Origin of the sequence: Paenibacillus sp. SC116, assembly GCF_024733555.1 — a bacterium.
Lineage (GTDB): Bacteria > Bacillota > Bacilli > Paenibacillales > Paenibacillaceae > Paenibacillus_B.
On sequence record NZ_JANIOF010000003.1, the window covers coordinates 314,677 to 372,347 of the forward strand.

A 57,671-nucleotide genomic window follows, 5' to 3' on the forward strand; every position below is an offset into this window, starting at 1 on the left:
AACCGCGGACAAGGTACCACCCGTAATAGTCGCACCGAGGATGCTAGTGATGGTGCCAATGTTATTGACGGCAGCCAACGTACCGCCCGTGATAGTGGCGCCAAGGACACTGGTAATGGTGCCGTTCAGAAGGTTGCTAACCGCGGACAAGGTACCACCCGTAATAGTCGCACCGAGGATGCTAGTGATGGTGCCAATGTTATTGACGGCAGCCAATGTGCCGCCTGTAATGGTAGCTCCCAGGACACTGGTAATGGTACCGATATTAGTAACGGAAGACAGTGTCCCTGCTGTAATGGTTGCCCCAAGGATGCTGCTTATCGTTCCATACATCGGAACACTAAGCAGATTTCCATTTGTATCGGTTCTAAGCACTACATTATTGTCAGACGGATCTCTACCAAATATTAACGTGGTTAAATTTGAGGGATCGGTCTGGAAAACATTATAGTTAGGCATTTGCTATTGTTCCTCCTCCTGACATCCTAATGATTGAGCTTGATAATATACATCAGCCGTGCCTGATTCGCCTTCTGTCGTGTACAGTCTTAACCGCATCCATCTTAAAAAACGGAGAGGTACTGCCACTTTCATCGTTTGAGGCTCAATGGTCAACGTCGAGTCTTTTGCATAATCTATCCCATTAGGACTTATTTCTAATTCAGTAATCAATGGGACTGAGCTGTGATTATGAATGGCATAAGAGATAACGGATGCTACAGACGTATCTTGCGCCGGCAGTACTGATTCCTGATGAATAGTTAACTGCATAAATTTCTCTTCTTGAAAAATAGTTTGAGTGCCGCAAAGACAATCACAAGGAGGTTCCGGATCAGGCGGGCAAGGTGGTTTAGGGGGAGGACAAGGGTCTTGGTGACGACTTGGCCGACAGGTAAGGTCCACACACAATTTCCAATTTATTTTGCGAGATAGTTTAGATGAACAAGAACGCCAATTGTGAGGCCGACGAACTCGTACAGGGTTGATCGGATGGCCAAGTTTAGTCTTGTTACGTTTGCATTTTTGCACTCGTTGTTTTCGTTGCTTGGAGAAAGTATAGGAGCGGGATGAGGATATTCGCTTTTTCGTACAACCTACTTTTTTCTTACGATGACGGGGTTGCTTGGGTCTGTCTTTGGGTGGGGGAGAAAGGGATTTCCGTTTTCTCTTTTTTACATGAACTGATTTTGAGGTTATATCTCTTTTCACAGGATCACTTACAGGGGATTGCTGGTTTGCCTTGTGTTGTGCATAATTATTGGGATAAGACATGGTGAATATATATCGTGAGGATGGGAATTGTCCTTTCCAGAGGAAAGCTTCCATTCCCCGTTCCCTTTTACGCTGAAGTCTAAATGTATTTGGCGACTTCCGGCGTGCAGAACTTAGACAGCGGGGTACGGAATGAGTATCAGTAGGCCATCTATTTTGAATATAGGTATCCATCGTACATCCGCCTTCTTTCTCAACGAGAATTAGTGTATGTATATTAATTATGCATGGCAGATGGAGTTGATCACGGCGTGAGCCCCATGTATGATGCTAATTAGTGAATCATCTGTAGAGAGGGAGAAGAATATGCCGCATTTAATTTTTCGAGGAGTAGCCGCAGAACAATTGGCTCCTGCTAGTCAACAGCTAGTGGAGGAGCTGGCACAATTATGCCAGTGTGGAACTGATAATTTCACATTGGAATGCTTGCAGACGACAGGAGTATGGGCGGGAAAAGTGGCTCCTTCCTATCCTTTCGTGGAAATTAGTTGGTTTGAAAGAGGGACGGAAGTGAGAAATCGGTTTGCTGAAATCGTGACCCAACATGTGCTGGAAACAGGTATTGAGGAAGTAGAGGTTGCTTTCCGTACGTTTGAGCCAAGCCATTACTATATTCAGGGCGTTCCTTGTAAATAGGGGAATACATTTATACGGTGTAAATATAGAAGAGGGTGGGTTTGCATGATTTCATCATACAAGCCCACCCTTTTTCTCTTTTATGTTGAAAGTATACAAAATTAATTTACATTGCGTTTTCTCGGTCGGAATGGCAGGGCGATCGCCAGAAAGGCCAACAAGGTTGAGAATCCTAAGGCCGTATAAAAAATGGCGGGCAGGTCTTTGTTGTTCCATGCAATCGCCACATAGGCCCAGACAAATACGAGCACAAAAGCAGCATCACGGTTCGGTCCGCCTATAACCCACGCCAAAAAGGTGCCAATAGCAAGCAGGGCAAGCGTCCAAGCTTGCTCACTCCATCCAAAATGATCCCATCCTACTGCATACAAAGCGACAGCGATGTTAACAATCGACGCCACAGTGACCCATCCAAAATAGATACTGAAAGGCAATTGAACAAGCCATTTCTGTCCTGTAGTTGGGTAACGATGGTTACGAATGCTGCGATAGATAAATACTAAGCTTATGAACAAGCCGAACATGGCAATAAGGGAAAGCCACACTTGGTCGTACAGGTAATGCCACAATATAATCCACGCTATATTGAACAGACAGCTCAATACGAATAATGGCCCGATGGCACGCACCGTAGTTTCACTTCGTGGCAGCAACTGATATAGTGCGAATCCGATTAAGAGTGTGTATATAAGGATCCAAATCGTAAACGCATACGTTGCAGGTGTTATTAGCACAGGGTACATCGCTGATACATCACCTGTCGTTACACCGTTGAAAGGGATGATGTTGGCAAGCGCATTTATTGCGATGACGGCGATGATCGCCACAAGATTGAGCCATTTCCATAAGGATGCATGCATACGAATCCCTCCTTATCGTTTTATTCTATTGTTCATTAACAGCATTTATGATCATTGAACCAGTCTTTTCCCATCAACATACGGTACCCAGTTAAGAAATATGACACTTATGCATGGTCATCTTCATTTATCTTACATTATAGTAGGAAATGTAATTTTCAGATCAGTATGCATAGTACTTTTAGCTCTTTGGAAGCGGATTGATACAACCTGGAGAGGACGGAAATGATGATCGTAGTAAAATGGTTAAGAATTATGAGATATCATAGCATCCGTATGCTTCGCTCATCACAGGGTGCTTCCAAAATATCGCTTGGTATCGTGTTTGGTTTCCTTCCTTGTTGGTACCCAATATTTGGAGTTGGTCCGTTTATATCAATAGGGCTTACGAAATGGGTTAAGGGCAGTATCGCAGGTTCTATATTTGCGGCTGCGGTAGGAACTGTATTATGGCCCATTTTCTTTTATATGAACGTTATTACAGGCAACTGGATCATGAAGTTGGCCTACTTGTTGCACATCTATTCAGGTGATATTGCTGTTGGGGGAGCAGGCTGGCTGCAAGTATGGTTGCGCACGGGATTGAACTTCACGATAGGTGCGATACTCAATAGCATTCTGTTCACACTTCTAGGCTACTGGATATGGATATGGATTATTCAGCGTTTCCGCCCGCAGCTGCTGCAAATGGCCCGTCCTCGTCGTCGCTGCATAGAGCGGGTACAAAGCGAATCATAAATATATTTTTCAAGACAGTCTATCTGTTGTACAGGCTGTCTTTTTTTTGTATTTTCATGTTTTCGATAAAAATAGTTTGACGAATCGGAGCGTTGTTTTTATAATACCTATTAAACAGGTAGGAATTATTAGATAAAAAGGGGAGACTTATAGATGAAAGACCAATCATGGTTAACGGTGCAGGACTGGTCCGTATACGGAAGTTGGGCAGCAGCTCTATTGCTAGGCGTCATACTCTGGTGGCTGGCGAAAAAGAAAGTGGGATTTGGTACACGTGTCATGTTGGCCCTTGTATTCGGATTCGCAGTGGGAGCTGTATTCGGCAAGGATGCTGCAGATGTAGGGATTATCGGTTCGATATACGTGAACTTAATTAAAATGGTCGTTATACCGCTCGTATTTTCCACAATTATTACAAGCTTAACTTCGGTCAAAGAAGTAGGCGTATTGAAGAAGCTGGGTGTTAAGACAATCAGCATTTTCTTAATCACGACGGCGATTGCAGCGACGATTGGCTTAGGAACTGCGCTTGTTATTGATCCTGGCGCTGGTATCGCTAACCAACCAGAAGCGGCGCAAGGATTTGAAGCACGTGAAATTCCTACTTTTAAGGAAGTATTGTTGAGCTTAGTACCTTCTAATCCGATCAATGAAATGGCGGAAGGTAAAGTAGTTCCGGTTATTATCTTTGCAGTATTTATTGCAGTGGCGATTATTTGGGAAGGTGCTCGTCATCCAGAGCGCGTAGAGCCCGTTCGCAAAGTGTTCGAGTCCCTATCTCATATTATGTTCCGTGTTACGAAATTTGTTATTCGTCTCACTCCGTACGGGGTGCTTGCTCTAGTGACATCGATGACGGCGAGATACGGTCTCGAGACGCTCGAGCAGCTTGCATGGTTCGTAGCAGCTGTATTTATCGCGTGCATTATTCATATGGTTGTAACGTACGGATTATTAGTAACATTTGTTGCTCGCGTGAATCCAATCCGCTTTTTCAAGAAGGCATATCCAACCATTGCAGTAGCATTTACGACACGCAGCAGCTATGCGACATTGCCTGTTAACTTGGAGGTCATTACGAAACGAATCAAGGTGTCTGAGCGTGTTGCCAGCTTTGTTGCTCCACTTGGCGCAACGATTAATATGAACGGCTGCGGTGGTATTTATCCAGCAATCGTAGCGGTATTCGTTGCGAAGGTATTTGGTATTGAATTGGGCATCACTGATTATGTACTTATTGTTGCGGTTGCTACCATTGCTTCGATCGGGGTAGCAGGAGTGCCAGGTCCAGCTTCTATATCGACTACGGTCGTGCTCGTGCAAGCAGGCTTGCCAATCGAAGGTTTCGCGCTTGTGCTTGCAGTCGATGCAGTCGTTGATATGGCACGTACAGCAGTCAATGCAACAGGAACGACGGTTGCAGCTCTGCTAGTTGGTAACAGCGAAGGTGAATTCGATCGTGAAGCGTTCAATAAGGACGAAGATGATGATATTTCATTTGGTAATGAAGTAGAAGGCGGTAAGCCAGCTATTTCTACGACTTAAATACAACTTCATTTGATCAGTGTTAGAAGAGTCTTGCGCAGCTGGCAAGGCTCTTTCTTTTTATAGATTAGCGTTTCTACTATTTTAACATTGTTCAATAATATGATATCGTTAATACATGGAATATTGTGCTAACAGTCCAACTTGAGGGGAGAATGCGATGATGGAGCAGCGATTAACCCGTACGGAAGTGCCTGTAGAAGCGACTTGGAGGTTGGAAGATTTATTTGAGACTCATGCGGAATGGGAAGCCGCTTTGGAGGACGCTAAAGCAGATATACAACAGGTTACAAAATATCGCGGCAAGCTGCATGAGGGTTCTCGTGTGCTGCTAGAGGTATTAACCGCACAAGAAAAGTTGTCCGTGCAGTTGTATCGTTTGTCTTCTTATGCCAACCTGCATTTATTTATCGATAACACGAATTCAGATTATCAGGCGGATTCAGCTAGAGTGGGAGATCTTCGCGCTCTAAATATGTCGGAGATGACCTTTATACGTTCTGAGATTTTCTCTTTGCCTGAAGGAACGATTGAGACCTATTTGGATGCAGAGCCTGAATTAGCATCATTCCGTAAAATGCTGTTGGACTTACTGGCAACGAAGCCGCATCAATTGTCTCCTGAGACGGAATCAGCGCTTGCTTCTTTGAGTGAGGTGCTTGATGCACCGTATCGTATTTATGAGCGCGGTAAGCTGTCTGACATGACATTCGATGCGATAGAGGATGGGGATGGGCGCACGCTTCCGGTCTCTTTTGCCCTATATGAGAATAAATATGAATTTTCTGAAGATATGGTACTGCGACGCAATGCATATGAATCGTTCTCTCGGACACTACGAGAATATCAGAATACATTTGCCGAGACGTTTGCCACGCATGTAAAGAAGCAGGTCGTTATGTCGCGTCTTCGCGGATACGAATCAGTTACACATATGCTGCTTGAGCCCCAGGATGTGACGCTGGAGATGTACGATAACATTTTGGATATCATTCAAGAGGAATTAGCTCCGCACATGCGCCGCTATGCGAAATTGAAACAGCGTACACTCGGGCTTGAACAGCTGCGCTTTTGTGATTTGAAAGCACCGTTGGATGCGAACTTTAATCCGTCGATTACGTTCGATGAAGCTAGCAAGCTGATTCAAGACTCATTACAAGTATTAGGTTCGGAATATAATGACATAATCCATAAAGCTTTTACAGAACGTTGGATTGACTATACGGATAATGTAGGGAAAGCGACAGGTGCGTTCTGCGATTTCATATATGGTGTGCATCCGTATGTACTCGTATCTTGGGCGGACAATATGCGTAGTGCATTCATGCTTGCCCATGAGATAGGTCACGCAGGGCACTTTATGCTGTCTGGAATGTATCAGCGCTACACAAATTTGATTCCCTCGCTGTATTTCATAGAAGCTCCTTCCACGATGAACGAGCTGTTATTAGCAGATCATATTTTGCAGCAGTCCGATGACAAGCGTATGAAGCGCTGGGTTATCGCTCAACAGTTGAATACGTATTACCATAACTTCATTACTCATCTGTTGGAGGGTGAACTTCTGCGTAGAGCGTATAGCTTGGCCATGCAAGATGTTCCGCTCCATGCGAAGAAGCTTAATGAGCTAAAGGGAGAAATTCTGTCAAGTTTCTGGGGCGATGCTGTGGAAGTGGATGAAGATGCAAAGCTGACCTGGATGCGGCAGCCGCATTATTATATGTCCTTGTATCCGTACATGTATTCGTCAGGACTGACGGCATCTACAGCTGCTGTGCAGCTCATCAAGGAGCAAGGCCAACCTGCTGTAGATCGTTGGCTGGCAGCGCTCAAGGCAGGCGGAACGTTATCACCGTTGGAGCTGATGAAGCTAGCAGGAATCGATATGTCGGGTCCTGAGCCAATACGTCAAGCGGTAGCTTATGTGGGCAGCTTGATTGATCAGCTAGAGCAATTATTCGAGGAAGAATAAATAATAGAATCTGCTAGTAGGCGTGGCTTTCATCATTCAGCCACATCATATAGATACATCTATCTTGAGGGGAGACTGACAGTTATGGAGAAACGATTGACACGTACAGAAGTACCCGTTGAAGCAACTTGGAGATTAGAGGATTTATTCGAGACTCACGATGCGTGGGAAGCTGCTTTGAAAGCTATTCAAGAGGATGTTCCAACTGTCACAAAATACCGCGGCAAGCTGCACGAAGGCGCTCATGCGTTGCTTGGTGTGCTAACAGCGCAGGAAGAGCTGCTTGTACGCGTATATCAAGCACATGCTTACGCCTATTTGCATTTATCTGCGGATAGCACCAATTCCAATTATCAGACAGATGCAGCAAGAATGGGGGATATCGGCGCATCCATTATGACGGCGATGACCTTTATACGTTCCGAGATTCTGTCTTTGCCCGAAGGAACGATTGAGTCTTATTTAGAAGAAGAGCCAGAACTAGCTCCGTTCCGCAAAACATTGTTGGACCTTCTGGCCAAGAAGCCGCATCAATTGTCACCTGAAACAGAATCGGCGCTTGCTTCTTTGAGTGAGGTACTTGAGTCACCGTTTCGTATTTATAAGCGCGGTAAGTTGTCAGATATGTCGTTTGACTCGGTAGATGATGGGGAAGGCAATACTCGTCCTGTTTCCTTCGCTCTATTTGAAAATAAATACGAAATGTCATCTGATACGACGCTGCGTCGCAATGCATACGCATCTTTCTCCAGCACGCTGCGCGAATATCAGAATACATTTGCTGAGACCTATGCGACTCAGGTGAAAAAGCAAGTTATTATGTCCCGTCTGCGTGGCTATGAGTCCGTTACGCATATGATGCTGGAGCCGCAGGATGTAACGCTTGAGATGTACCATAACATCCTCGACATTATTCAGGCAGAGCTGGCGCCTCATATGCGTCGTTATGCGAAGCTGAAGCAGCGTGAGTTGGGACTGGAACAGATGCGCTTCTGCGACTTAAAAGCACCTTTGGATGCAGATTTCAGTCCATCGATAACGTTCGATGAAGCCGGCAAGCTGGTACAAGATGCCCTGCAAGTACTTGGTACAGAGTACAGCGACATCATGCACAGCGCATTCACGGAACGTTGGATTGACTATGCAGATAATGTTGGTAAATCAACTGGCGCATTCTGTTCTTCTACTTACGGTGCTCATTCCTATGTCTTAGTTTCATGGGCAGACAATATGCGCGGTGCTTTCACACTTGCGCATGAGGTAGGTCATGCAGGACACTTTATGTTGGCAGGACGCTATCAGCGTTTTGTAAATACAAGACCTTCGTTGTACTTTATCGAGGCTCCTTCTACCATGAATGAATTGTTGTTGGCGCAGCACATTATGAAGCAATCGGATGACAAGCGTATGAAGCGTTGGGTTATCACTCAGTTGCTGAATACCTACTACCACAACTTTGTTACGCATCTGTTGGAGGGCGAGCTTCAACGTCGTGTCTATAGTTTGGCTATGCAGGATGTACCGCTAAATGCGAAGAAGCTGAATGACTTGAAAGGCGAAGTGTTGTCCAGCTTCTGGGGAGATGCAGTTGAGTTGGATGATGATGCGAAAATGACTTGGATGCGTCAGCCGCATTATTATATGTCCTTATATCCGTACACGTATGCGGCGGGATTGACAGCATCGACAGCTGCAGCCCAGCTCATTACAGAGCAGGGCCAACCTGCTGTGGATCGTTGGTTGGAAGCACTTAAAGCAGGCGGAACGTTATCGCCGTTGGAGCTAATGAAACTAGCAGGAGTGGATATGTCAGGACCTGAACCGATTCGAAGCGCTGTCGCATATGTGGGTGGCTTGGTTGATCAGCTTGAGCAATTATTTGAATCGGAATTATAAATAGCTCGTGTAGTACGTCTAGTTCTTTGTAACAACGTTATGTAAGTGTAAAGGACAGCTTCGTTATTATGACGGAGCTGTCCTTTCTTATTATGCAGGCAATGATAGAGTGGCACAGTATAGCCTAGTGTTTTAAGTTTTCATGATTAGATTACTATTACTTCTGCGATAACTATGCTCCTCGCTTTTATTTAGCTATGCAGCCGTGATATGGGCGGAACCAGACAAAGACTCGTAAGTGGAAAACTCCTAGTTTTAGATTAACGCCAATTGTGCAGTTATTTAACCGGTAGGTGTACTTATTTAGGATATTAACGTCAAAAATACATTTATTTTGGGTTCTTTGTCTATTTCAAGTGCCTAATCGAGATAAATAACTGCACATTTATCTTGATCTATTGCAAATTGGCGTTTTCTACTTTAAATAGCTGTACTTTTGTCCTAATCATAATCATGATTTGTGCTTAAACGCCAAGCCCAATAAGGATTATTATTTATGAAATGAACGAATAATCGAGCGTTTCTTGTGATAGTTGTGATGTGATTGTTTGGCCTTGTGGGTAGGTGAACTCTTTCTTTCTATCCGTTATAATAGAGTTCTAAATTTAGTTTTACTAGATATGAATTCGTTTGCTTCAGTAAGGTTAATAAGGTAGATAGCTTACGTTGCTAATCAAAACAATCGTGTGTAGTCAGCTCTTTTGACGAGGTTCGTTAGTAAGAGCGTGTTTGATGTGGGTATGATTCATGATTCTGTCCATCTGACATGATGATAGAGTTCATGGATGTAAGAATGATAGGAAAGGTTGATAAAAATGAAACAGCGCCGATGGGCAATCCTATGTCTTGTCTGTGCACTTAGTGGTGCGATGCTGCTGAGCGGATGTTCCTCTGAGAAGCCACAGGCTAAGCCGGAGGGGACTCAGGGTGGGGCACAGACAGGAGAACTAGACCCTGCTCTTGCAGGAGATGGAGGCAGCGAAAGCGCCGGTTCTAATGGAGAAGCGGGAAATGCTGTACAAGCAATTCAGCAGTCCCACGCTTTAAGCACAACAACTACGGAGCAAGATGGCAAATTGGTTGTTTCGAATGAAAATTCCATCTATGTGGTCGTGAACAAAGAGCGCTTCCTTCCTGATGGGTATATCCCACCAGACTTAGTTGAACCTCAAGTGAAGTTCTCTTTCGATGGACCGCATGAGAAGCGTCAGCTGCGCCAAGAAGCAGCGACTGCCTTGGAGCAGTTGTTCCAGCAAGCGGAGTCCGAAGGGATCGAGCTGAATGCAGTGTCTGGCTATCGCTCTTATAAGCGTCAAAGCTCATTGTACAATCACTATGTGAACACACAAGGTGAAGAATACGCCAATCGTGTTAGTGCCAAGCCAGGTACAAGCGAGCATCAGACAGGATTAACAATGGATGTGTCCAGCCCTAGTGCGAATAACGAGCTTGAGCAGGCATTTGGAGATACGACAGAAGGTCAATGGTTGGCGGAGCATGCACATGAATTTGGCTACATTATCCGTTATACGAAGGATGGAGAAGCCATTACAGGTTACATGTATGAACCATGGCATATCCGATATGTTGGGAAAGAGGCAGCACAAGCCATTTTTGAACAAGGAACAACGTTGGAGCAATTCTTACAGTAAACCGCATTTATAGTGAGATTATATTGATGATTTAGGTGAAAAAGGTCATCCATGAGCCGTGTTAGGACGAGCTGTGGGTGGCCTTTTTCTATTGCTATGTTGGATGTTCGGTATATTGTGAAAATGAAAAAGCGATACCCCAAACAGGGTATCGCCTTGCGTGAGCCTGTCGTATCGAATGATACGAGATGAGAGGCTCGGCTCTGTTGTGAAGAAGGTAGTAGCTCCACGATAATTGTTCGAATGTTCATCGCGCTGAAATCAACGACATCAAGCTGTTTTAGGCAGCTATCACCATACTAACTCAGAGCGAAACATCGAGATGTCGTCATGCTAGCATAACTCGCGTACACATCCACTGGCTGCTCCAATACGTGCAGCTTGTCGGCGTGTGCGAAATAAGCCGCATGACGGGATAGACCTATTGTCATAGAGGCTACCCACTTATCGTTAGCTTGCCTTCTTCAGCATCTACAAAACGTTGCAGATGGTTGCCAGACGATCCATTTTCGGAAGCGTCGTAAAGACTTCGTCCAGCGCAATACTATCTTGTGTTGAACGGACGACTATTATTCTGCATGACATTGGAAGCAGTGCCGTCTATGTTTGGTTAAGATTTCGGATCGGCCTCGGTTGTCTGTTTGAGCAATTGCTCCAAATTGCCAAGTGTGAGCGTGCTGTTGTAGGTCTGTTTCAAAGACATGCTCGCCATTCCTTGTGCCCAGTCCTCATCGTTATAAGAAAGGATCTCTTTACGCAGATCGAGCATCTTACGATCCAGTTCATCTACAGCGCGGGCTGCTTCCGCAAGCTCATCTACAACATGCGGCGGAACGTGCTTATTGAATTTATAGTAAATAATGTGCTCCATGCTTGCCCAGAAATCCATCGCGAGCGTACGGAGTTGAACTTCTACATACACCCAGCGGACATCATCAAATAATACCAAAGGTACTTGAACGATAACATGCACACTTTGATAGCCGTTCGGCTTAGGCTTCTCAATGTAATCTTTAATCTCGACCACACGAATGTCATCACGGACTTTGAGATGATCGAGAATGAAGTAAATATCCTTCACGAAAGCACACACAATCCGCATGCCGGCAACATCATAAATGTTGTTCACAATCGTATCTAATGTCGGGGGCAACCCTTTACGCTGTATTTTGTTAAAAATACTGTTCGGTTCTTTTAGGCGTGTCTTTATATGTTCAATTGGGCTGTAGCCGTTTCGTATTTTCCACTCTGCTTGAATGACCTTTATTTTGGTCTCCAGCTCTTCCAATGCCAGTTGATAAAGAGTGGGGAGCTGGTTCACTTGTTCGTACTGTCTCAACATTACTTCGGATTCGGACATATTCATTGCTCCTTTACTTGCAATCGTCGTTGTTCGCGGATATACATTACCCGTCTGACTGCGTCCTAAGCTCTATCATACTGGAAAGGAGGTCGAGATTTCAAAGCAGCATGTCAGCTGTCAGCTACTTTGACGATCGAATGCCAGACCATGCCTCCGTAATGAAGCGGCTGACATCAGCCTGCTTGCCATGGATCTGTGCGGGGGAGCTTATATACAGCTGCTCCTTAGCACGGCTAACTGCAACGTACATTAAGCGGCGTTCTTCTTCAACAAGTGCAGTATTAATTTCATCGCGATCTTTCGAGCGATAAGCTGCTTCTCGCTCGGCAGGCGGGTTTTGACGAAGTGCTGTCCGATGCGGTAGTACCCCTTCTGATGCACCGATAACAAAAACACACGGAAATTCCAAGCCTTTGGCACGATGAATCGTCATTAAAGTCACGGCATCATCTGTATCCTGCTCTTGGTGATTCGGTTGTACAGCCTCGCGAGTATGGGAATGTCGAGAACTACGTGATTGATTATCTCTATTCGTCGATGCTGCCGCCGCATATTTTGCTGCCAGATCATCAATATGCTTAAGGAACTGCTCGATGGTTGCAAAGCGCTGCGCCGAAGTCTCCAACTCCTCCAGCATATCAACCGTTCCTTCCTGATAAGCAGTAGCTCGCTCTCCGGCCATCGCCGCCAGCCATTTGTCATAGAACTCACGTCGTATATCGCGCACCGCATGATTTGGCTTCATTTGCGCCACTTTTTTCAAATAACGAATTCGAGGCTTGATCGCTTCCTGTTGAAATGGTGCCAGACCTGGACAGGATGCTAAATGGACAAGCGGGTATTTCTTCGCTGATGTTTTCTCGGCTTGTCTAATATAAGTCATACCAGCTTCCTTTGGTACGTACAAGGCAGCAACAGCGCTTGGCAAGGTATCTAGATCACGCGGATGAAGAGCCAAACGCAGATGATCGATCAGCGTCTTTACGGACAAATGCTCATAGAACAGTGGTTCCGCGCCGAATTGACGGAATGGAACGTTTTGAATCGTCATATATTCAACGATTGCTCGACTCGCATGGGCACTACGGTACAACACTGCGATATCGCTAAGCTTATATTGGCCGCTTGATGTCAGCTTGCGGATGCACGCAATAGCGGTTTCTGCTTCCTCATCTGTCGTAGCCGGGCGATTGTACTGCGGTTTCGCCTCTTGTAAAGGGGCGGATGGCTCGGTACTTTTCTTTACAGCAGCACGCATGGTCTTAGGCAAGCGTTCTTTATTGCATCGAATAATACCATTTCCAAGTCCTACAATGGCCGGAGTCGAACGGAAGTTGTAATCGAGCGTAATTTGTGTCACGTCTGAATATAGGCGATGGAATTGAGTGATATGTTCATGGTTTGCGCCATTAAACGTATATATCGTCTGATCATCGTCACCGAATACGGCCAAATTGCGGCTTCCGTCTGCAATATGACGAAGCAGCCTCAACTGCATAGGCGTTGTATCTTGAAATTCATCTGCCATCACATAGCGGAATCGTCTTCTTAGCTTATCGGTAAGTTCAGCGTCGGATTCCAATAATTTCACGATATCGACAATCAGATCGTCGAAGTCTTTTACATCACGTGCTTGCTTCTGCTCTTCATAGCGCAGCATCGCACGCTGCAAGTTCCGTTCGCCCTCATCAGCAGGGCGCCAGTCTGTAGGGGACTCTCCGCGTGACTTCAGCGCAGAGAGAGCCGCTAGCACGGTCTCTGCCTCCACGGCATCGCGTAGACCGATCTCACGCAGCACGCGACTCATCCAGCCGTGGCGCGCGCGCTCTTCCGCCAGCAGCGTAAATGGCGGTGCGTATGCCTTAAGAAGCGTCAAGGCGAACGAGTGAAACGTCCGCGCCTGTACACGCTTCGCTATCGTAGGTGTAAGTCCTGGCAGCCTTGCTAGCCTTGAGCGCATCTCAGCTGCTGCTTTGTTCGTAAACGTAACGAGCCACAGTGCTTCAGGCGGCACTTCATGGACGGCAATCATATAGGCGGCTCTGGCTGTCAGTACGGACGTCTTGCCCGATCCAGCCCCCGCTAGGCATAGCAGAGGGCCATGCTGATGGCGCACAGCCTTACATTGAGCCTCGTGCAAATCTAGGCCGCGTTCACGAAGCGCGGTGAAGAACCAGCTGTCTTGTGCAGGGTCGTTGGTACTAACTTGTGGCTTGAGACCCTTTTCCACAGGTGTCGAGTGTGGTACGTTGGTAGCAGTGCGCTTATCATTCTCGTGGAATGCTGGTTGCGCGGATTCAGCCGTTGGGCATGTAGCTTGAGCGGATATTCCATAAGGATGCGACTGCCATCGAATATTTGCAGCCGCAGGTTTCGTTAGTTGTGTTGACATGGGGTGCTCCTTTCTCGGTCCGGTATCCGTTCATGAGTTGCTGTGCCCATCTATTATAACGGTCAAGGTCAACAATGCCGAATACATGTATTGCCAAGCGCATACGTTGTCCTTAGAGCTGCCAGGAATTTGTCCTGAGAACTCCGCGTTTCGTTTTCGTATGGGGCGTGTATAGGTTAATAAGGGTGATTATTTAATGTGGAAGAAGAGAGGGGAAGCCGGGATGAACCGTTTTCTGAAAAAAGTGAAAGAAGGCGCATCCAAAGCTTCTGAGAAAGCTCAGAATGTATTGGAATTGAATCGAGTCCAGTCTCAAATTGATGCGCTGCGTAAAGAGTGGGAACATAATACGTATGAAATAGGCCGTTTGGCTTTTGAAGCTTATAAGAACCAAGATTATGCTTCACTGGGCATTGAGATGGATGAACTGGCCCAAGCAAATGTTATATTGGAAGAAGAGATGGAGCGGCTGGAATGGAAACGCTGTGCGCTTCGCAACGAAAAGCGCTGTTCATGCGGTGAGATTGCACCGTGGTCCTCTAAGTTTTGTGCATCATGTGGCGATAGACTGCCAGATCCACCTGTTCGCGAAGTAGAGATTGAAGTGGATAGTATGAACGATGCACAGCATTATAAATTGGAAAATGAGGCGGATCACAAGGCTGAAGAGAAGGAGAACACGTATATTACCCTTCAGCAAACGCCAACTTCAATAGCATTTGACGACGCAAATGAGCGCGATGATGAAGTAGAGTCGCTATCGAGATATGCTAAAGCTGCCAAAGACAGCACATCTCCGAATCAACCGTATAGCCCGTACAACCAGTATGGTCAAGAAGACGAGGATGATGCTGATATCATGGAAATCAAGAAGCCTACCCCACAGGTAAATATCCGTGGAAGTGAGCGTTACATTCGTCAGCAGCCCGTAGAGCATGATCCTAATAGCCGAACGTGTTCCAAATGCTCAGCGGCAGCTCCGCTGGAAGCGAAATGGTGTGAGCGTTGTGGAGCCCCGTTTATTTAGGAAAGCTAGGTAAGGTGTGATCGATCAGGGCAAGTGTTAACACCATAATTTGTATGTAACTATGAACCTTGTCGGTCGTGGTACAATATGTTAAGACAGCGTCTGATAGGGTTGAAACGATTATGATGATAAAGTCGAACAGCCGGTAAGCTTCTAAAGCTTACTCCGGCTGTTTTGCCGTTTGCGAACATCTGCGAAAACGTTTGAAGAACACTTAGCAGCATAAGCTGAAGGGGGAAACGAGATGGACAGCTTGATTCAGCAGCTGCGTGACGTAGGATTTACCGAGTTGGAATCCAAATTGTTAATTCTGCTCTCTGAACAAGGATCAATGACAGGCTATGAAGCGGCGAAGAAACTGGGAATATCGCGATCCAATGTGTATGCTGCGCTGCAGCGGTTGGTCGATCAAAGCTTCGTACTGCATGCAGTAGGCGAACCATCGCACTATGCTGCGATCGATCCAGCACAGCTTTCGAAGACGATTGCTGATAGGATGCAAGCTTCGCTGCGTTACGTAGAAGAGCACATGCCTTCACATAAGCAGGAGCTATCATTTTTTTATAGCATAGAAGGCGATAAAATAGTAGCAGAGAAGATTGGACAAGTCATTGCTGCAGCTGAAACTGAAATCATTGTAGAAATGACGTCCCGAGATGGAATGCTAGTGCAGCATGCTCTACAGCAAGCGGAAAATCGTGGCGTGAAAGTGCTGTGGTCGATTAGCTCTACTGAGGAGCAGCTGCCAGCTTCGAGCTTGCTTGCTTCCCGTGGAGGACAGATAGACCAGCATCTTGCGGGCAGGCGTTTTACGATGATTATTGATCGGAACATTGCTTGCATAGGGATGCGAAGTGCGGCTGAAGAAGCGAAGCTGTTGTATACGGAGCATCCGGTTATGACGGAGTACGTGCTTAGCCGTTTTATTCAGGACATTATATTATTTGAATTGGAACAGCAGCTTACAGAAGAGCAGCGGCAGCAATTTGGCCCATACTTTTCACGCTTATGGGAACCCTATTTGAACAAGGAAATGTAGCGTGAAAAGGGAAACAGGCTGCCTGTTTATGTTATCGTTCACTAATATGTCATCATTTACATGAAACGCCGGATGGCGTTAATTCGTAAACAACTAGTAAGAATAAATGGCAAGAAGTCAGCTGAGGAGGAAATACGATGGTGGAAGTCATAGTTCACTTTGATGTTCATGAACGGGATGGTGATATTCTTCAATTGCGAGGGTTGGTGATGACAGGGCCAGGCGAGAGGCCAACCATTTCTCAAGTGGAAAATATGCTGCGTTCGATGGATTATCAGGTGACCGCGGAAGATAGTGAGCACTATGTGTATGTTCCTGCTGAAGCTGGAACAGAAGTAAAGAAGATCGAAGTCCGTAAGATGGACAATGGGGAAGAAGAATTTTCGATCGATCCACATATGAAAATGATTGTGCAAAATTTAATGGGCAAGCCGCATCGACCAATGTAAATTTGCGATTTGTTCTGTAAAAAAGGGGCTGTCTCCGTCATGTTATGTGCTCAGTTAATCTGACCATAACACGGGAGGCAGCCCCTATTTATGTTATTTTATAACGTTAATGAATCGATAGCTTAAGCCTGTGCACTCGCTTCTGCCAATTGAGATGTACAGCTTGGGCAGCGTGTCGCTTTAACAGGAATATCAGTTACACAGTAAGGACAGGATTTCGTAGTTGGATCAGCCGCGACTTCTTCTTTGCGGTGCAGCATGTTGATGATTTTTACAAGTCCAAATACAGCAAATGCAACGAGTAGGAAATCAATAACGACGTTAACGAATTGCCCGTATGCAATAACGGCTGCGCCTGCTGTTTTTGCTTGTGCAAGCGATGTAATCGGAGAGCCGTCAGGCATTGTAATGCTAGGATCTAGGTTTATGAACAGATCAACAAAGTTCACTCCACCAAGTAATTTACCGATTGGCGGCATAATAAGGTCGTTAACGACCGATGTTACAATTTTACCAAACGCAGCACCGATAATAACACCGACAGCTAGATCGACGACATTACCGCGCATAGCGAATGTTTTGAATTCATTTGCAAAAGATTTAATAGAACCCATCATTTCAACTCCTATAGTATTTTAATATTTATATGGAAATAACCTGTACTGGTTATCGATAATTGCAAACGAACATATTTCTTTACCCCATATATCCTGAAGTGAAACAGGGATTCAAATCCTGTTTATCAACAGCATGCCCAACACTTTCTTTCTTCATAAACAGGTACTTTATGTGGGAACGGCACAAGTGTCGCTTTGTCACTTTATCACTATATTAATTGTTGTTCAAGGCTTGGATATAAACGGAAATTCATTCTTGAATAGGAACGGAAATATCTTTTGAAACAATTGGAAGTGGTAGGCCGTATATAGTAGTATTGGTTTGCATGGATTACAGAAGAGGTAAGTTTGGATCCCATTTAATCTGGCGCCATTTCAGTTTAATATCACAATCGGAGGATGGTAATCATGTCATTGTTTAACCGTATTTTAGCTAGTGTAGGTATCGGTTCTGCAAAGGTTGACACGCTGTTGGAACGCAATCGCTATGCGCCGGGTGAGCAAGTGTCAGGAGTCGTCAAACTACAAGGCGGTCAAGTTCAACAGCAGGTAGACGCCATTCATCTTAAGCTTATGACTCAATATACAAAAGAATCAAATGATTCGAAGCATCAGGTCAACCATGAGCTAGTCCGTTTCAAAGTAAGCAGTGCATTCACATTGCAGCCGAATGAAGTTCGCGAGCTGCCATTTACAATCGTGCTGCCTCCACATACGCCGCTTACGATTGGTCGTGCTCCCGTATGGTTGAAGACAGAATTGGATATTGCCAATGCTGTTGATCCATCTGATAACGACCTTATCGAAATTGCACCTAAAGTAGAGCAAAGCATCGTTATTGATGCCTTGAACCGTCTTGGCTTCCGCTTGCGCAAAGCAGAATGCGAGTATGCACCGCGTCTTGGTGGGGCAGTTCCGTTCGTGCAAGAGTTCGAATTTGTTCCGACTACGTACTTTAAAGGCGACCTCGATGAGTTGGAGGTTATTTTCTACCCGAAAGAACATGAGATGGAAATCCTCGTTCAAATTGATCGACGCGCTAAAGGTCTAGGCGGCTGGTTGGCTGAAGCGATGGATATGGATGAGACATTCGTACGCTTTAACTTGCCAAATGATGAGTGGAAGCGTCTTGGCCCTGATGGTGCTTCAAATCATCTATCCAATATGATTCGTCGTTATATTTAATTGTAATACAGTCCTGTGAACAGCAAGAACCTTCAGCCTACGCTTATACAGCGGCAGGTTGAAGGTTCTTTTTTTGCATCGTGTAGCATGTATGACGCTACCTATTTGTCTCCACGATCAATATGCTTGCGTGGATGGACTTGCTTCGGTGGTGGAATGTCTTTATCGGCTTCTGGGACTAAGCGTTCGTCTGTCATGCCTTGATGATGATTATCGTACGAAAATTCCTTAAGTTCCCACTCGGTAGCACCTAGCTGCGGATCGGTAGGGAAGTGCTGCCCTCGGTGAAGAGTTTCCACACGTCCCCATTCGTTCGTATAGATACCGTCTACCTCCACACGATCGCGTGACATCGGGTGCATCTCATGTTGTTCTTTGCTCATGGACACGTTGCTCCTTTCAGCCATCCGCTCTACAGCCTTGTCTTCTCATACACATTTGCAATGGAGGACACTGTATCGCTAAGCATAACGTGCCCTATGCGCATAGGACTTATTCTTACGCGTTATTTGCCTAAGGTTCTAGGCGTTTATACGGTACTTATTCGCTTTTGCGCTTGTTTATTATTTGCAAAATTATTTGTGCTGATAACGTCCTTCTAGCTTCTTGCCTCCGTACCACAACAGCCAAAGTGCAGCAGCAACAAGTAGTAAGCGCCAAGGCTGCTCTACGAATCCTTTCCAATCGTGACCGAGGAATGCCATCAAGAAAATCATGACGGACTTTCCAGCCATCACGGCAATCATAAAGGTGCGGAACGGGATTGTACTAATACCGGCTGCAACGTTTATGAGTACGGAAGGAGTGAATGGGAAGCATAACAATATGAAAATAGGCGTAAACCCTTTTGATTCAATCCAGTTGAAAAACTTTTGTGTACCCGGCAATCTTTTCTGAATGTACATACTAAATCGACCACCAAACCTGCGTGCCAGCCAAAAGACAGCAAATGAGCCAAGGCATACCCCGATCCATGAGTATAAGAAGCCAAACCACAGCCCGTAGGATGCGGCGTTGGCAACTACGAACACAAACAGAGGCAGTGCCGGAAAGAACGATTCTACAAATGGAAGTAAAATTCCAGGTAAAGGGCCAAGTGCAGAATATTTTTGCAGTAACATCTCTACTTGCGCTATATCTATTTCTTTTGCGAAAGCAATAAAATCATGGAACCAGTCCCACATAATAGTTCGAACACCTCTCCCATTTCACTACATGATTACTCTATTTTTATAGGTTTCTTTATTTTTCTGCAAACCAGCGTGCAGGGAACAACCAGTAGACGATAGCAATGATGCTGAATAGCCCTGCGCTAAACCAAATTACCGTAGAAACGGAAAATGCATCAGCGATTAATCCACCAACGATGGGGCCGATCAAGACCCCGATATTCTCAACTGTTGAGAGTAGGCTCCAGCCAAGTCCTTTTTGTGCCGGAGGCACATACAAGGCTAGCAAGGCATTCCATGCTGGCAGCACGGCCGCATAGGAAATACCGAGAATGACAGCTAGTGCATAGGCCATGATGACACCAGGTTGCATCGAAAGCGATGCCAGTGTAAGTCCGAAGATGGCAAAGCCAACAATAAGAAAAGGCTTGCGGCCTACGCGATCTGACCATTTGCCCATTGGCACGAGGCCAACTACGGTGCACCCTCCCCCGATTAATAGGAGTAGGGAATATTGTCCACTGGATAAGGACAAAGATTGCTCAGCGAACTTCGGTAGTATCGGAACGAGCATGCTTGCGCCTAACGTTTGCAGGATCATGCCCGGCAATAATGGTTTCATTGCCGATAAGCGTTCACGCAGCACGGCAAATTGTTCTTTGAATGGAACAGGTGACGCAGACACTTCGCTATTTCTTCCTCGCGGTAAGAAAAAGCTGAGTGCAAGCGCAATGGCGGTTAGTCCTAGCAGTAGTGCGTATGCAAGGTGCGGTGTATAGTCGAGCACTATATTTAATACGACCGGGCCAGAGCCCATTCCAACGAGCCAGATCGTATATAGGAATCCCATCTGAGCGGCACGCTGTTCTGTGTTTACTTTTGTCAGACAGACGAGCCATACAGGTGACATGCCCACACCATATACAGCGGAGGCTAGTATGAATATCCAAGGATTATTGCCCCAGTGATACAATCCGATACCGCCCAGAGAAATAAGCAGCCCACATATGACGATTAACTTGGATGAGAAACGATCCAGTAAATAGCCGATAAATATTTTAAGTACTGTATCTGTTAAGTAATGCGCCGTTATAGCCGTACCGATAATTCCTAACGTAATACCAAGTTCTTTCTCCCCAAATATCGGGATAAAGCTAAGCACTGTTGCTCCTCGTACGAATTCCACAAGGAGTAAAATGACGGCCAACAGCGCGATGTCAGATGATAGTCCTAGCTTTCGAATTGATTTCAAACGAGACGCTCCCTTTTCACGTGTTGTAAGTTGCACAATTTTGATATGTAATCTGGATTGGCATACTTAAATTGTAACCTGTCCATTATATCGTGCGCCAATCTGGTTTTCCAATGAATGGGGAACAATTGGCCTGTTACTGTGTAATAGCTGGGAGTAAGAACTGCTCCAGCCATTGTGCAGGATGACGCCAACGCTTCACCTTGGAGTCGGCAGCCCATACTGCTGTGATGCCCAGTTTAGGGATGACAAATATGAGCTGACCACCGTATCCCATTGCACAAGCAGCATCTATGCCGTTCAATTGATGGCACCACCACTGGTATCCGTAAGCACCGTATCCGGGAGCGCCTTCGCTGTGCGCAGTTATGGTTTCATGTACCCATGAAGCGGGTATTAATGACGTTAGGACGTTATTTGTGGTCACGTATCCTTCATTTAGAAGGAGTTGTCCGATCGACAGCATATCCCGTCCTGTTAAAGATAAGCCGATATGGCCGGCAGCATCGCCGTCAGGAGAACGTTCCCATCTATAATTGGATATGCCAAGCGGTCGAAATAAATACTGTTCTGCAAATTGATCAGCAGGCATTCCAGTTTTCAACGTTAGCAGCACAGATAGAAGGTGCGAGTCGATGCTGCGGTATTGAAAACGTCCGTGCATATTCGGTTGAATCGGCAGCCTAGTCGCAAAGCGTCTCCAGCTTGGACTACTGTGAAAACGCTGGATCCAGCGCTCGCTCATACGGCTGTTTGTTTCCCATTGCAGCCCAGTTGTCATGGTGAGCAAATGATACAAAGTTAGGTGCTGCCACAAGGCGTTAGACTTTATAGGCGTTGGCATATAGGGCTCCAGCAGAGGAACGATTGATTCGTGCGTATCGATCATATTTCCTTGCTGCTGTGCGATGCCGATAAGCAGGCTCATCAATGATTTCGTAGCGGAACGCAGATCATGAAGCGTATGCTCATCCGTACCGTGGTAATAGCTCTCATGAACGAGCTTGCCGTCGCGTGCTAGAAGAAAGCAGCGGAGTTTCGGCCACTGTTCCGGGAGCTGCGTTAGAGCGGACTGAAATCGATCAATGTCCATTCCTGCCTCTGTAGGACAAATGAACCTTGTCCAGTGCGAATTTTTTGCCGTATTATGGGTAGTGAAAGACATTAAGCAAATCCTCTCTGTAAATGAAATGTTGTCTAAGAGATGTTTTGTCCCATCATTTTTTGAAACAAGCATGTTTATATGCAACATATGACCATGATTTGACGTTGTTCATATCATAACCATTATAGCTTGCAACGATTTTGGAAATGCGGGAATAGGAGAGCGATAACTCTAAATATAATCCATGTATAATTGTCCCCTATGCACAAATGTCCAAGTTAGAAGTGGGTGATTTTGCACTTCGTGTGAATATGTTATAATAGGGACTATTAGGTTGCAAATTCCAGCGTTATAAGCGAAGTCCGTTACTTCTCCGTCGGGGAGATTGATCTACAACGCTTTAGGAGGGAATTTTCATGGCTGCAAAAGGTCACAACGAAGTGAGAGAAAGCTTGTTGGAGATGACACGAATTTTTCGTCCCAAGAATCCACGGAAGTTCGTGAAGGAATATATCCGGAAGTATCGGATAACGGGAGGCTATGAAGACGAACTAACCCAGCTTGTAGAAAATGAACTAGGTAAGATGGACACAAGCGCATCCTAAAGTGTGTAGATGAAATGTGATTTTTAATATGGCAAATGAATTAGGAATAGGTTAGTCGTATCAGACGTATCCAGTGGATGCGTCTTTTTTTGCATTTTATTTGATCGATGGGGATATGGGAAGTTTCCAAAAAAGTGATCATTGTGTGAAAAGGGAGCCCAATGAGCGTTTTTCACAACCAGTAAAGTGAATAACTGATGAACAGCTTTAAATAAACTAATAAGGAACTCCATTTATAAGAGACGATATGGAGGAGAAAAGGGGGAGAATAGCTCTCAAAAAAATGGCCGACAAATTTCGTTGATGTCATTCGACGCGATATGAGATCTTTCGTCATGAATAATAATAGATAATTTTATAATTTGTAAACGCTTGCAAAGTCTTTTGCTGAGCGGTATTATCCTATATTTGAACACTTTGTGAACTAGTAGGTAATCGTTGACAAATAAAAATATGGAAATTATATTTAGGTGAGTGATTGCATTTATTGACAGGGTTGTGACATCAGCGCTGAAATTGATCGTGTCCTTTTGCTAGCTTGGAATGCGCGAAGAGCCAGCTAATGGGCCGTCAAATGGTTACGTGAATCAGCCAGTAGCTTCATCGTTTATTGCATCTATCGCAAGTCTATTTCTATTTGAAGTAATAGCACACGTATGGAGTAATGGAGGATAAGCTTATGCAGAGCAAAAATACCCTAATCAGCATCAACGAAAAAGTACAAAGTGGGGTTGATGAATGATGAAACGGTGGCAGTTTAGTAAGCGTCTTCTTCCGCTGTTAGCCGGGCTCGTCTTGCTTTTAAGCGCTTGTGGTCGTGAGGATTTATCGACTCTCAACCCGCAAGGTTCGATTGCACAGTCGCAGTTCGACTTGATGAAGCTGTCGATTGGTATTATGACAGGCGTAGTGGTGATCGTATTCGGACTTTCCCTCTACGTTCTCGTACGCTATCGTCGGAAGCCAGGCGATAAGTCGATTCCGAAGCAGGTAGAAGGCAGTCATAAGTTGGAGATCATTTGGACGGTTATTCCGATTATCCTTTTGGTTATCCTGGCTGTTCCAACATTGAAGTATGTATTTGCCTTTGCCGAGGATTATAGCAAAGACGAGAATGCAGTTAAAGTAAAGGTAACAGCACATCAGTACTGGTGGGAATTCGAGTATCCCGAGTACAAGATTAGAACCGCACAAGATTTAGTTATTCCCGTTGACAAGAAAATTGCAGTAGAACTCAGCACGAAAGACGTGCTCCACTCCTTCTGGATCCCTTCCCTTGCTGGTAAGATGGACACCAACCGCACAGACAGCTTAGATAAAGGCAACAAGAATAAAATGCACTTTGATGCAAAGGAAGAGAATGTTTACCGTGGTAAGTGCGCCGAGCTTTGTGGACCTTCTCACGCGTATATGGATTTCAAAGTAAAGGCAGTCAGCCAAGATACATTTGATGCTTGGGTGAAAGAGATGCAGGCTCCAGCTAAGCCGTTTACAGGTGATGCAGCGGTATCTGAAGTATTTAAGCAAAGCTGCTTGTCTTGCCATGCCGTTGAGAATGAGCCTAAGACAGCGCCGAACTTGAAGGGGATAGGAAGCAGAGAAGCGATAGGCGGTATTTTGCTTAACCGTGAGAATGTTTCAGAGACCCTTGATCAGGCGAAGATCGAAAATCATTTGCGCAAATGGATTAAAGAAACGGACGATGTGAAACCGGGCAATAAGATGGGTGTCATTAAATTGACTGATCCAGAGCTCGATCAGATCGTAGACTATTTGGCTAATTACAAGCTGGATTCACTTGAAAAGATCAACAATGGTATTCCTAACGTCGAAGAATAAGCATAGGTAAGAAACAGAAATAAGCATCTTCTAGGGGAGGGGTTACGGCCTTGGCTCATACAGCACATACAGTCAAGCGGTACACCGGTATTATGGACTGGCTTACGACGGTCGACCATAAGAAGATCGGCATTTTGTACCTCCTTGCCGGCGGTTTGTTCTTCGGCATTGGCGGTATCGAAGCGATCTTGATCCGAATTCAGTTAATTAAGCCGCTTAATGATTTAGTAAGTGAACAAGCTTTTAATGAATTGATTACGATGCATGGCACGACGATGATATTCCTCGGTGTCATGCCGATTATATTCGCCTTAATGAATGCGATTGTCCCATTGCAGATCGGTGCGCGAGATGTAGCGTTCCCGTTCTTGAATTCCCTTGGTTTCTGGACGTTCTTGTTCGGTGGCCTTTTGCTCAACTTGAGCTGGATCGTAGGGGATGTTCCTGACGCAGGCTGGACATCGTATGTACCATTAGCGAATACCGAATATAGTCCGCATCACGGGGTAGACTTTTACACGATTGGGCTTCAAATATCGGGTCTAGGTACGCTCCTTGGTGGTATTAATTTCTTGGTTACCATTATTAACATGCGTGCACCAGGAATGACGTACATGCGGATGCCGATGTTCACATGGGCTTCCTTCATCACTTCTGCACTTATTTTGTTCGCATTCCCTGCTATTACAGTAGGTCTTATTTTGCTCATGTTCGACCGCTTATTCAGCGGAAACTTCTTTAACGTTGCCTTGGGCGGTAACCCTGTACTTTGGCAGCATATTTTCTGGATATTCGGACATCCTGAAGTTTACATTTTGATATTGCCAGCATTCGGTATCATTTCTGATGTACTCAGCACATTTGCTCGTAAGCGTTTGTTCGGATACAGCTCGATGGTATTCGCAACGATCCTTATCGGATTCTTAGGCTTCATGGTTTGGGCACACCACATGTTCACGGTTGGTCTCGGACCAGTAGCGAACGCATTGTTCTCAATTGCGACGATGTTGATCGCTGTACCGACAGGTATTAAGATCTTTAACTGGATCTTTACGCTGTGGGGCGGATCGATTAAGTTCACAGCAGCGAACTTGTATGCAATTGGATTTATTCCGACTTTCGTTATGGGTGGAGTTACAGGGGTTATGTTGGCGTCAGCGCCGGCAAACTTCCAGTTCCACGATACGTATTTCGTTGTTGCTCACTTCCACTACGTAATCGTAGGTGGTTTGGTGCTAGGTCTATTCTCTGGATTGCATTTCTGGTGGCCGAAAATGTTCGGTCGCACATTGTATGAAGGACTTGGTAAGGCAACGTTCTGGATGTTCTTTATCGGCTTCCAGCTGACGTTCTTCGTCCAGCACTTCCTTGGTTTGATCGGTATGCCGCGCCGTGTCGCAACGTATCTGCCGAATCAAGGCTTTGACACGATGAACATGATTAGTACAGTCGGTGCGATTATGATGGGTATCGGAACGCTTATGTTCTTGTGGAACATCTTCATTACTTCCCGTCAGCCTAAAAATGCGCCAGCTGATCCGTGGGAAGACGGTCGTACGTTGGAGTGGACGATTCCTTCGCCTCCTCCAGAATACAACTTCAAGCAGACTCCGCTAGTGCGCGGCTATGACGCTTGGTGGAAAGAGAAGATGGATGGCAACAAGGAGATGACTCCAGCTGAGCCGCTCGCTTCCATTCATATGCCTTCTCCAACCATTCTTCCGTTCTTTATGTCAGTCGGTTTGTTCATTGCAGGTTTCGGATTTATGTATGGAAGAGATCCGTTTGATAATGCAATTCTAGGATTCTTGTTCAATAACTATATTGTTTCGATCATTGGACTGGGTATTACATTTGGTTGTATGTTCCTTCGTTCCGTCTATGATGATCCTGGCTATCATATTGAAGTGGAAGAGCTCGAAGACAAGGGGGGAAGAGCATGAGTGCACACGGTCATCACGTAGAAGGCGAATGGCCTCATCAACCGGAAAATGCGACCCTGGAGGGTCGCAACAAAGTACTCGGCTTCTGGCTCTTCCTTGGCGGAGAGGCAGTGTTGTTCGGTACATTATTCGCAACATTCCTTGCTCTTCGTGATCAGGTCGGCGACGGTCCTACTGCTGCCGAACTGTTCAAGCTCCCGATCGTTGGAGCAGCTACGCTTATCCTACTTGTCAGTTCACTTACTAGTGTGTTCGCTGTTCAGGCGCTGCATCAGAATAAAGTGAAGGATCTGATTAAGTGGCTTATCGTAACCGTTCTATTGGGCTTTTCTTTCTTAGGACTAGAGATTTACGAGTTCGTTGAGTATATACACCATGGTCACAACTTTACGACGAGTGCGTTTAGTACCGCCTTCTATACGTTAGTTGGTTTCCACGGCGCTCACGTTGCATTCGGTGTCCTTTGGATCACGCTTCTAATTATTCAAGTGAAGAAGAAGGGTTTGAACCTTGTAACGGCTCCAAAGGTGTATGTGTCTGCTATTTACTGGCACTTCATCGACGTTGTGTGGGTATTCATCTTCACAGTTGTTTACCTAATGGGAAGGGTGGTGTAGACGATGGCGTCACAACAACAATCGTCTTCTAGCCATTCAAATCGTCGTCATAAGCACGAAGGGCGACAAAAGCACGTTGTTGCGTTTATTTTCTCCATCGTACTTTCACTGATTGCGTTTGCTGCCGTTGCTTCTGTAGCTGAAGTGAATGCAACCTTTATCATCATCATTTTGCTTGTTATGGCAGTGCTTCAAGTTATCATCCAGATGGCCTATTGGATGCATATGAAAGACAAAGGTCATTTACTGCCTGTCGTGTTTATGCTTGGCGGCGCCTTTGTCGCACTGACCTGTATCGTCATGGCTCTTTATTGGGTATGGTGGTAGGCGATTTTAAGTTTAACGTTGAATGAGTGCTGATCGCTTGTAGAGCATGATCAGAGCTTATTCGAGAACGATAGCATAATAGGAAGAGGTGGTGCGATGCACCGCCTCTTTTTCCGTAGAAGATTAAATGTGGCGAAACGATGACAGCTTGTTGATGAAAGGGGGAAGCAGCTATGTTTGGATTGGAGCAGTATTTTTCATTTGCCGATTTATGGAGCCCTTTGTTTCTCGTTGCCGCGTTGTTGGTTATTGTATTGTATCTTGGTTTAACAGGTTATTTTAGAGATCGGTTCCCTGGTTCCAAGCCTGTAACAAGGGGACAAAAAGTTAGCTTCATCGCAGGTGTACTACTTATTTATTTATCGCAAGGCGGGCCAATTGATCTGATGGGTCACTTGATGTTCACCTTCCACATGGTCATGATGTCGTTATGTTATATTATTGCCCCCCCTTTACTACTGATGGGGATTCCAGACTGGATGTGGAAGTTTCTCTTGGATCGTCCGCTGCTCCGTAAGTTGAAGTGGATGATGCATCCGATACTAACAGCCGTCCTATTCAATGTTTTATTTTCGTTCTATCATATCCCGGCTGTACATGATTACGTAATGCTAAATTACGGTGTGCACACGCTGTACTATATAGCTCTATATATTGCAGCTTTTATGATGTGGTGGCCTGTCGTTAATCCTGTCCCAGAATGGAATTTGATTAGCGATGTGAAAAAAATGGGCTATATTTTCTTGAATGGTTTGCTGATCACACCTGCCTGTGCGCTTCTTATCTTCGCGGATGAATCGTTATATGCGACCTATAATGATCCGAGTACATGGGCAGCGGCGATGGGCTATTGTGTATCTGGTAGCCCGGAGGCGTTGCTGGCAGCCTTTGATGGTCCTCAGTTTTTTAGCTGGTTTGATGTACGAGAGGATCAGCAGCTTGGTGGTATTTTGATGAAGCTTGTACAAGAAACGATGTACGGTATCGTTCTAGCTTATGTGTTCTCTCGATGGTTCCGTCGAGAGGGAAAAGATGATGATGTCGGAGATTCGACACCGAAAAGTGATTGGCAGAATGCATGATTTCGATATAATGGGAATGATAACTTGTAAGGAGGGATAATGCATCGTGGATATGTACTCACTATTCCCAACGATCAGTACGTTCTTTATTGTACTTAGTGCCATCTTGGTTGCGATCGGTTGGCGCCAGATTATTAAAGGCAAGCGCAAAGAGCATGAGCGGACGATGAAGCGTGCTGCAATTGCAGCTATTTTGTTCTTCATTATTTACGTATCTCGCACGATTTTCGTAGGAAACACATCATGGGGCGGGCCAGATTCGTTGAAGACGATCTACCTGGTGTTTCTACTCTTCCATATCGTGTTGGCGACCGTTGCAGCTGTGTTCGGATTGACGACCTTGTACTTAGGATTCAAAGCAAAGTATGACAAGCACCGCAAGCTTGGACGCGTTACAGCGACAATTTGGTTTATTACAGCGGCTACGGGTACGATGGTGTATGTGTTGTTGTATATTCTATATCCAGGCGGACATACGAAGCCAGTTATTGATGCCATTTTCGGCTAACTTCCATATTTCAAATGGGGACAACCTTTATTCAGACAGCTTGAGGGCTGCTTGGATAAGGGTTGTTTTTTGTGTGAAATGGGGGATGGAAAATACTACTTGACGACTGTGTATAGAGGTCATTATACTGTGTATAACAATATACACAGTAATCACAGTGAATTGTGGCCTGTGCGATTGAAAGGAAAGTAGGTGTCTCCTCATGAAAAGAGGTTGGCGGGATGCTTGGTTCATCGTGAAGCAAGAGTTTAGAACATCACCGATAGGGTTGCTGTTAACGTTATTGTTTATGGTGTATCTTTCAGTTATGACCTATCCGATGGTTCAGATGGTTTTTGATAAGGATGTCGGTATAATCTCGACCATCCTTATGGATTTCTATCTTGTTCTCATTTTTTTAAGCCTAGGGAATTTAATGAATCGCAGATCTACCCGCTATTTATCAGATGACTCTTACCGCAAATATGTAATAAAGCAACGTATTTTGCCAATCGGGATTGAAACAATTGTACGTGCTAGATATTTGCAACTTTGTATCCTAGCGCTAGTAAACGGTACTGTTTTCTTTTTCGTTAGCTATTTCGTTACTGGGTTGGGTGAAATAACAACTATTGGTTCCTATGTGCTATTTGTCCTGATAGGTCTAACACTCAATGTTTTGATAAATGTCTTTCTTACGTATTGTGAATGGAGAATGAGCGGAAAAAATTATATGTGGGTCGTGTTCCTTGTTATGGGCATTCATACGGTAGCTGCAATCATTATTAGTTTATGTGGAGGCTCGATCTTCAAGTCATTGATTTATATAACGAATGAATGGCCGATTCCAACTGCAATTGTAACGATCGTGGTGTTGAGTCAAGCGATTGTCTGGGGAATGAAGTCATCCTTACAAGTGCTGCGGCGAACGGACTTGTCTTGAACGGATATGCAGGAAGGAAATTTTCAGATTTGAGAACGAAAATAGATTGGCGTCATAGACGCATTGAATGGTTGACGTGTCACGCTCCGTGTAGTTGCGAGATCGATAAAGGAGGTGAACCGGCTTATGTTCATTCCGATACAGCTTGATGAGAATAGTAGCGAGCCACTGTATGCACAAATTAAAAGCCAGCTTAAAACGTTAATTTTGAGCGGACACATCGAGACGGGAACGTTATTACCATCGATTCGTGAACTAGCAGGTCAGTTAAGTTGCAGTGTCATTACAATACGGCGTGTGTATCAAGATTTAGAGCAGGAAGGGCTGCTGCGCACGAAGCAGGGTACAGGTACGTTTGTGGCACCGGTTCATCAAGGTGAACGCGAACAATTTCGTAAGCGAGCAGTTGAAGAAGCTATCATAGCGGCCATAGATGCTGCTAAGCAAATGCAGATAGATGAACAAGAATTGCGGGATATTTTTAATGAGATTGTACGAATACGGATGCGAAATGACTGAGGTTGAGGGGGAGGAGGTACTGATGATGAATGCCTATACACTGGAAGCAGTGGAGAAGCACCGTGATCATTTACGAGTTGGTCCGTTGAATGTTGAATTTCCAAATGGTTGTGTAACAGCTATCGTTGGCGTGAATGGTTCAGGCAAAAGTACGATGCTCAGCATGATGATTGGGCTTGCCCACCCAGACCAAGGGAATATATATTTCGGTCAGCAGATTGTCGATGCTGATCATGATTATGAGTGGAAGCAGCGGATTGGATATTTGCCAGAGCAGCCTAATAGCGAAGATGACTACAAGACTCCTGACCAATTAGCTACGGTGTATGCCTATTGGTATAAGAACTGGGACTGGCAGATCTACCAGACACTGATGGCCAAGTACGAGATCCCGCCAAGGACAAGACTTAACAAAATGTCCAAAGGGATGCGGCGAAAATGCGAGCTGATTATGATTTTGTCCTATCGTCCAGATGTACTGCTGCTAGATGAACCGTCATCAGGGTTGGACCCTGTTAGCTGGCGATATGTAATGGAAGATTTGCAGAAGTTCATGGACGATGGGGAGCGAACGATTATTATTGCTACGCACATCATTGATGAAGTAAGGCGCCTCGCCGATTATATTATGTTCTTGCATCGCGGCCAACTTGTCCAATTCGTGGAGAAAGATGAGTTGTTCGATGCTTGGAAGGAATATTGGTTCAATATTTCTGAGGCTGTTCAGTTAAAAGGTGCACCTGGTATCAAAGATACGATCCAAGATGGTGTTGGCGTGAGAATCATCGTAAATGATATTCCGCAGTTTGAAGTTTACTTGCAAGAGCATGACATTCAGCCAGTACGTGTTCAGACGGTGCCATTGGATGAGATTATGGTGCAATCGATTAAGGGTGTTAAGTAATTTGTTTATGATATAGCAAGATAGAGTAGATGGGTAAACGATGAGAGGAGAGATTAGGACGATGAAGACGTTACAGCTTGACCGAATCGTGAAGCAATATGGCGATAAGACGGCAGTCAATGAGATTAGCCTAAGTGTAGAAGCAGGGGAAATATACGGTTTGCTTGGTGCCAACGGTGCCGGTAAGACGACGACAATGCGAATGGTGCTCAGCCTTATTTACCCGGATGCGGGTCAAATTCTTTATAACGGCAAGCCCTATCATAAAGGTTTGGAGCAATTGTTTGGCTATTTACCAGAGGAGCGCGGCTTGTACCCGAAGGTTAAAGTTAGCGATCAAGTGATTTACTTAGCACAATTGCGCGGTATGTCCCGCAGTGATGCGGATAAGAGCTTGAAGTATTGGCTCGAGCGCTTCCAAGTGCCTGAGAACTACAACAAGAAGATCGAGGAGCTATCCAAAGGGAATCAGCAGAAAATTGGTTTTATCGCTTCGATCGTTCACAATCCGAAGTTCATCATTATGGATGAAGCGTTCAGCGGTCTTGACCCTGTTAACGTGGAATTGATGAAAGAGACAGTTAAAGAATTACGCGACAATGGCGCGACGATTTTGTTCTCTACTCACCGCATGGAGCATGTCGAGGAATTGTGTCGTCAGACGACGATCCTCAAGAAGGGTGAGGCAGTTCTTCAAGGTACAGTCCGTGATCTGAAGGCGAAATATCCACGTGAGAAAGTGATTCTTCGCACGACTGGTGAAGTAGCTGGTTTGGAGCAAATTGCTGGCGTTAAGCAGGTTGATCGTACAGAAACCGGCTACATCATCAATATTGCTGATGAGTCTTCCGCACAGCATATTTTGCAGCAGGCGATGAGCCAGTCGACGGTAGAGCACTTTGAAGTGAAAGAACCGACGTTGAACGATATCTTCATTAAGGCAGTAGGAGGCGAGTCGAATGCGTAATGTGTGGACAGTAATCGGATTCTCTCTGAGAACGAAGCTGATGACGAAGGCATTTTTAATGACAACAGCTATATTGGCTTTGATCGTTACGATTGTGATGAACTTGCCGTTTATTATTTCGATGTTCGATGAAGAAGACCAAGCGATTAAAGTGGGTCTCGTGAAATCTTCATATCCTGCGATTGAGAAGTCGCTAGAAGAAGCATTCAAGCAGAAGCAAAATGAAATCATTCTTGTTCCTTATGATAATGCAACAGAAGAAGGTTTGTTGAAGGATGTAAAAGAAGGCATTATTACAGGATACTTGAAGTTTGAAGCTGCTGAACAAGGCGGCGAGCAGGCATTCCCGAAAGTGACGTATCACAGTGAGGAAGATCTGGACTTTGGGCTGCAAGGAGACATTACTGGTGTCCTTACAGTGTTGAAGACACAATGGATTGTAAAAGATTCGCTAACTGCGGATCAACAGCAGCAATTGAACCAACCCGTTTCCTTCGATACGAAGAAATTGAAGACAAGCGAAAGTGGTCAATTAGCGGAAGGAGGTGCTGAAGAAGAATCTTCCTTCAGTGCTGAATCGTTCGTTGTTACGTTCGCCTTGCTGATTCTGTTCTTTACCTCCATTCAGATGACAGGTAATATGATTGCTTCAGAAGTTACACAAGAGAAGAGCTCGCGTGTAATGGAGATCTTGATTACGAGCGTATCGCCGCTGGCGCAAATGTTCGGTAAAATCTTGGCGATGTTTATCCTTGGTATGATTCAAATTATGGCGTTTATCGCAGTAGCGGTTATTAACTTGCTCTTGCCGCACAACCAAGAAGCGCTTAAAGGACTAGATTTGGATATTTCAAAATTCGATCCGATGCTCGTTATCTATGGATTGATTCTATACGTGTTCGGTTACTTCTTGTACGCGACATTGTACGCTTCGATTGGTTCTATCGTCAGCCGTACAGAAGACTTGGCGCAAGCGGTACTGCCAATTACCTTCCTAAGCTTGGCTGCTTTCTACATCGGTATGTTCAGCGTATCTACGCCTAACTCGATGCTTGTAAAAGTAACATCGTTTATCCCGTTCTTCACACCGACTTCGATGCTGCTTCGTATCGGTTTGGGTGAATATCAGTGGTGGGAGTTCTGGTTATCGATTGTTATCCTGCTTCTATCCGTACTTGTATTCGGCTGGTTGGCAGCGAAGATTTACCGCACAGGCGTATTGCTCTATGGTAAGCGCCCTACGTGGAAAGAAGTTCGCAAAGCGATGAAGGCTTATAAGATTTAAGCGAGAGTATTGAATGTGTGAGTAATAGTTATAGTTGAGACTGATTACAACAATAAATGAGACAAATGATGGTACATGTTTGAGATATTGTATATTTGCCTGATAAGCCAAGACCCTTGGTTTATCAGGCTTTTTTCTATACGAATAACTTCTTGTACGTATATTTTTCAACTGAATGTAATGCTAATAATTACTTGGACCATTGCAATTGGTAAATCATAAAAAGCAATTAGAACCGCTATAAACCTTTGAAGCGCTCGGCTTGAGAAAAGTTCTAACGGTTACAATAGCCGTTATTTCTAAGAATACACGCAATTTTAAAATTTAACGGTTCTGGTAGCGCTTATTCCACAGAAATTAGCTGAATTTGCACGAAAATCATTAAGTAAGCTCGCTGATAACCGTTAGAAATCAAAATTGTTGAATAGGAGCGAATTAAACTCTGTGAGGTCCGTTAGCGTAGATGCCTTGCTGTTGACAGTTCCATGGAGGCATACTATTGGGTTGGTTATGTAGAGGACAAGCAAAAAGGAGGAGCTAGACATAATCATCTAGCTCCTCCCTTTCACCCTAAGCTATATCTTTCTAATCCATTTATAGAGTCTAAACAACAGGTATCCAACCGCAACCAGCGTTATTAATTGTGTAACTACAAGAAAAAATGTAAATATCATTAAAATCAGCCTCTGAAATATGCAGTCCTTTTAGCCTCTGCGATATAGTAATCTTGCCATTGCCAGCATACAACACATATAAATAGACATCAATTTGTCGATGGTTAAAGGTTATGAATATGCTCGTAGATAACTGATATTGCCCATATGATGGAGCCTACATTAGCTGCGAAATAGTTGATATATCACGACAAGGGGAGATGAAGCCTATCGAACCCATACATCAACAATTTCTTAGTTTCCTCGAAACGCGTGGCCTCAAACTCTGTTCCCATGACGACTGAAATGAGCCTGTTATCGCCTTGCTTGGCAGTTCCAGCAAAGCAGTAGCCTGCAAGATCAGTAAATCCTGTTTTCAGTCCGTCCATGCCTTCTATATATAATTCGAAATGTTGTGGATCAAGCATTTTATTAGTCGGATATAGAACGGAACCGTCACCCTCCATTTGATAAAATGAAAGCTTCGTAATCTCCACCAACTCCGGATACCGATTCAATAACTGCTGTGCTAATAAGGCCACATCTAAAGCCGTCATTTTTGATTCTTCACCATATTCATTATCAAGGCCTGTTGCATTCACAAAGTAAGTTCGCGGTGATAATTTCAATTGCTGTGCTTGCTCATTCATAAGCTGTGTGAAATCTTCCTCGCTTCCAGAAATATGTTCAGCTAGAGCAACTGAGGCATTATTCGCTGAAGCTATGAACATAGCATGAAACAGATCCTGGACGGTTATATGATCACCCACTTGCAATTGAACAGCTGCTCCTCCGATGTTTGCAGCATATGAGCTAACAATAACCTCATCATTCCATGCCAATGATCCATTTTCAATTTGATTGAGTACGATATACCCCGTCATCATCTTGGACATACTCGCTGGGGCAAGCGGTGTATTTTCATTTTTACTGTAAAGAATCTCTCCAGATTGAGCATCCATGACTACAGCTGCCTTCGCTTGAATAGTAGGCTTCTTAATGGATGGCTGAATACGCGGTTTACTAGCTAATGAATGAGCGTCAGATTTGTTAATAGATGATACATGAACAGGCTTAGATTCTTTATGGGTTGATTGAATATAAAAGTACAGCGCAAATGTAGTGATGATTAAAATGAGAAGAATGACTGGTTTCTTTAATGATTTCATGTTTTAACCTCCATAGTTATATACACCTAGTTTGAAATAATTAATTTAAATATGAAGAAAGAAAAAATAAAAAATTATTAAAGAAGGGTAGGGAGGGACATGAAAGGGTAACGGAAAAACGAATGATGTTTATCTATTTGACTGCCATTTCGGCATCATGAATATCACAATTTAAGAAAAACTTAATGGATACCCTACCTCTTTTTAAAAAGATTCTTGTATGCTTACGAACGGTAAGGATGACAACAAAGCTTAAAAGAAGTAGGTTTTTTTGCTTTGCTAAATAACAATTGTGGAGGGTTTACAAGATGGAAAAGAAAACGATTGCGGTACTATTTGGCGGCTGCTCCAACGAGTATGATGTTTCATTAAACTCAGCAGCTTCTGTGATTGAACATTTGGATACTGAAAAATATAACCTTGTCCTGGTCGGCATTACACGAGAAGGATCGTGGTTCAGATATCATGGAAGTATCGAAGATATACGCAATAACCGTTGGCATACACATCCCAGCTGCATACCTGCTTTTATTTCACCGAGCAGAGAAATGAGAGGGTTAATTGAGATAGCCCGTACAGAATATCGCGTTACGCCGATTGATATTGTTTTTCCAGTACTTCATGGTAAATATGGTGAGGATGGCACCTTGCAGGGACTTTTGGAGTTAGCAGGCATTCCGTTTGTGGGATGCAATATGCTGTCTTCCGCGATATGTATGGACAAGGAGGTTGCCCATACGTTAGTACAGGCAGCTGGTATCAACACACCGGGATCGTTAACCATGTACAAAGGCGAAAGTATGGAAGAAGTAGTGAAGGCTGCAAAAGAGATAGGATTTCCGCTATATGTAAAGCCGGCCAAGTCTGGTTCTTCTTTAGGAATAACAAAGTCGTTCAATGAGCAACAGCTGATAGAGGGGATCGAACATGCATTTCAGCATGACAACAAAGTTGTGATTGAACAAAATATCGATGGCTTTGAAGTGGGCTGTGCCATTCTGGGGCATGCTGACCCGATCATCGGCGTTGTTGATGAGATTGAATTAACGGGAGACTTTTTTGACTTTACCGAGAAGTATACGTTGAGTTCTTCGAGAATCCATCTGCCCGCTCGTATTGATGCGGATACAGCGAATAGGGTAAAGGAGACAGCGATGATAATTTATCGAACGCTTGGTTGCAGAGGATTTGCACGTGTGGACATGTTCCTTACTCCGGAGGGGAATATCGTATTTAATGAGGTCAACACGATCCCTGGGTTTACAGCGCATTCTCGATATCCCAATATGCTTCGTGCGAGCGGAATCGGTTATTCAGAAATTCTTGATCGACTGCTGCAGCTAGCAGTTACGGAGGCATGAGACGTATGACAATGGTTAGTGCTAAGTATACAACCCGCAAACCGTATTCAACTAAAATGGATGAAATACTGCTGGAGCAAGCAGCGATCCAGCGTGGACATCTTATTCTGGTTAACCGCGATCATCCTGTTAAGCTGACAGAGCAAGAGTTGGATTTACAGCCAGTCCATCATACTCAAGGCTTTGAGTTAGATCAGTGGGAGATGTTCCTCGATCGAGCTTGTCTGCAGCAGCTAGCCGCTTTATTGGATGCATGTCAGGGAATGAACGACATCATAGCTGTCAGCGGTTATCGTTCCAAGGAAGAGCAGCGCAAAATCTATGAAAGCACTTTACTGGAAAGAGGATCGTTATTTACAGCTCTTTATGTAGCCCGCCCGAATGAAAGTGAGCATCAAACGGGACTTGCTGTTGACGTTGGGGAGCGGATCGAAAATGTTGATTATATTAGTCCATCCTTTCCGGACAGTGGCGTGTGTTTGACTTTTAAGAAGTTATCAGCGGAATATGGGTTTATTCAAAGGTATAAAGAGGGGAAAGAAACGATCACCAACATAGCCTGTGAACCGTGGCACTTTCGATATGTTGGCTTCCCGCACTCTATGATTATGGAACAGCGGAACTTGTGCTTAGAAGAATATATCGATTTTTTGGAGCGGCATCGCTTTGGACAGGAGCATCTATATTTCGAGCAGGGGAGTTCTATTTTTGAAATCTATTATGTTCTGGGACAAGCTGGCCTAACAACTGTGCCCATTACAAATCTCGATCGTTATGAAGTGTCGGGGACGAACAGAAGCGGGTTTGTTATAACGGTATGTCATGAAAAAGGCAGTGTATATGGTGACAACTAACCGTGCTTATGGGGGCATCCACAAATTCAAACTTGTAGCGGCTATCATTGCGAGAATTTCAGTGTCGAGAAACAACACATCGGCTAGTAGTAAACATAGAGCTTGGGCAGAGGTGAATCTGACTCATCTCAGGCACAATTTATTGGAACTGCAGCGTTTATTGCCTGCAGACTGCAGCATTATGGCGGTAGTTAAAGCAAATGCTTATGGACACGGAAGCTTAGAGGTGGCCGATTTCCTTGCAAACGAAGGTGTACAGCATTTCGCAGTAGCGGAATGTTCAGAAGGAATCGCTTTGCGCAAACGAGGGATTAAGGCTGAGATTTTAGTTTTAGGCTATACCTCGCCAGCGCGTTTCAAAGACTTGGTACGTTATCGATTGACGCAAACGGTTATTAGCGCAGATTATGCAGCAGATCTTAATGAGTTCGGTAAGAAAATAAAGGTTCATATCAAAATTGATACGGGTATGAGCAGACTTGGCGAGGGCTGCGATAATATGGAACATATTAGGCGGATGTATCGGCATGCAAACTTGCAAGTGACCGGGACGTATAGTCACCTCTCTATGTCTGATAGTCAGCAGGCAGAGGATATTGCCTATACGCGGATGCAAATTCAACGTTTCTATGAAGTTACGGAGCAACTAAAGGCAGAGGGAATTAACACTGGAGTGCTTCATATGCAGAGCAGTTATGGAATTCTTAACTATTCTGACCTAAAGTTTGGACTAGCTCGTCCAGGGATAGCGCTTTACGGTGTGCTTGGCAGGGAAGACGATCAAATAATGAATCCTGTTGATCTGCGCCCTGTTCTTTCATTAAAAGCCAAGGTCACTATGGTCAAAGCAATAATGGCAGAAACGCCTGTCGGTTATGGACGGAATTATGTACCGATGGAAGACAGAAAAATTGCAGCCGTTTCGATTGGTTATGCAGATGGTATTCCCCGATCACTATTCGAGAATGGTGGATATGTTCTTATAAAAGGCCAAAAAGCCAAAATAGCCGGAAACGTATGCATGGATCAATTAATGATTGATGTAACTCATATTGGAGGGATTCAAGCAGGCGAGACGGTAACTATAATCGGACAAGATGGGGAGGAAACGGTAACGGCAAGCGAAATCGCCTCCCATTGCGGCACCATTAGCAATGAAATTTTGAGCGGTATCGGAAATAGAGTAGAGAGAGTATATATGATGTAATCTTGCACGAAGCTTAAGATAAATTTTATTTTTACTATACTTATTATTTAATGTGCATCCCTTATTCTTAATGTATACAAGGTAAGGAGGATGCGAAATGAATTTAACTACATTAATGAATAGTCGTTGGCTACCGGTTGCATTTGGCTTATACATGTACACATTGCTCAAAATTATTTTATTTAAATTTCATTCTATTGATATGACCTTTATGCTGGAGCAGGTTCAGATGAATATTGAAAACCCTCATTCGATTATAAAAGGAATACAGTTAGGCAATTTGGTTCCCTTTAAGGAAATATCCCATAATATTCAGGGTCAATCGATGCACGGTCTTATTCATTTTTTCGGAAACATCGCTTTGTTTATTCCGCTCGGTATCTTTCTACTGCTTCTATCCAAAAACAAAAAAGCTTCATTTATAAGTGTGCTCGTTTGTTCTTTTGGTGTAAGTTTTAGTTTAGAAATTGCACAAGTTATATTTTCGATTGGAAACTTTGATGTAGATGATTTGATTTTAAATACAACTGGGGGAATCCTTGGATACTGGATGTCGCGGATCGTAGTATATTTGAAGTTGAAAGGCAGCTCCTAATGGTCACTGGCTGCCGATTCGTCTCTGTCATACGGATAATGCATGGATATGGAAAGCACATAATGCGGAATACTAGAAATGTGGCTCCATGGGAACAGGGGCAAAAATGGTGGGTGAAAGTGATTGATCGAGTGTGGATAAAGAAGCTGCGAATGGTAGATAGCGTGCGCTTATTAATGTAAAGCCAGTTAGTCCAGGTATTTGAGCTAACTGGCTTTTTGGCATGAGCATGTGTAAGGAACGACTAAGTTGGCTGATTTGTCGTATGCCTGTGCAGCCATTGCTCTAGAAGTGTAACGAAATCTCTGTCTATCGGCGTGGTAAACAGCGATTTATATTCTTTCATTAATCCTAACATCGTGTGGGGCTTTTCGTATTTGCGTAAAATATGATTCATCTGTGGGATGATGTGCCATTCGGATTCACCCTTAGCTGCTTCGGCGAATTTTCTAGCGTGATCTGGAGGTGTCTGAAGGTCATTGGAACCTGTTATCGCAATAAGAGGGCAGGACACTTGGCTCACATAGTCAAAAGTGTTCAGCGCGGCATGCTCACGGAACCACTTGGCACCTATTTTTTTGCCTTTAAATCTGATCGTTGGTTTCGTGGAGGAGAGTACTTTTTCGATAAAGGCGGCATTTTGCTTTTTGGCTTTGTCTTTCACTTTTAGTAAACGGATAAGAAATCCCTTAATTCCTTTTGCATGTTCCAGTTCCTTAAGCGCTTGACCTGTTTGACGGGGAATTGTATCGTGGACCAAATTTTCTACAGCGCCCGAAATCAACATGAGGCCGTGCACTGGCTCTTTAGTATGCACGATGGGAGCGATAGAAGCTCCTTCGCTATGTCCAAATATAAAGATTCGGTCTGGATCGACTTCCAGTCGAGACTTCAGAAATTGAACACATGCGATACTGTCATCTACTAAATCCCACAGTCCCGTTTCGTAGGAATCTCCACCACTGGCATGCGTACCGCGCTTGTCATAGCGAAGCGTGGCGTAGCCCATTTTCCCTAATATATCTGCCATATCCTTATAAATGTTTACATTGAGACCTTTTCCGTTACCGTTTCGGTCGTTTTCACCTGTACCAGAAATAATTAAAATAGCAGGAACAGGCTGTGTTGTACCATGTGGAATGGCTAACGTACCTGCTAAAGAAAAAGCACTGTTAATCGTCACTTCGGTTTCGTTCGGATTTACATTCATCTTCTTTACTCTCCCTCACTTGTAGTTTCTGCCTCCGGCATGATAACGAATGAAAGTGTTCGGCGTCGTCTTCCCTCCGCAGGAGTATTATGAATGGCTTTCATCACAGCTTCCCGAAATGGAGCCATCACTTCTTCCAACTCGTCATCACTTAAATAAAGAGCCAACTGACGGTAACCGACGCGGTCCCGTTCCAAATTGAAATTTGGCTGTTCTACATATTGAGAAAAGTCATGCATCAGACTGGAAATGAAGGTGGTGAAATAGCGCATATGGTCATCTCTCGTCGCTACCTCCAGGTCGGCTTGCGTTACATGAGCTCCTTCTTCGGACACAGCATATACTTTTTCCACGACTCCGCGAACCTGCACCTGCTCAACGATAGTTAATAGGTTAGCTTCTGCAAGTTTATTGATATGACGATACAAGGTAGCCTGTGGAACTTCAGGTAGAAGCTCATTCAATTGCAAGGCAGTAGCCCGCTGTTTACGCATGATCGTTAGAATGATTTTCAGTCTTACCGGATGCAGGATCAAATCAGCTTTGTTCTTCATTTATATTACCGCCTACGATTATTGTTATCATTAGTGATTATATTTTCACTTTTGATAATATTACTCCAATTGGTGATTGTCAAGTATTAACATTTTCTCAAAGGGAAAGAATCAGAAAAATGGGGTGATAACCAGTTGTTTATGAGGAATTGTCGTGGAGGTAAACCCACCGGGACAAACTTTTTCAGGATATCCGATGGGTTCAAGGGCAGATCTTTTGATCCGAGCTGTGCAATTGAAATAGAGTTGTTTTGTCCGATTTTATTTAAGCAAAGAGAGCGTCACTTCTAATGTGTTATCGACAAACGCTCGTTGTGGGCGAGATTTCAAGATAACAGTTAACCCAATTAACGATGTAAGTAGTGCTTGGGCTAGAGCTTTTGCATCTTCTACAGCCTTGAGCTCACCTGACTTTATCCCTCGTTCAATGGTTTCTTGAAAGATAACAGAAAGGTACATTTGATGTTCTCTTGTAAGAATTTCGAACTTCTCATCATGTGGGGCAAGTTCGACCATGGTGTTAATACAAAAGCATCCGCGGCTGAGCCCTTCCGAATATTCCTCGGCAATCACATCTTCAAAAAATGTACGAAATGCTTCTTTTACAGAAGGATTGCTCTGAAGTTTCGTTCGCATTTCCGAAGCGCGAGCCATCGTATATTTACGCAGCGCAGTTTCGAACAATTCTTTCTTGTCTCCAAAGGCGGAGTATATGCTAGGTCGAGTAATTCCCATTCTGGCAGTTAAATCACTCAATGAGGTAGCTTCATATCCCTTCTCCCAAAATAGCTGCATAGCTGCATCTAATACTTTTTCTTCGTCAAATTCGCGAGTTCTTGCCATTATTCAGACCTCTCGTCATTGTGAATTATTATTCATACCGAACAGTATGGTATTTATTTTAAAGTCAGTTCTATACCTTGTCAAATCTATGTTAAATCGTTCTACAAAATATACTTTATATACAGTAGTTCCTTTAACGAAATCAGCTTCTCCGCAAATATAGTTGTTGACAGTATTAGGATCATGGCGTTATATTTGCTGAACCAAATAACATACTGATCGGTACGTTATTTGGTTCAGCATGTAAAACGATTGGAGGTAAGGTATGCACGACATGAAGGAGGGCCTGAAAGAAAGTGCAGTCAATGCCGATAGACAAGTGATTTCATCACAGGGGAAGCGGGAGTTGGTCGAGGATGGAGCCGGGGCTCAGCGTTCTTCCATTCCTCGTTATGTAACACTTTTGTTTGCGGTAGCCTGTGGGATGTCCGTGGCCAATATTTATTTTGCACAGCCATTGCTCGATAACCTTTCGAGTGAGTTCGGCATTGATCACTCTATGATTGGTATCCTCATTACCATCACGCAAATCTTTTATGCATTAGGATTGCTGCTGTTAGTACCGCTCGGGGATTTACTAAACCAGCGGCGCTTAATTATTGGTCAAATGCTGCTATCTGTGATCGCGCTAGTTATCGTAGGCACTGCTTCCACCAGCGTGGCACTATTTGCGGGAATGGCGTTGGTGGGCTTGCTTGCGGTAGTGACGCAGACGATTGTGGCATTTGCAGCAACTATGGCAGCTCCTGCCGAGCGGGGGCGTGTCGTCGGCATCGTAACCAGCGGCATTGTAATAGGGATACTGCTTGCACGAACGTTTGCAGGGGTTGTAACGGATCTGGCGGATTGGCGCTCCGTTTATCTGCTCTCTGCCGTATGTATGCTTCTTACGGTAGGTGTATTTTTTAAGGTGCTGCCAAATGTTGAACGCGAGGTAAGGAATCTGTCTTATCCTCAACTTCTGAAATCGGTATTTGTACTGTTTGCACAAGAACGGGTATTACGTATTCGCGCTGTTCTCGCTCTGCTCATATTTGCTGATTTCAGCATTTTATGGACGTCATTGGTATTGCCTCTTAGCGCACCACCATTATCTCTTTCACATACTGCCATTGGAGCATTTGGACTTGCAGGAGTGGCTGGAGCGTTAGCTGCGGCACGGGCAGGAAAGCTGGCAGATCGAGGATATGGACAGAAGACGACGGGTATTGCATTGATCTTGCTATTTGTATCATGGTTTTTCATTAGCTATACCGAACAGTCGCTGTTTGCGTTGGTCATTGGGATTGTGCTCCTGGATTTGGCGGTACAGGCTGTACACGTTACGAATCAAAGCATGATTTTAGTATTGCGTCCGGAGGCGCGCAGTCGGCTTACTGCGGGGTACATGGTGTTCTATTCCATTGGCAGTGCAGCAGGCTCAATTGCTGCGACCCATATCTATGCGCATTTTGGTTGGAAGGGAGTGTGCTTGCTCGGGGCTTCCGTCAGTGCATTAGCATTTATATTTTGGGCAGTAACCAAGAGGGCAACAGGCAATGACTAGGTGGGCGACAACTGACTCATGATAAGGCATTTGGTATCTATGAAAATGCTATGAACATACAAATTCACAATTCGAATGATAGCGCACATTTATTTTAAATAAGGAGAGGTTTTCTATGGAGATAGGGATTACTTCGTTTGTCGAAACAACACCGGATGTTCATACCGGTGAAGTCATAAGTCATGCACAGCGGTTGCGTGAAGTGGTCGAGGAAATTGTTCTTGCTGATCAAGTAGGGCTGGATGTGTTCGGTATAGGTGAGCATCATCGGAAGGATTACGCAGCTTCGTCGCCGGCAGTTGTATTATCTGCGGCTGCAACACAGACAAAGCGGATTCGGTTAACTAGCGCAGTGACGGTGCTGTCTTCCTCTGATCCAGTGCGTGTGTTTCAGGATTTTGCTACCCTTGATGGTCTTTCAAATGGACGTGCGGAGATTATGGCGGGAAGGGGCTCCTTTATCGAATCTTTTCCGTTATTCGGCTATGACCTGAATGACTATGATGAGCTGTTTCAAGAACAACTAGAATTGCTACTTTCTATAAGGAAGTCGGAAAAAGTAATTTGGAAAGGTGGGCATAGACCAGCGATTAACAATTTGGGTGTGTATCCTCGTCCTGTTCAGAATCCCTTGCCTGTGTGGATTGGTAGTGGAGGTAATCAGGAGTCTGTTATTCGTGCAGGTATCATGGGACTGCCGTTAATGCTCGCGATTATTGGTGGAAGTCCGTTACAATTTGCTCCACTTGTACAGCTTTATAAAAGGGCAGCGGGCCATGCTGGTCATGACGTATCGAAGCTTAGAATAGGTTCACATTCGTTAGGATTTGTGTCGGATCATACAGAGCAAGCAGCGAATACCTTTTTCCCTTCAACACAGGCAGGCATGAACAAAATCGGGAAGGAGCGGGGCTGGGCTCACTATGACCGTTCCAGCTTCGATGCTGCGCGCAGCTTTGATGGGGCGCTGTATGTTGGCGATCCGGAGACGGTTGCCCAAAAGATTATTCATCTTCGTAAACATGTAGGTATTACACGATTCATGATGTATGTACCGATTGCTACGATGCCGCATGCTGAGGTGATGAGAGCGATTGAACTGTTAGGAACAGAGGTAGCACCTCGGGTGCGAGAGGAAATAGCCAAGTGGGAAACAGAGACAGGGCAATTGTCATAACGGTAACATTTCAAATACGGGAGGAATTCATATGAATTTTGAAAGTCGAGTACTGCCAGAACTAAGGTCAACATTAGCGCAATTCCCTGGTTTTCAACTGGAGGAAAAGTTAGCGTGGAGCAGGAGCTTGTTAGTGGGTCCCCCTATTGAACAGTCGGAACATGTACGTACGATAACTCGGATGATTCCGGGAGCAGATGGAGAAATGCTTGTTAAAATCTACGAACCCGTCCAGCGAACTGGCGATAAGCTTCCTGCCATGATGTGGATTCATGGGGGAGGTTATGTTATGGGACATCCTGATATGGATGATGCTTTGTGCGAACGCTTCGTGCAGGCAGCTAATTGTGTTGTCGTATCCGTTGATTATCGACTTGCTCCAGAGCACCCTTATCCAGCTGCTCTTCATGATTGTTATGCTGGCTTGACGTGGATGACGGAGGAAGCTGAACAGTTAGGCATCGATGTGGAGCGGGTCGCGATTGCTGGTGCTAGCGGAGGCGGTGGGCTGACTGCGGCGCTTGCCTTAATGGTTCGTGACAAAGGTGGGCCAGCCCTCATCTTCCAAATGCCGCTCTATCCAATGATCGACAATCGAAATGATACAGCATCGAGCCACGAGATTACAGCGGAAAACGCAACTTGGAATCGGGCTAACAACGTAGCGGCTTGGAAAATGTACTTGGGCGAGAATAACGATGCCAGCGAGGTACCCTATGCAGTGCCATCGAGAGCGAGCAGCTTGGAAGGATTACCGCCGACTTATACATGTGTAGGACAACTCGATTTGTTCCGTGATGAGACCATCGAATATGTGACGCGTCTTGCGCAAGCGGGCGTAGATGTCGAGTTTCATCTTTATCCGGGCTGTTTCCACGTTTTTGAAGTGTTCGTTCCGCAAGCGGAAGTAAGTCAGCGCGCTAGTCAAAGCTATGTAGATGCGATGGCGAGAGCGCTTAACCCATAATTAAGTACATAGTTAATAATAATGGATATTCCCTTGATGAACTGGCTTGGCTAGCTTGTTCGTGTAGTTCTACTTTCTGATTTGTTGGTTGTTGGAAAAAACTTGGGAGGAATAGTAAAAAAACTATTTACACACTATAGGGGGGTGTAGTATATTTGAGTTGTGATTTATATAGGGTATGGGGGTATGTGAAGACTTGTATTGGAAGGGGGTGAAAAGGTGAAGGAAGTGACGTTGAAAATCGAAGGAATGAATTGTCGTTCATGTGTCAAAAAGATTGAGGGAGTCCTTGAAGGAATCGGCGTTGAAGGACAGGTTAATTTCGATCAAGGAACGATTGTTGTGAAATATGACGAAGCTAAGCTGGAGATTTCGAATATTCAAGAAAGCATCCAAGCTAAAGGATATAAAACGACCGTATAAAGTAATAGCCTTGCGATTACCTGATAAGGGGTGTATCCATGTGACGGAACCAGTAATCATTTATTCGATACCTACCTGCGGCGACTGCAACCATGCAAAGCGTTATTTCAAAGAAAATGAGATTTCTTATACGGAGTATGACTGTGAAACCGATGAGAAATACGCGAAAGAAGTTATGGATTTAACAGGAAAACAAATTGTTCCTACGATTATCGTTGGCAATAAAGTGTTTATTGGATTCGCTGAAAATCTAAAAGAAATAAGTGAACTGTTACGTTAAGCGAACTGTTAAGCAATGAAGGGCTTTATTATATAAACATGCATGTAGTCAGGAATGAAATCATCTTATAGAATACTGTAGCCAGATCGTTCAAACTGTTGAGCGATCTGGCTATTTTTTGTGAACACGATAGCGTGTTAAAAGGGGTGGAGCATGTTGAAGTTAGGGAAACAGGTACCAGGGAAATCGTGTTTTTCTCGATTTTTACAATTAGTAAGCAGGAGAGGAACAATTAGATATAGAGCGATAAAAGGCATAGATTGTGGAGAAGTTGTCTTTACAAAGGTGGACACTAGGGGCATATATCAGGGTAGCTGAATACTAGAAAGAAATTGCTATATATAGTTTTCAATTCAGGAAAGTGATACTAGATGTGGATTTTTTATCTCGGAGGGTACTGTGTTTCTTTTTGAAATAAGTGTCCACTATTTGAAAGACATTCACTGCTGAAATTCCACCAATAGTGGATAAGAATAATGTAAATGGTGAGGGGAGTAAAGAGGAGAGCCAGGCCTTGTGGAGTACAGTTTCGCTGAGAGCTAAAGCTGCAAATAAATTCGAAACCGTAGATGCTATTCTGAATATGCAGTTGAACTAGCGTATGGGCTGAGTCAGTTTACAGCATTGTCCAATCTATGTTGTTATAATAACGAGTAGATATAGCAACTGCTCTATCTTTTACTTTTAAATATACGATTCATGTCCTTCATTATATCTTCATTACATAGAAAAGCAGGTGCGCACCTATGGATCATATCCGAATTTTAATAGCGGATGACGATAAGGAAATACGGGAGTTAGTTCAAACTTATTTGCAGCGGGAAAACTATCAAGTTGATACGGCAGCAGATGGGGAAGAGGCGCTGCGCTTGTGTGATCAATATAAATATAATCTTATTCTACTGGACCTTATGATGCCGAAGCTTGATGGTATTGAGGCGTGCAGAAGACTGCGTCAGACGACGAATGTGCCGATTATGATGCTGACTGCAAAAGATCATGAAATGGATAAGGTCATTGGGTTAAGCATTGGGGCTGATGATTATATGACGAAGCCGTTCAGTATTCATGAGCTGGTTGCGCGTATTAAAGCACAATTGCGACGCTTTATGGTATTAGGCAGCAGCGAGAACCGTGTTCAAAACGAGCGTTTAGAGGATGTGCTGCGCTTTAAAGGCCTAGTCATAGATGTACGAAAATATAGCGTGAAGAAAAATGGAGAAGAGGTAGCGCTGACGGCGAAAGAATTCGAGCTGTTGAAGTTTTTTGCTTCTCATCCAGAACAAGTGTTTACGAAGACACAAATCTTCCGCCAAGTGTGGGGCAGTGAATACCTTGAGGACGACAACACTGTAATGGTGCATATTCGTAGACTAAGGTTGAAAATAGAATCTGATCCTTCCGAGCCATTGTGGATCCAGACAGTCTGGGGAATCGGGTACAAATTTGTAGGTGAAAAAGATGAAGCGTGACCAAAGTATGGTGCTAATCATTGTGCAATTGTTGCTCTTGGCAGCCCTTTTCATGTTGGAATGGATCAATCAGCCCCAAGGCATGCTGCGTGGGGTTTTATTTATTGTCCTTTTCTTCGTAACGGGAAGCTTGCTGCTAATACGGATTCAATTCAGAACAAAGCTTCGTAGTGTGGGGGCCGCATTGAAGCGGGCCGTTCAAGGGAATGTGAATACTCGCGTGCTGACGAACGATGATCCGATCGTTGATGAAGTCATTTTCTCCATTAATGAGCTAATTGAGCATTTAGCCAAAGTCCAAGTCCTATCGGTACGTTCCGAGGCAGCAAGAAGGAGTCTACTTACAAACATATCTCATGATATTCGGACACCACTTACATCCATTATTGGATATGTTGACGCACTGAAAGATAATGTCGCGGCTTCCCCGGAGGAGCGGCAGCACTATATCCAGATTATTTCTAACAAAGCAATTGTCCTGAAGGAATTGATCGATGAAATATTCCATTTAGCGAAGTTGGATGCAGATGAAATTCCATTGCAGGTAGAGACGGTAGATGCTGCGGAAATGGCGAGAGAAGCGGTCATTGCTTTTTTGCCTGAGCTGGATCAGCACAACATCGAGCTACGGGCTGTATTGCCAGAAGAGAAATGTATGGTGTTGGTGGATCGGCTAAGTCTACTGCGAATTTTGAACAATCTGATAAAAAATGCTGTTCAGTACGGGAAAGAAGGAAAGGTGCTGGGGATTGAACTTGCGGAAACGGTCCACAGCTATCAGTTTAGTATTTGGGATAAAGGGGCAGGCATTGCTGAACAAGATTTGATGAAAATATTCGATAAAATGTACCGCGCAGATCGTTCGCGAAACACGGTGAATGGTGGCAGCGGTCTAGGTCTTGCAATAACCAAAGCGCTTGTCGAGAAAAATGGCGGTACCATTTGGGTGGAAAGTGAGCCTGACATACGTACGACGTTTAACTTTACGATTCCAAAAGCAGCAATAACCAGTGACACCAAAATTTCCGAGTGAAGTTGGTTAAAGGTTGAAAGATAGGATCAATGTAAGAAATCGTTAAGAACTCGTTAAGAGGCATGTAAAATCGACTGCTTACAATAGAGTTACATTTGGTTGAATAGTAGTGGAGATAGTTAAGAGTTGGACTTTTTAATTCAAGCTAGATGCTAGAACATCAGAGATTAGAGCAGTGGAGTGGTACAACAAACCTATCGTTCATTAGCAGGAGGTGCTTTACATGTCAGCGGTCATTCGAACGACCAACTTAACGAAACAATATGGAACGCAAAAGGCGGTAGACAACCTTCAACTCAATGTGAAGCAAGGTCAAATATATGGCTTCTTAGGTAGAAACGGTGCAGGTAAGACAACGACGATTCGCATGTTGTTAGGGCTCGTAAAGCCGACAGAAGGACAAATTGAGATATTTGGCGAGAACTTATGTAAGCATCAAAAGGAGATCTTAAGAAGAATTGGCTCTATGGTTGAGCATTCAGGCTTCTATGAAAATTTAACAGGCAGCGAGAACTTGCTTATCAATGCCAAGCTGATGGGTGTTCACAAGAAAAACGCGATTGAGGAAGCGTTGGAAATCGTAGGATTGGAACAGGAAACGAAGAAGCTGGTCGGCAAATATTCAATGGGCATGAAGCAGCGCCTTGGAATCGCAAGAGCTATTCTTCATCATCCAGAGCTGCTTATTCTCGATGAGCCAACGAACGGCTTGGACCCAGTGGGGATCAAGGAAGTTCGCAGACTTATTAAGTCGCTTGCGGAAGAGAGAAAGCTGACGGTGCTTATTTCTAGTCACATCTTATCCGAAGTAGAGCAGCTTGCAGATCAGATTGGAATCATTCATCAGGGGAAGCTGCTTGAGGAAGTATCCTTTGAGGAGCTGCGTGCTAGAAATCGCAACTATATCGAGCTGCAAGTATCGAATGACAACAAGGCTGCAATGCTGCTGGAACAGCATTTTGCAGGAGTGGAATATGAGGCTCATGGAGAAGGCTTGCTGCGCGTTTATTCTCATCTTGGTCAGCAAGGCAAACTGAATAAGCTGTTTGTCGAGCAGGGGATTGAAGTTACGAGAATAGCGATAAGCGAAGATAGGCTCGAAGATTACTTCATCAAGCTGATAGGCGGTGGAACCATTGGTTAACTTGTTGTACACCGAGCTGTTGAAGCTGAAGCGAGCGAAGATGTTTATGATTAGCGTGATTGGATCCATGGCAGCGCCTATTATGATGTTTATCGCTTTTTTGAGCATGAAAAGGGAGAAGCCAGAAACGATCCTTACGTTCGATGTGTCGTTTTACAATACAAATTTGAATGTGCTCATGCTCATTGGCACGCTGCTGTACGGTGTCATTGCCGCTTATCTGTTTAGCCGTGAGTATACGGAAGATACATTGAAAAACTTACTGACAATTCCTGTGTCCAAAACGAGTTTGATTGTGAGCAAATGGCTGCTGCTTCTATTATGGATTTTTATGCTTACGTTAGTAGCTTGGGTAATGACACTTTTGCTAAGTTTTGTAGCCCAGTTTGAAGGATTGAGTGTGGCCGTTATCGTCGATTCTCTTAGACAGTTTTTTGTAGGGGCGTTTCTACTATTTTTATTGTCGACTCCAATTATATTGATAACGATGCTGTTCAAAAATTTTGTGCCGACGATTATATTTACTGCGGTTGTTACGATGGCAAATCTTACGGTTATCGACACGGATTATCAAGGTCTATTTCCTTGGTCTGCTGTACATATGGTGGTTACGAACAGTACGGAGTTCGTTTATCCAATCTCCTATTCATATGCTATTATTTTTGCTACCTCTATACTTGGGCTGGCAGCAACGATTGTTTACTTTAAGAGATCAGATATTGATTAACTATCAACTATTAACTATTCAGCCGGATGCATGGTTGCGAAATTAGTGAGTAGTATCGGTATGATGGTAAATGGTAGTAGCAGTGATAGTTCGTAGTTTGAATGAAGCGCATGAAGTGACATAGGTTCACGAATAGTAAGGAGGTTTATCCATTGGATTGGTGGGAGTTATTTGCGGCGCTTGTATTAGGCATAGTTGAGGGTCTTACCGAGTTTGCGCCCGTGTCCTCGACAGGGCATATGATCATTGTTGATGATTGGCTGTTCAAGACGAAAGAAATGTTTTCGCCAGAAGTGGCTAATACATTTAAAGTCGTAATCCAGTTTGGCTCGATCCTGGCGGTAGTCGTTTTAATGTGGGAACGGTTTATGACGATGCTTGGCTTGAAAAAGGTGACGGGAGAGCAAGCTTCTCAGCCGCGTTTAAAACTAACACAAGTCATTGTAGGTATTTTGCCGTTCGGGATATTAGGATTTATATTTGAGGACTTTATTGATACGTACTTATTCTCTACACAGACCGTCGTGATCGGACTTGTACTTGGGGCATTTCTCATGATTGCAGCCGATTTGCTCGCACCGCGCGTCAAAAAGGTAGAGACGGTAGACCAAGTTACTTACAAGCAAGCGTTAACGATTGGTCTTGTGCAGTGCTTGGCAATGTGGCCGGGATTCTCTCGCTCAGGCTCTACGATCTCTGCTGGCGTACTGCTAGGCTTAAGCCATCGCGCGGCTGCTGACTTTACTTTTATTATGGCAGTGCCGATTATCGGTGGAGCAAGCTTTTTGTCATTGGTGAAAAGTTGGGATGCGATTACGGCAGATGTGATTCCATTTTTCATCGTAGGGTTTATAAGTGCTTTTCTCGTTGCTCTTGTGTCGATTCGCTTCTTCCTGAAGTTAATTAATCGCATTAAGCTTATTCCGCTGGCGATTTATCGTATCGTGCTTGCAGCAGTGATTTACTTTGTGTTCTTGTAGGAGCAGATGCATAATCCAAGCATTATGTATCATGATGTTTTCGTTTCATGGCAAAAAAATAGATAGAAATTAAGCCTCGATTCTCCAACATTGCTTGGAGTAGTCGGGGTTTCTTTGTGTTGTGCAGCTGGCGGCGGATGAACGAGAGGCGGAGTCAATTTACAGCTAGAGACTGAGGTGGAGGAGAATGGTTTTTGATTAAACTATGGATACAAGTAAAGCGGTCTCTTATGGAGGGCCGAGGGGGAGAAGAGCAACATGCTGCAAACATTAAAATTTGTGAATTTTACGAAGCTGCTCGCGGGAAGATTCATTTCTAATATAGGTGACAGCTTTTATATGTTATCTGCGATGTGGCTTGTGTATGATCTAGGTGGCTCCACCTTTTATTCCGGATTAGCTATGTTTCTTACTTCAATTCCCCGTATCGTTCAGTTTCTCTATGGACCGCTTATTGATCGTTGGCCTTTGAAAAAGATGTTGGTCTCGACCCAACTGCTGCAAGCTGTCCTCTTACTTATCCTGCCTCTTAGCTATTTGCTTGATTTTATTTCTGTGACATTAGTGCTTATTTTGATGCCAATTATCGCTGTGTTGAATCAATTTATATTCCCTGCACAAATGTCGGCTTTGCCGAAAGTGCTGCCAAAGGAAGATTTGACGGCGGGTAATGCTTGGTTTAGTGCTGCCAATCAAGGCAGTGAAGCTGTGTTTAACGCTCTTGGGGGAGTTCTTATTGCCTTAATCGGTATCGTGAGTATGTTTATCATGAATTCCGTACTTTTTTTGATGGCTGCGCTTATTTTTATGACATTACGTCCTATTCCGAGCAATATGGAAGGTGAGAGCAGAGATGAGGCGGAAGCGGGATCTAAGCTGTCTTTCCGACAGTATGTGCGAGAATTAAGGGAAGGTGTGGCTGTCCTTCGCCATCCTTATATTATTCGCTTGTTAGCGGGGACGATTGTAATTAACTGTGCAGGCGGTGCCGTGTTTGCAGTACTTCCTGGCTTTGCGCAAAGCTCTGACTGGTATGGGATGATGCTGGCATCTGTAGCGGTGTTTAGTATGGTGGGGGTGCTGCTCGCTCCTCGTCTGAAACTGGAAAACCTTCCTATGGGGCCGATGTACATTGCTGCATTTTTATGGTGCGGGCTTGCGTGGTTCGCTGCTGCTCAAGTTTCGAGCATGTGGTTGGCGGTTTTTTTGTATGGACTTGGCTGGGTGCCAACTGCGATTACCAATATCATTGCGATGGTGTTTATGCAAAATCTTGTGCCTTCGCATTTGCTAGGCAGGGTGATGGCTGCGGTTGGAAGCATCGGTGCAGTGGCGATGCCGATCGGTTCTTTGTTAGGTGGTATTGGGGGTGCTGCGTTGAGCAGCGCAGCTGTCCTTATGATTAGTGGCTTGCTTGTTGCGCTCGTAGCTGTTGGACCCTGTGACCCGCCGTATGTCGGCTGTCACGAAAATGGATTCGGCGATGTTCTTTCCACAGCAAGAGAGTTTAGGTAAAGAGCGAGTTAGTTTGAGCTAGAGTTGTTAATCTTCAATGTGATTAACAATAATAAGGGTCGGGGGCTTCTCTTCTGATGTAGAGAAGCCCCCGACCCTATTTGGTGAGAATGGCGAGTCTTCGTTTACAGCCATTCCAGTAGCATTCCGCCAAGGGCGCCGACGATAACGACGGCCCAAGGCGGGATGCGCCAGTGCGTGAGCAGCACGAATAGGGCTGCTGCGAGCGCGAAGTCGGCCGGTGCTTGCACGGTCGACGTCCAGAGCGGCGTGTATAGTGCCGCGATGAGAATGCCTACGACGGCGGCGTTGACGCCAAAGAGGGCACCTTGTGCGCGCGAGTTCACGCGTAGAGCGCTCCAGAATGGGAGCGCTCCGACGATGAGCAGGAACGCGGGTAAGAAGATCGCGATTGTTGCTACAATTGCACCTAGCCAGCCTTGAGCTGCTGCTCCAATATAGGCCGCGAAGGTGAACAGTGGGCCTGGTACGGCTTGCGCAGCTCCATAGCCAGCTAAGAAGTCTGCTTTGTCGAGCCATCCTGTGGGCACGACTTCACGTTCAAGCAAAGGCAGTACGACATGGCCGCCGCCAAATACAAGTGAGCCAGCTCGAAACATGCTATCGAATAAGGCCATAAACCAGCCGCCTATGCCTGCCTGACGCAGGAGCGGTAGAGCCACAAGCAATAAGCCAAACAGCGATAAGCAAATAATCGCTGTCCGACGGCTAATTGGCACACGGACATGCTCCAGTTTGGGCATTTCCTTGTGCCTATACATCCAGACGCCGGCACAGCCAGCGGCCGCGATGACAAATACTTGAGCCAAGGCTGTCTGCCACAGCAGGACAGCGGCCGCGGCCGCCACGGCGATGGTGGCGCGCCCACGGTCTGGCGCTAGCTTCGTGCCCATGCTCCATATGGCATGGGTAACAATGGCCACGGCCACCAGCTTCAGGCCGTGGATCCACCCTGCACTTGCGATGCTGGAACCTTGCATCGCCAACGCGAATAGGGCTAACGCTGCTGCGGACGGCAGCGTAAAGCCAAGCCATGCGGCTATGCCACCAAGCAGGCCGCCGCGCAGCACACCAATACCGATGCCGACTTGGCTGCTCGCCGGCCCTGGCAGGAACTGACACAGCGCTACTAAGTCAGCGTAGCTGCGCTCATCGATCCATTTGCGTCGCAGCACATATTCTTCGTGAAAATAGCCAAGATGCGCGACAGGACCTCCAAAGGAGGTCAGGCCTAGCTTCAAGGCGAACAGAAATATTTTTAGTAGGTTTCGTTCTGTTGGAACCGCTATCGTTCTAGCGTGTTCGGATTGTGACATGCTGTTCTCCTTTTGCGATAATGATTCTTCTATGATGATAGTTGCCTTCTCATTTTAGCCAAATAAGCTTCTGTAATAAAGAGTTTATAGACTTAAGAACTATAGATTTTAAAATAAACCAATAATTTCATGGATATTTACATTTATACAACTATAATTGAATGGATGAATTATTAAACATATATAACACGGGGGAAAACATGAAAAAGAGAATAGCAACATTGCTATCGGTAACACTTGCATTTAGCACCTTGTTAAGCGCATTAGCAGCACCAGCGAGCGTTCAAGCAGCTGTAGCGAATGAAGGTGTGCAAGTAAAGAATACTGCTGCATTTAAAGATGTAGAATCACATTGGGCAAAAGAAAAAATTGCAGAGTGGGCATCCCAAGGCGTAATATCTGGCGCATCTGCAAATGAATTCAAGCCGAATCAACAAGTAACGCGTGCGGAGTGGGCAGCCATCGTAAACCGCATGTTCCAGCTTAACGAACAGAAGCCGCAAGCTTACACAGATGTACCAGCAGGAGCTTGGTATGCGGACGCTGTAAATACGGCGACAACAGCAGGATATATGAAAGGATATACGGACTTTACATTTAAACCGAATGCAACGCTTACGCGTCAAGAAGCGGTAGCTTCCTTGTCCCGCTTGTTGAAATGGAAGACAAACAGCACGGCACTAACGTATAAAGACAGCGTAGATATCCAACCATGGGCGGCATCATCGGTTTCCGAAGCCGTCTATCTAGGTGTTGTTAAAGGCTACGAAGAAGGTACGTTCAAGCCGAATCAATCGCTGACGCGTGCAGAAGCGGTTAGCATGCTAGATCGTGCATTCGATACATATGGTGTATGGTATGGGCAAGCGGGTACATATGGCGCTAAAACGAAGCAAGAACAAGAAACAATCAACGGAAACGTTATCGTTAACGTATCAGGCGTTACTCTACAGAACGTACATATTAAAGGCGATCTCATCCTTACACAAGGTGTAGGCGAAGGAGATGCTGCTCTTAACAATGTGAAGGTAGATGGCAAAACGCTTGTATATGGTGGTGGTAAAAACAGTATTCATGTAAACGATAGCGTACTTTCACATGTTACCGTAAACAAGAAAGATGGTATTGTGCGCTTCATGGTAAAGGGTGCATCTACCGTTCAAGAGCTAATACTGCAATCACCGGCAATCGTTGATGTACAAGATAATGCCAAGATAGTGAAGCTGCAATTGTCTGAAACGCTTAAGGCTCAATCCGAAGTCCAGCTAAATGGTGTATTCCCATCGGTTATGGTGAGCACTTACGGCAGCAATCTGAAGCTGGCACAAGGTGCTATTCAGCAGTTGACTGTAAGTAAAGGAGCAGTAGGAACGAAGATTGAAGCTGCTAAAGATGTAACGATTGAATCTTTGATTATCCATGCAGGAACAAACGTAACTGGCCAAGCAGTGATTAAGCAGGTAACACTAAATGCTGCGGGCGTTAGTTTTGCTGCTGCTCCAAAAGAGTGGAAGCTAGGAGAGAATGTTAACGCAGATACGCTTGTAACTGTAGCTGGTAAAGAAACGAAAGCTGGGGACCTGATTAAGTCGACAACCACTACTGGTGGAGGCGGCGGATTTGGTGGTGGTTTCCCATCTGGCGGAGGCGGTTCTAACGGCGGCGTCACACCAGAGAAGCCAGGCGGTAATGGTGGTCAGGAAAATAATTCGGTAGTAAAGCTCACTAAAGAAGTTTTTAGTGTAGGCGAAGTCGTATATGGTACAAGCAGCAAGCAAGGAACCGTGTATGTTGTTCAGGAAAGTTGGGCAGATAAAGGTATTGAGGAATGGGAATGGTTAATTAATACAAGTTCTAGCACGGCTAAAAAAACTGAGGTTCAACCAGATGGTTCATTTTTTGTTACTCATGACTCTATAATAACTGATGAGTATGTTGCTATTGTTGTGGACGAGAATAAGAAATATCATCACAGTGACAAATTCTATATTTGGTGGACGCATAACAGATTTGAATTTCATTCTTCATATCAGTTTCCTCCAGGATATGGTCTAACAGTAGAACACTATGCACTTCTGTTTTCACATCCGATTAAAGTGAAAGAACATGTTGATATCCGAAAATCGGTTATGGTTGCAACTTACGAAGATCCTACATATAGACCGATTGGTGATGATGTGAAAATAGAAATCAATAAATCTAATATTCGAATTATTCCGTCAACTAAGCTAACAAATAACTGGATTTCATTTAAATTACTGCCTGATGCAGTAACATCCAGAATTAATGGCGCTTCGAATCATTTGGCTGTCAGTGATAAGCATCCATCAATGATTCGAGTAGATTTCCCAGGAATGAAATGGGACTCGTTTTATGTTTTCGAGAGAAAAGGAACGAAAATTTCGGTTGTAGCTGATAAACCTGTAGTTCTGCATTTTACTCCAGGCTATGGCAAACTAAATGATATAGATGAGTTGGTGCGACAAGGTTTGGGAAGAAAAATAGTATTCGATGACCAGAATGTAGGTCAAATCCAGTTCATCGATACAAGTGATCTTCCAGTAAATCAGTATTGGCTTTATTCACCAACGGATAACATTTATTACTTACTCGACAATGATAATTCTCATACAAATATGACTGTAAATATACTTGCTTAAGTATCAACACGCATCTTTCAGATTTTTGTTCAACAAGACAAGCCCCTTCGTTTACAATATATACGACACCAAGTTTAGGGCCGAGGATCATACCTCGGCTCTTTCTGCATCATTAGCCGAATAATTAAAGGAGCGTGTTTATGTCAGCGAACACGGATGCAATGGTTTGGAAGCAAAGATTAAGAGAGCTTGGTGAGATGTGGTTAAGACCCCGAGAAGTGATGCGTGAACATATGCGAGTAACCAAGTCAGATGGGTTTTCATTGCTGCTCGTAGT

At 44.5% G+C, this 57,671-nt stretch carries 54 protein-coding genes and 1 pseudogene (1 of these 55 running past the window's edge); 39 read left to right on the plus strand and 16 right to left on the minus strand.

The genetic code is table 11. The annotated features are described in order from the left end of the window. Both NQ117_RS15570 and NQ117_RS15575 read right to left on the minus strand, forming a co-directional pair. Positions 1 to 375, minus strand: a pseudogene (locus NQ117_RS15570) (hypothetical protein); the annotation flags it as partial. A gap of 87 nt (positions 376 to 462) precedes the next feature. Next, positions 463 to 771, minus strand: coding sequence for a DUF6385 domain-containing protein (locus NQ117_RS15575; RefSeq protein ID WP_258278942.1), 309 nt, complete (start codon positions 769 to 771; stop codon positions 463 to 465). Between the two features lie 807 nt (positions 772 to 1,578). Between NQ117_RS15575 and NQ117_RS15580 the strand changes: the two genes are divergently transcribed. Next, the gene (locus NQ117_RS15580) at positions 1,579 to 1,908 is read left to right on the plus strand and encodes a DUF1904 domain-containing protein (RefSeq protein ID WP_258278943.1); all 330 of its coding nucleotides are present in this window, start codon (positions 1,579 to 1,581) and stop codon (positions 1,906 to 1,908) included. A gap of 101 nt (positions 1,909 to 2,009) precedes the next feature. On the opposite strand, the gene NQ117_RS15585 is transcribed toward NQ117_RS15580, so the two are convergent. Continuing rightward, a complete protein-coding gene (locus tag NQ117_RS15585; protein ID WP_258278944.1) occupies positions 2,010 to 2,768 on the minus strand; it encodes a tryptophan-rich sensory protein in 759 nt (252 codons plus the stop codon). 225 nt (positions 2,769 to 2,993) lie between these two features. Here NQ117_RS15585 and NQ117_RS15590 point away from each other — a divergent pair, with 225 nt between their 5' ends. From NQ117_RS15590 to NQ117_RS15610, 5 genes are all read left to right on the plus strand, one after another. After that, positions 2,994 to 3,506, plus strand: a complete 513-nt coding sequence (locus tag NQ117_RS15590) for a DUF2062 domain-containing protein (RefSeq protein ID WP_258278945.1) — start codon at positions 2,994 to 2,996, stop codon at positions 3,504 to 3,506. Positions 3,507 to 3,659: 153 nt separating this feature from the next. After that, positions 3,660 to 5,051: a dicarboxylate/amino acid:cation symporter gene (locus NQ117_RS15595; RefSeq protein WP_258278946.1), complete on the plus strand. Its 1,392-nt coding sequence runs from the start codon at positions 3,660 to 3,662 to the stop codon at positions 5,049 to 5,051. 163 nt (positions 5,052 to 5,214) lie between these two features. Continuing rightward, complete coding sequence (pepF, locus tag NQ117_RS15600) at positions 5,215 to 7,023, plus strand: oligoendopeptidase F (RefSeq protein ID WP_258279065.1); 1,809 nt, start codon at positions 5,215 to 5,217, stop codon at positions 7,021 to 7,023. An 84-nt stretch (positions 7,024 to 7,107) separates the two neighbouring features. Continuing rightward, positions 7,108 to 8,919, plus strand: coding sequence for an oligoendopeptidase F (gene pepF / locus NQ117_RS15605; protein WP_258278947.1), 1,812 nt, complete (start codon positions 7,108 to 7,110; stop codon positions 8,917 to 8,919). Positions 8,920 to 9,734: 815 nt separating this feature from the next. Further along, positions 9,735 to 10,571 carry a M15 family metallopeptidase gene (locus NQ117_RS15610; protein WP_258278948.1) on the plus strand — a complete coding sequence of 279 codons (837 nt, stop codon included), beginning with the start codon at positions 9,735 to 9,737 and terminating at the stop codon, positions 10,569 to 10,571. Between the two features lie 299 nt (positions 10,572 to 10,870). On the opposite strand, the gene NQ117_RS15615 is transcribed toward NQ117_RS15610, so the two are convergent. From NQ117_RS15615 to NQ117_RS15625, 3 genes are all read right to left on the minus strand, one after another. After that, positions 10,871 to 11,002, minus strand: a complete 132-nt coding sequence (locus tag NQ117_RS15615) for a hypothetical protein (RefSeq protein WP_258278949.1) — start codon at positions 11,000 to 11,002, stop codon at positions 10,871 to 10,873. Between the two features lie 179 nt (positions 11,003 to 11,181). Further along, entirely contained in the window at positions 11,182 to 11,931 is a 750-nt protein-coding gene (locus NQ117_RS15620; RefSeq protein ID WP_258278950.1) for a GTP pyrophosphokinase, read from the minus strand. Between the two features lie 124 nt (positions 11,932 to 12,055). Continuing rightward, the gene (locus tag NQ117_RS15625; protein ID WP_258278951.1) at positions 12,056 to 14,326 is read right to left on the minus strand and encodes an ATP-dependent helicase; all 2,271 of its coding nucleotides are present in this window, start codon (positions 14,324 to 14,326) and stop codon (positions 12,056 to 12,058) included. Between the two features lie 223 nt (positions 14,327 to 14,549). Here NQ117_RS15625 and NQ117_RS15630 point away from each other — a divergent pair, with 223 nt between their 5' ends. From NQ117_RS15630 to NQ117_RS15640, 3 genes are all read left to right on the plus strand, one after another. Continuing rightward, the gene (locus NQ117_RS15630; protein WP_258278952.1) at positions 14,550 to 15,353 is read left to right on the plus strand and encodes a zinc ribbon domain-containing protein; all 804 of its coding nucleotides are present in this window, start codon (positions 14,550 to 14,552) and stop codon (positions 15,351 to 15,353) included. 244 nt (positions 15,354 to 15,597) lie between these two features. Next, positions 15,598 to 16,392, plus strand: coding sequence for a TrmB family transcriptional regulator (locus NQ117_RS15635; protein WP_258278953.1), 795 nt, complete (start codon positions 15,598 to 15,600; stop codon positions 16,390 to 16,392). Positions 16,393 to 16,529: 137 nt separating this feature from the next. Then, positions 16,530 to 16,841: a dipeptidyl aminopeptidase gene (locus tag NQ117_RS15640; RefSeq protein ID WP_258278954.1), complete on the plus strand. Its 312-nt coding sequence runs from the start codon at positions 16,530 to 16,532 to the stop codon at positions 16,839 to 16,841. 122 nt (positions 16,842 to 16,963) lie between these two features. On the opposite strand, the gene mscL is transcribed toward NQ117_RS15640, so the two are convergent. Then, positions 16,964 to 17,455 (minus strand): large conductance mechanosensitive channel protein MscL, encoded by a 492-nt coding sequence (gene mscL / locus NQ117_RS15645; protein ID WP_258279066.1) that lies wholly within the window; start codon positions 17,453 to 17,455, stop codon positions 16,964 to 16,966. A 411-nt stretch (positions 17,456 to 17,866) separates the two neighbouring features. Here mscL and NQ117_RS15650 point away from each other — a divergent pair, with 411 nt between their 5' ends. After that, complete coding sequence (locus NQ117_RS15650; protein ID WP_258278955.1) at positions 17,867 to 18,643, plus strand: sporulation protein; 777 nt, start codon at positions 17,867 to 17,869, stop codon at positions 18,641 to 18,643. A 101-nt stretch (positions 18,644 to 18,744) separates the two neighbouring features. On the opposite strand, the gene NQ117_RS15655 is transcribed toward NQ117_RS15650, so the two are convergent. The 4 genes from NQ117_RS15655 to NQ117_RS15670 form a co-directional block, all read right to left on the minus strand. Then, complete coding sequence (locus NQ117_RS15655; protein ID WP_258278956.1) at positions 18,745 to 19,026, minus strand: transposase; 282 nt, start codon at positions 19,024 to 19,026, stop codon at positions 18,745 to 18,747. Positions 19,027 to 19,218: 192 nt separating this feature from the next. Continuing rightward, a complete protein-coding gene (locus tag NQ117_RS15660; RefSeq protein WP_258278957.1) occupies positions 19,219 to 19,827 on the minus strand; it encodes a TVP38/TMEM64 family protein in 609 nt (202 codons plus the stop codon). 58 nt (positions 19,828 to 19,885) lie between these two features. Next, positions 19,886 to 21,064, minus strand: coding sequence for an MFS transporter (locus NQ117_RS15665; protein ID WP_258278958.1), 1,179 nt, complete (start codon positions 21,062 to 21,064; stop codon positions 19,886 to 19,888). A 136-nt stretch (positions 21,065 to 21,200) separates the two neighbouring features. Next, a complete protein-coding gene (locus NQ117_RS15670; protein WP_258278959.1) occupies positions 21,201 to 22,229 on the minus strand; it encodes a serine hydrolase domain-containing protein in 1,029 nt (342 codons plus the stop codon). A 356-nt stretch (positions 22,230 to 22,585) separates the two neighbouring features. Here NQ117_RS15670 and NQ117_RS15675 point away from each other — a divergent pair, with 356 nt between their 5' ends. From NQ117_RS15675 to NQ117_RS15730, 12 genes are all read left to right on the plus strand, one after another. Then, positions 22,586 to 22,774 carry a hypothetical protein gene (locus NQ117_RS15675; protein ID WP_028596733.1) on the plus strand — a complete coding sequence of 63 codons (189 nt, stop codon included), beginning with the start codon at positions 22,586 to 22,588 and terminating at the stop codon, positions 22,772 to 22,774. A gap of 738 nt (positions 22,775 to 23,512) precedes the next feature. After that, on the plus strand, positions 23,513 to 24,613 hold the full coding sequence (coxB, locus tag NQ117_RS15680; RefSeq protein WP_258278960.1) for a cytochrome c oxidase subunit II: 1,101 nt from the start codon (positions 23,513 to 23,515) through the stop codon (positions 24,611 to 24,613). A 92-nt stretch (positions 24,614 to 24,705) separates the two neighbouring features. Beyond that, complete coding sequence (gene ctaD, locus NQ117_RS15685) at positions 24,706 to 26,556, plus strand: cytochrome c oxidase subunit I (RefSeq protein WP_258279067.1); 1,851 nt, start codon at positions 24,706 to 24,708, stop codon at positions 26,554 to 26,556. Further along, the gene (locus NQ117_RS15690; RefSeq protein ID WP_028596730.1) at positions 26,553 to 27,173 is read left to right on the plus strand and encodes a cytochrome (ubi)quinol oxidase subunit III; all 621 of its coding nucleotides are present in this window, start codon (positions 26,553 to 26,555) and stop codon (positions 27,171 to 27,173) included. Before ctaD ends, NQ117_RS15690 begins: the two co-directional genes overlap by 4 nt. A 3-nt stretch (positions 27,174 to 27,176) precedes the next feature. Continuing rightward, positions 27,177 to 27,500, plus strand: a complete 324-nt coding sequence (locus tag NQ117_RS15695; RefSeq protein ID WP_028596729.1) for a cytochrome C oxidase subunit IV family protein — start codon at positions 27,177 to 27,179, stop codon at positions 27,498 to 27,500. A 173-nt stretch (positions 27,501 to 27,673) separates the two neighbouring features. Then, positions 27,674 to 28,582 (plus strand): cytochrome c oxidase assembly factor CtaG, encoded by a 909-nt coding sequence (ctaG, locus tag NQ117_RS15700; RefSeq protein ID WP_258278961.1) that lies wholly within the window; start codon positions 27,674 to 27,676, stop codon positions 28,580 to 28,582. A 46-nt stretch (positions 28,583 to 28,628) separates the two neighbouring features. Beyond that, a complete protein-coding gene (locus NQ117_RS15705; RefSeq protein ID WP_258278962.1) occupies positions 28,629 to 29,090 on the plus strand; it encodes a DUF420 domain-containing protein in 462 nt (153 codons plus the stop codon). 202 nt (positions 29,091 to 29,292) lie between these two features. After that, positions 29,293 to 30,012 carry a hypothetical protein gene (locus NQ117_RS15710; protein ID WP_258278963.1) on the plus strand — a complete coding sequence of 240 codons (720 nt, stop codon included), beginning with the start codon at positions 29,293 to 29,295 and terminating at the stop codon, positions 30,010 to 30,012. 126 nt (positions 30,013 to 30,138) lie between these two features. After that, the gene (locus tag NQ117_RS15715) at positions 30,139 to 30,531 is read left to right on the plus strand and encodes a GntR family transcriptional regulator (protein WP_258278964.1); all 393 of its coding nucleotides are present in this window, start codon (positions 30,139 to 30,141) and stop codon (positions 30,529 to 30,531) included. A 22-nt stretch (positions 30,532 to 30,553) separates the two neighbouring features. Then, on the plus strand, positions 30,554 to 31,435 hold the full coding sequence (locus tag NQ117_RS15720) for an ATP-binding cassette domain-containing protein (RefSeq protein WP_258278965.1): 882 nt from the start codon (positions 30,554 to 30,556) through the stop codon (positions 31,433 to 31,435). Between the two features lie 61 nt (positions 31,436 to 31,496). Next, positions 31,497 to 32,402 (plus strand): ABC transporter ATP-binding protein, encoded by a 906-nt coding sequence (locus tag NQ117_RS15725; protein ID WP_258278966.1) that lies wholly within the window; start codon positions 31,497 to 31,499, stop codon positions 32,400 to 32,402. After that, on the plus strand, positions 32,395 to 33,687 hold the full coding sequence (locus NQ117_RS15730; RefSeq protein ID WP_258278967.1) for an ABC transporter permease: 1,293 nt from the start codon (positions 32,395 to 32,397) through the stop codon (positions 33,685 to 33,687). The genes NQ117_RS15725 and NQ117_RS15730 overlap by 8 nt, the downstream gene beginning before the upstream one ends. Before the next feature lie 859 nt (positions 33,688 to 34,546). Here NQ117_RS15730 and NQ117_RS15735 read toward each other — a convergent pair. Next, complete coding sequence (locus tag NQ117_RS15735) at positions 34,547 to 35,509, minus strand: D-alanyl-D-alanine carboxypeptidase family protein (protein ID WP_258278968.1); 963 nt, start codon at positions 35,507 to 35,509, stop codon at positions 34,547 to 34,549. Between the two features lie 308 nt (positions 35,510 to 35,817). On the opposite strand from NQ117_RS15735, the gene vanG reads away from it, so the two are divergent. From vanG to NQ117_RS15755, 4 genes are all read left to right on the plus strand, one after another. After that, positions 35,818 to 36,870 (plus strand): D-alanine--D-serine ligase VanG, encoded by a 1,053-nt coding sequence (vanG, locus tag NQ117_RS15740; RefSeq protein WP_258278969.1) that lies wholly within the window; start codon positions 35,818 to 35,820, stop codon positions 36,868 to 36,870. A 5-nt stretch (positions 36,871 to 36,875) separates the two neighbouring features. Further along, positions 36,876 to 37,724: a D-alanyl-D-alanine carboxypeptidase family protein gene (locus NQ117_RS15745; protein ID WP_258278970.1), complete on the plus strand. Its 849-nt coding sequence runs from the start codon at positions 36,876 to 36,878 to the stop codon at positions 37,722 to 37,724. Then, positions 37,711 to 38,931: a serine racemase VanT catalytic subunit gene (gene vanT, locus NQ117_RS15750; RefSeq protein WP_258278971.1), complete on the plus strand. Its 1,221-nt coding sequence runs from the start codon at positions 37,711 to 37,713 to the stop codon at positions 38,929 to 38,931. The genes NQ117_RS15745 and vanT overlap by 14 nt, the downstream gene beginning before the upstream one ends. Positions 38,932 to 39,028: 97 nt before the next feature. Then, positions 39,029 to 39,526: a VanZ family protein gene (locus NQ117_RS15755; RefSeq protein WP_258278972.1), complete on the plus strand. Its 498-nt coding sequence runs from the start codon at positions 39,029 to 39,031 to the stop codon at positions 39,524 to 39,526. A 244-nt stretch (positions 39,527 to 39,770) separates the two neighbouring features. On the opposite strand, the gene NQ117_RS15760 is transcribed toward NQ117_RS15755, so the two are convergent. The 3 genes from NQ117_RS15760 to NQ117_RS15770 all read right to left on the minus strand — a co-directional run bounded on the left by NQ117_RS15760 (position 39,771) and on the right by NQ117_RS15770 (position 42,133). Then, positions 39,771 to 40,736, minus strand: coding sequence for an alpha/beta hydrolase family protein (locus NQ117_RS15760; protein ID WP_258278973.1), 966 nt, complete (start codon positions 40,734 to 40,736; stop codon positions 39,771 to 39,773). A gap of 5 nt (positions 40,737 to 40,741) precedes the next feature. Then, on the minus strand, positions 40,742 to 41,290 hold the full coding sequence (locus NQ117_RS15765) for a helix-turn-helix domain-containing protein (protein ID WP_258278974.1): 549 nt from the start codon (positions 41,288 to 41,290) through the stop codon (positions 40,742 to 40,744). A 261-nt stretch (positions 41,291 to 41,551) separates the two neighbouring features. Further along, positions 41,552 to 42,133: a TetR/AcrR family transcriptional regulator gene (locus tag NQ117_RS15770; protein ID WP_258278975.1), complete on the minus strand. Its 582-nt coding sequence runs from the start codon at positions 42,131 to 42,133 to the stop codon at positions 41,552 to 41,554. Between the two features lie 274 nt (positions 42,134 to 42,407). On the opposite strand from NQ117_RS15770, the gene NQ117_RS15775 reads away from it, so the two are divergent. The 11 genes from NQ117_RS15775 to NQ117_RS15825 all read left to right on the plus strand — a co-directional run bounded on the left by NQ117_RS15775 (position 42,408) and on the right by NQ117_RS15825 (position 53,397). Further along, positions 42,408 to 43,679: an MFS transporter gene (locus NQ117_RS15775; protein ID WP_258279068.1), complete on the plus strand. Its 1,272-nt coding sequence runs from the start codon at positions 42,408 to 42,410 to the stop codon at positions 43,677 to 43,679. A 115-nt stretch (positions 43,680 to 43,794) separates the two neighbouring features. Beyond that, positions 43,795 to 44,856, plus strand: coding sequence for an LLM class flavin-dependent oxidoreductase (locus NQ117_RS15780; RefSeq protein ID WP_258278976.1), 1,062 nt, complete (start codon positions 43,795 to 43,797; stop codon positions 44,854 to 44,856). 31 nt (positions 44,857 to 44,887) lie between these two features. Next, on the plus strand, positions 44,888 to 45,823 hold the full coding sequence (locus NQ117_RS15785; protein WP_258278977.1) for an alpha/beta hydrolase: 936 nt from the start codon (positions 44,888 to 44,890) through the stop codon (positions 45,821 to 45,823). A 219-nt stretch (positions 45,824 to 46,042) separates the two neighbouring features. Further along, complete coding sequence (locus NQ117_RS15790; RefSeq protein WP_258278978.1) at positions 46,043 to 46,246, plus strand: heavy-metal-associated domain-containing protein; 204 nt, start codon at positions 46,043 to 46,045, stop codon at positions 46,244 to 46,246. Positions 46,247 to 46,286: 40 nt separating this feature from the next. Further along, a complete protein-coding gene (locus tag NQ117_RS15795; RefSeq protein ID WP_258278979.1) occupies positions 46,287 to 46,526 on the plus strand; it encodes a glutaredoxin family protein in 240 nt (79 codons plus the stop codon). A gap of 746 nt (positions 46,527 to 47,272) precedes the next feature. Next, a complete protein-coding gene (locus NQ117_RS15800; protein WP_258278980.1) occupies positions 47,273 to 47,998 on the plus strand; it encodes a response regulator transcription factor in 726 nt (241 codons plus the stop codon). Then, positions 47,988 to 49,031 carry a sensor histidine kinase gene (locus tag NQ117_RS15805; RefSeq protein ID WP_258278981.1) on the plus strand — a complete coding sequence of 348 codons (1,044 nt, stop codon included), beginning with the start codon at positions 47,988 to 47,990 and terminating at the stop codon, positions 49,029 to 49,031. The genes NQ117_RS15800 and NQ117_RS15805 overlap by 11 nt, the downstream gene beginning before the upstream one ends. Before the next feature lie 223 nt (positions 49,032 to 49,254). Next, positions 49,255 to 50,175, plus strand: a complete 921-nt coding sequence (locus NQ117_RS15810) for an ABC transporter ATP-binding protein (RefSeq protein WP_258278982.1) — start codon at positions 49,255 to 49,257, stop codon at positions 50,173 to 50,175. After that, on the plus strand, positions 50,168 to 50,902 hold the full coding sequence (locus tag NQ117_RS15815; protein WP_258278983.1) for an ABC transporter permease: 735 nt from the start codon (positions 50,168 to 50,170) through the stop codon (positions 50,900 to 50,902). Before NQ117_RS15810 ends, NQ117_RS15815 begins: the two co-directional genes overlap by 8 nt. Before the next feature lie 152 nt (positions 50,903 to 51,054). Next, positions 51,055 to 51,882 carry an undecaprenyl-diphosphate phosphatase gene (locus tag NQ117_RS15820; RefSeq protein ID WP_258278984.1) on the plus strand — a complete coding sequence of 276 codons (828 nt, stop codon included), beginning with the start codon at positions 51,055 to 51,057 and terminating at the stop codon, positions 51,880 to 51,882. Positions 51,883 to 52,140: 258 nt separating this feature from the next. Beyond that, a complete protein-coding gene (locus tag NQ117_RS15825) occupies positions 52,141 to 53,397 on the plus strand; it encodes an MFS transporter (RefSeq protein WP_258278985.1) in 1,257 nt (418 codons plus the stop codon). Positions 53,398 to 53,522: 125 nt separating this feature from the next. Here the strand turns inward: NQ117_RS15825 and chrA are convergent, their stop codons facing one another. Further along, on the minus strand, positions 53,523 to 54,734 hold the full coding sequence (gene chrA, locus NQ117_RS15830; protein ID WP_258278986.1) for a chromate efflux transporter: 1,212 nt from the start codon (positions 54,732 to 54,734) through the stop codon (positions 53,523 to 53,525). 200 nt (positions 54,735 to 54,934) lie between these two features. Here chrA and NQ117_RS15835 point away from each other — a divergent pair, with 200 nt between their 5' ends. Next, entirely contained in the window at positions 54,935 to 57,394 is a 2,460-nt protein-coding gene (locus tag NQ117_RS15835) for an S-layer homology domain-containing protein (protein ID WP_258278987.1), read from the plus strand. Positions 57,395 to 57,534: 140 nt separating this feature from the next. Beyond that, positions 57,535 to 57,671 carry the 5' portion of a Yip1 family protein gene (locus NQ117_RS15840; protein ID WP_258278988.1) on the plus strand. Its footprint extends 496 nt past the window's final position, so the window shows 137 of its 633 coding nt (coding positions 1–137); it begins with the start codon at positions 57,535 to 57,537; its stop codon lies beyond the right edge, outside the window.

What these genes read in the sequence shown, in the direction of transcription:
- NQ117_RS15575 (WP_258278942.1), bottom strand. Translation starts at nt 771, where the DNA reads ATGCAGTTAACTATTCATCAGGAATCAGTACTGCCGGCGCAAGATACG.
- NQ117_RS15580 (WP_258278943.1), top strand. Translation starts at nt 1,579, where the DNA reads ATGCCGCATTTAATTTTTCGAGGAGTAGCCGCAGAACAATTGGCTCCT.
- NQ117_RS15585 (WP_258278944.1), bottom strand. Translation starts at nt 2,768, where the DNA reads ATGCATGCATCCTTATGGAAATGGCTCAATCTTGTGGCGATCATCGCC.
- NQ117_RS15590 (WP_258278945.1), top strand. Translation starts at nt 2,994, where the DNA reads ATGATGATCGTAGTAAAATGGTTAAGAATTATGAGATATCATAGCATC.
- NQ117_RS15595 (WP_258278946.1), top strand. Translation starts at nt 3,660, where the DNA reads ATGAAAGACCAATCATGGTTAACGGTGCAGGACTGGTCCGTATACGGA.
- pepF (WP_258279065.1), top strand. Translation starts at nt 5,215, where the DNA reads ATGGAGCAGCGATTAACCCGTACGGAAGTGCCTGTAGAAGCGACTTGG.
- pepF (WP_258278947.1), top strand. Translation starts at nt 7,108, where the DNA reads ATGGAGAAACGATTGACACGTACAGAAGTACCCGTTGAAGCAACTTGG.
- NQ117_RS15610 (WP_258278948.1), top strand. Translation starts at nt 9,735, where the DNA reads ATGAAACAGCGCCGATGGGCAATCCTATGTCTTGTCTGTGCACTTAGT.
- NQ117_RS15615 (WP_258278949.1), bottom strand. Translation starts at nt 11,002, where the DNA reads ATGACAATAGGTCTATCCCGTCATGCGGCTTATTTCGCACACGCCGAC.
- NQ117_RS15620 (WP_258278950.1), bottom strand. Translation starts at nt 11,931, where the DNA reads ATGTCCGAATCCGAAGTAATGTTGAGACAGTACGAACAAGTGAACCAG.
- NQ117_RS15625 (WP_258278951.1), bottom strand. Translation starts at nt 14,326, where the DNA reads ATGTCAACACAACTAACGAAACCTGCGGCTGCAAATATTCGATGGCAG.
- NQ117_RS15630 (WP_258278952.1), top strand. Translation starts at nt 14,550, where the DNA reads ATGAACCGTTTTCTGAAAAAAGTGAAAGAAGGCGCATCCAAAGCTTCT.
- NQ117_RS15635 (WP_258278953.1), top strand. Translation starts at nt 15,598, where the DNA reads ATGGACAGCTTGATTCAGCAGCTGCGTGACGTAGGATTTACCGAGTTG.
- NQ117_RS15640 (WP_258278954.1), top strand. Translation starts at nt 16,530, where the DNA reads ATGGTGGAAGTCATAGTTCACTTTGATGTTCATGAACGGGATGGTGAT.
- mscL (WP_258279066.1), bottom strand. Translation starts at nt 17,455, where the DNA reads ATGGGTTCTATTAAATCTTTTGCAAATGAATTCAAAACATTCGCTATG.
- NQ117_RS15650 (WP_258278955.1), top strand. Translation starts at nt 17,867, where the DNA reads ATGTCATTGTTTAACCGTATTTTAGCTAGTGTAGGTATCGGTTCTGCA.
- NQ117_RS15655 (WP_258278956.1), bottom strand. Translation starts at nt 19,026, where the DNA reads ATGAGCAAAGAACAACATGAGATGCACCCGATGTCACGCGATCGTGTG.
- NQ117_RS15660 (WP_258278957.1), bottom strand. Translation starts at nt 19,827, where the DNA reads ATGTGGGACTGGTTCCATGATTTTATTGCTTTCGCAAAAGAAATAGAT.
- NQ117_RS15670 (WP_258278959.1), bottom strand. Translation starts at nt 22,229, where the DNA reads ATGTCTTTCACTACCCATAATACGGCAAAAAATTCGCACTGGACAAGG.
- NQ117_RS15675 (WP_028596733.1), top strand. Translation starts at nt 22,586, where the DNA reads ATGGCTGCAAAAGGTCACAACGAAGTGAGAGAAAGCTTGTTGGAGATG.
- coxB (WP_258278960.1), top strand. Translation starts at nt 23,513, where the DNA reads ATGATGAAACGGTGGCAGTTTAGTAAGCGTCTTCTTCCGCTGTTAGCC.
- ctaD (WP_258279067.1), top strand. Translation starts at nt 24,706, where the DNA reads ATGGACTGGCTTACGACGGTCGACCATAAGAAGATCGGCATTTTGTAC.
- NQ117_RS15690 (WP_028596730.1), top strand. Translation starts at nt 26,553, where the DNA reads ATGAGTGCACACGGTCATCACGTAGAAGGCGAATGGCCTCATCAACCG.
- NQ117_RS15695 (WP_028596729.1), top strand. Translation starts at nt 27,177, where the DNA reads ATGGCGTCACAACAACAATCGTCTTCTAGCCATTCAAATCGTCGTCAT.
- ctaG (WP_258278961.1), top strand. Translation starts at nt 27,674, where the DNA reads ATGTTTGGATTGGAGCAGTATTTTTCATTTGCCGATTTATGGAGCCCT.
- NQ117_RS15710 (WP_258278963.1), top strand. Translation starts at nt 29,293, where the DNA reads ATGAAAAGAGGTTGGCGGGATGCTTGGTTCATCGTGAAGCAAGAGTTT.
- NQ117_RS15715 (WP_258278964.1), top strand. Translation starts at nt 30,139, where the DNA reads ATGTTCATTCCGATACAGCTTGATGAGAATAGTAGCGAGCCACTGTAT.
- NQ117_RS15720 (WP_258278965.1), top strand. Translation starts at nt 30,554, where the DNA reads ATGATGAATGCCTATACACTGGAAGCAGTGGAGAAGCACCGTGATCAT.
- NQ117_RS15725 (WP_258278966.1), top strand. Translation starts at nt 31,497, where the DNA reads ATGAAGACGTTACAGCTTGACCGAATCGTGAAGCAATATGGCGATAAG.
- NQ117_RS15730 (WP_258278967.1), top strand. Translation starts at nt 32,395, where the DNA reads ATGCGTAATGTGTGGACAGTAATCGGATTCTCTCTGAGAACGAAGCTG.
- NQ117_RS15735 (WP_258278968.1), bottom strand. Translation starts at nt 35,509, where the DNA reads ATGAAATCATTAAAGAAACCAGTCATTCTTCTCATTTTAATCATCACT.
- vanG (WP_258278969.1), top strand. Translation starts at nt 35,818, where the DNA reads ATGGAAAAGAAAACGATTGCGGTACTATTTGGCGGCTGCTCCAACGAG.
- NQ117_RS15745 (WP_258278970.1), top strand. Translation starts at nt 36,876, where the DNA reads ATGACAATGGTTAGTGCTAAGTATACAACCCGCAAACCGTATTCAACT.
- vanT (WP_258278971.1), top strand. Translation starts at nt 37,711, where the DNA reads ATGGTGACAACTAACCGTGCTTATGGGGGCATCCACAAATTCAAACTT.
- NQ117_RS15755 (WP_258278972.1), top strand. Translation starts at nt 39,029, where the DNA reads ATGAATTTAACTACATTAATGAATAGTCGTTGGCTACCGGTTGCATTT.
- NQ117_RS15760 (WP_258278973.1), bottom strand. Translation starts at nt 40,736, where the DNA reads ATGAATGTAAATCCGAACGAAACCGAAGTGACGATTAACAGTGCTTTT.
- NQ117_RS15765 (WP_258278974.1), bottom strand. Translation starts at nt 41,290, where the DNA reads ATGAAGAACAAAGCTGATTTGATCCTGCATCCGGTAAGACTGAAAATC.
- NQ117_RS15770 (WP_258278975.1), bottom strand. Translation starts at nt 42,133, where the DNA reads ATGGCAAGAACTCGCGAATTTGACGAAGAAAAAGTATTAGATGCAGCT.
- NQ117_RS15775 (WP_258279068.1), top strand. Translation starts at nt 42,408, where the DNA reads ATGAAGGAGGGCCTGAAAGAAAGTGCAGTCAATGCCGATAGACAAGTG.
- NQ117_RS15780 (WP_258278976.1), top strand. Translation starts at nt 43,795, where the DNA reads ATGGAGATAGGGATTACTTCGTTTGTCGAAACAACACCGGATGTTCAT.
- NQ117_RS15785 (WP_258278977.1), top strand. Translation starts at nt 44,888, where the DNA reads ATGAATTTTGAAAGTCGAGTACTGCCAGAACTAAGGTCAACATTAGCG.
- NQ117_RS15800 (WP_258278980.1), top strand. Translation starts at nt 47,273, where the DNA reads ATGGATCATATCCGAATTTTAATAGCGGATGACGATAAGGAAATACGG.
- NQ117_RS15805 (WP_258278981.1), top strand. Translation starts at nt 47,988, where the DNA reads ATGAAGCGTGACCAAAGTATGGTGCTAATCATTGTGCAATTGTTGCTC.
- NQ117_RS15810 (WP_258278982.1), top strand. Translation starts at nt 49,255, where the DNA reads ATGTCAGCGGTCATTCGAACGACCAACTTAACGAAACAATATGGAACG.
- NQ117_RS15825 (WP_258278985.1), top strand. Translation starts at nt 52,141, where the DNA reads ATGCTGCAAACATTAAAATTTGTGAATTTTACGAAGCTGCTCGCGGGA.
- chrA (WP_258278986.1), bottom strand. Translation starts at nt 54,734, where the DNA reads ATGTCACAATCCGAACACGCTAGAACGATAGCGGTTCCAACAGAACGA.
- NQ117_RS15835 (WP_258278987.1), top strand. Translation starts at nt 54,935, where the DNA reads ATGAAAAAGAGAATAGCAACATTGCTATCGGTAACACTTGCATTTAGC.